At 70.2% G+C, this 55,532-nt stretch carries 55 protein-coding genes and 1 pseudogene (1 of these 56 cut by a window edge); 25 read left to right on the top strand and 31 right to left on the bottom strand.

The window, feature by feature from the left end:
• From glgB to L7N97_RS10615, 5 genes are all read right to left on the bottom strand, one after another.
• Positions 1–1,962, bottom strand: partial view of a 1,4-alpha-glucan branching protein GlgB gene (gene glgB / locus L7N97_RS10635; protein ID WP_237478263.1) — the 5' portion only. It extends 243 nt beyond the left edge of the window; 1,962 of the gene's 2,205 nt are visible here — the first part of the coding sequence; it begins with the start codon at positions 1,960–1,962; its stop codon lies beyond the left edge, outside the window.
• Positions 1,963–1,972: 10 nt separating this feature from the next.
• Complete coding sequence (locus tag L7N97_RS10630; protein WP_428980979.1) at positions 1,973–4,471, bottom strand: glycogen/starch/alpha-glucan phosphorylase; 2,499 nt, start codon at positions 4,469–4,471, stop codon at positions 1,973–1,975.
• A 155-nt stretch (positions 4,472–4,626) separates the two neighbouring features.
• On the bottom strand, positions 4,627–6,342 hold the full coding sequence (locus tag L7N97_RS10625) for an AMP-binding protein (protein ID WP_237478262.1): 1,716 nt from the start codon (positions 6,340–6,342) through the stop codon (positions 4,627–4,629).
• Between the two features lie 206 nt (positions 6,343–6,548).
• Positions 6,549–6,881, bottom strand: coding sequence for a BrnA antitoxin family protein (locus L7N97_RS10620; RefSeq protein ID WP_237478261.1), 333 nt, complete (start codon positions 6,879–6,881; stop codon positions 6,549–6,551).
• Complete coding sequence (locus L7N97_RS10615) at positions 6,871–7,143, bottom strand: BrnT family toxin (protein ID WP_237478260.1); 273 nt, start codon at positions 7,141–7,143, stop codon at positions 6,871–6,873. Before L7N97_RS10615 ends, L7N97_RS10620 begins: the two co-directional genes overlap by 11 nt.
• 599 nt (positions 7,144–7,742) lie before the next feature.
• On the opposite strand from L7N97_RS10615, the gene L7N97_RS10610 reads away from it, so the two are divergent.
• Both L7N97_RS10610 and L7N97_RS10605 read left to right on the top strand, forming a co-directional pair.
• On the top strand, positions 7,743–8,735 hold the full coding sequence (locus L7N97_RS10610) for an SDR family oxidoreductase (RefSeq protein WP_237482164.1): 993 nt from the start codon (positions 7,743–7,745) through the stop codon (positions 8,733–8,735).
• A gap of 4 nt (positions 8,736–8,739) precedes the next feature.
• Entirely contained in the window at positions 8,740–9,639 is a 900-nt protein-coding gene (locus tag L7N97_RS10605) for an alpha/beta fold hydrolase (protein ID WP_237478259.1), read from the top strand.
• A gap of 71 nt (positions 9,640–9,710) precedes the next feature.
• Here the strand turns inward: L7N97_RS10605 and L7N97_RS10600 are convergent, their stop codons facing one another.
• Both L7N97_RS10600 and L7N97_RS10595 read right to left on the bottom strand, forming a co-directional pair.
• Positions 9,711–10,754, bottom strand: a complete 1,044-nt coding sequence (locus tag L7N97_RS10600; protein ID WP_237478258.1) for a glutamine synthetase beta-grasp domain-containing protein — start codon at positions 10,752–10,754, stop codon at positions 9,711–9,713.
• 193 nt (positions 10,755–10,947) lie between these two features.
• Positions 10,948–11,877: a glutaminase gene (locus tag L7N97_RS10595; RefSeq protein ID WP_237478257.1), complete on the bottom strand. Its 930-nt coding sequence runs from the start codon at positions 11,875–11,877 to the stop codon at positions 10,948–10,950.
• A gap of 390 nt (positions 11,878–12,267) precedes the next feature.
• Here L7N97_RS10595 and L7N97_RS10590 point away from each other — a divergent pair, with 390 nt between their 5' ends.
• Both L7N97_RS10590 and L7N97_RS10585 read left to right on the top strand, forming a co-directional pair.
• Positions 12,268–13,092, top strand: coding sequence for an ABC transporter permease (locus L7N97_RS10590; RefSeq protein ID WP_237478256.1), 825 nt, complete (start codon positions 12,268–12,270; stop codon positions 13,090–13,092).
• A gap of 151 nt (positions 13,093–13,243) precedes the next feature.
• Positions 13,244–14,533 (top strand): polyhydroxyalkanoate depolymerase, encoded by a 1,290-nt coding sequence (locus tag L7N97_RS10585; protein ID WP_237478255.1) that lies wholly within the window; start codon positions 13,244–13,246, stop codon positions 14,531–14,533.
• Between the two features lie 55 nt (positions 14,534–14,588).
• On the opposite strand, the gene L7N97_RS10580 is transcribed toward L7N97_RS10585, so the two are convergent.
• From L7N97_RS10580 to L7N97_RS10555, 6 genes are all read right to left on the bottom strand, one after another.
• Entirely contained in the window at positions 14,589–15,383 is a 795-nt protein-coding gene (locus L7N97_RS10580; RefSeq protein ID WP_237478254.1) for an inositol monophosphatase family protein, read from the bottom strand.
• Positions 15,384–15,477: 94 nt separating this feature from the next.
• Positions 15,478–16,257: a GNAT family N-acetyltransferase gene (locus L7N97_RS30210; RefSeq protein WP_237478253.1), complete on the bottom strand. Its 780-nt coding sequence runs from the start codon at positions 16,255–16,257 to the stop codon at positions 15,478–15,480.
• Positions 16,254–16,661, bottom strand: coding sequence for a helix-turn-helix domain-containing protein (locus tag L7N97_RS10570; RefSeq protein WP_237478252.1), 408 nt, complete (start codon positions 16,659–16,661; stop codon positions 16,254–16,256). Before L7N97_RS10570 ends, L7N97_RS30210 begins: the two co-directional genes overlap by 4 nt.
• A gap of 4 nt (positions 16,662–16,665) precedes the next feature.
• Complete coding sequence (locus tag L7N97_RS10565) at positions 16,666–16,947, bottom strand: type II toxin-antitoxin system HigB family toxin (protein ID WP_237478251.1); 282 nt, start codon at positions 16,945–16,947, stop codon at positions 16,666–16,668.
• 68 nt (positions 16,948–17,015) lie between these two features.
• The gene (locus tag L7N97_RS10560; RefSeq protein ID WP_237478250.1) at positions 17,016–18,035 is read right to left on the bottom strand and encodes a tetratricopeptide repeat protein; all 1,020 of its coding nucleotides are present in this window, start codon (positions 18,033–18,035) and stop codon (positions 17,016–17,018) included.
• Entirely contained in the window at positions 18,032–18,688 is a 657-nt protein-coding gene (locus L7N97_RS10555; RefSeq protein WP_237478249.1) for a thiamine phosphate synthase, read from the bottom strand. The genes L7N97_RS10560 and L7N97_RS10555 overlap by 4 nt, the downstream gene beginning before the upstream one ends.
• 162 nt (positions 18,689–18,850) lie before the next feature.
• Here L7N97_RS10555 and otsB point away from each other — a divergent pair, with 162 nt between their 5' ends.
• Complete coding sequence (gene otsB / locus L7N97_RS10550) at positions 18,851–19,591, top strand: trehalose-phosphatase (protein ID WP_237478248.1); 741 nt, start codon at positions 18,851–18,853, stop codon at positions 19,589–19,591.
• A 109-nt stretch (positions 19,592–19,700) separates the two neighbouring features.
• Positions 19,701–21,116, top strand: coding sequence for an alpha,alpha-trehalose-phosphate synthase (UDP-forming) (locus L7N97_RS10545; RefSeq protein WP_237478247.1), 1,416 nt, complete (start codon positions 19,701–19,703; stop codon positions 21,114–21,116).
• Between the two features lie 27 nt (positions 21,117–21,143).
• On the opposite strand, the gene L7N97_RS10540 is transcribed toward L7N97_RS10545, so the two are convergent.
• Positions 21,144–21,386, bottom strand: a complete 243-nt coding sequence (locus L7N97_RS10540; protein ID WP_237478246.1) for a DUF6894 family protein — start codon at positions 21,384–21,386, stop codon at positions 21,144–21,146.
• A 181-nt stretch (positions 21,387–21,567) separates the two neighbouring features.
• Between L7N97_RS10540 and L7N97_RS10535 the strand changes: the two genes are divergently transcribed.
• From L7N97_RS10535 to L7N97_RS10515, 5 genes are all read left to right on the top strand, one after another.
• Positions 21,568–21,840: a helix-turn-helix domain-containing protein gene (locus L7N97_RS10535; RefSeq protein ID WP_237478245.1), complete on the top strand. Its 273-nt coding sequence runs from the start codon at positions 21,568–21,570 to the stop codon at positions 21,838–21,840.
• A gap of 124 nt (positions 21,841–21,964) precedes the next feature.
• Positions 21,965–22,450 (top strand): rod-binding protein, encoded by a 486-nt coding sequence (locus L7N97_RS30205; RefSeq protein WP_237478244.1) that lies wholly within the window; start codon positions 21,965–21,967, stop codon positions 22,448–22,450.
• Positions 22,451–22,542: 92 nt separating this feature from the next.
• Entirely contained in the window at positions 22,543–22,953 is a 411-nt protein-coding gene (locus L7N97_RS10525; RefSeq protein WP_237478243.1) for a flagellar protein FlgN, read from the top strand.
• Entirely contained in the window at positions 22,950–23,399 is a 450-nt protein-coding gene (locus tag L7N97_RS10520; RefSeq protein WP_237478242.1) for a hypothetical protein, read from the top strand. The genes L7N97_RS10525 and L7N97_RS10520 overlap by 4 nt, the downstream gene beginning before the upstream one ends.
• Before the next feature lie 34 nt (positions 23,400–23,433).
• Positions 23,434–23,940, top strand: coding sequence for a hypothetical protein (locus tag L7N97_RS10515; RefSeq protein WP_237478241.1), 507 nt, complete (start codon positions 23,434–23,436; stop codon positions 23,938–23,940).
• Positions 23,941–23,949: 9 nt separating this feature from the next.
• Here L7N97_RS10515 and L7N97_RS10510 read toward each other — a convergent pair whose 3' ends face one another.
• Positions 23,950–24,159 (bottom strand): hypothetical protein, encoded by a 210-nt coding sequence (locus L7N97_RS10510; RefSeq protein WP_237478240.1) that lies wholly within the window; start codon positions 24,157–24,159, stop codon positions 23,950–23,952.
• A gap of 173 nt (positions 24,160–24,332) precedes the next feature.
• Between L7N97_RS10510 and lnt the strand changes: the two genes are divergently transcribed.
• From lnt to trmB, 4 genes are all read left to right on the top strand, one after another.
• Positions 24,333–26,042, top strand: coding sequence for an apolipoprotein N-acyltransferase (lnt, locus tag L7N97_RS10505; RefSeq protein ID WP_237478239.1), 1,710 nt, complete (start codon positions 24,333–24,335; stop codon positions 26,040–26,042).
• Between the two features lie 98 nt (positions 26,043–26,140).
• Positions 26,141–26,629 carry a helix-turn-helix domain-containing protein gene (locus tag L7N97_RS10500; RefSeq protein ID WP_428980978.1) on the top strand — a complete coding sequence of 163 codons (489 nt, stop codon included), beginning with the start codon at positions 26,141–26,143 and terminating at the stop codon, positions 26,627–26,629.
• A gap of 222 nt (positions 26,630–26,851) precedes the next feature.
• Entirely contained in the window at positions 26,852–28,042 is a 1,191-nt protein-coding gene (gene metK / locus L7N97_RS10495) for a methionine adenosyltransferase (RefSeq protein ID WP_237478237.1), read from the top strand.
• Positions 28,026–28,745 carry a tRNA (guanine(46)-N(7))-methyltransferase TrmB gene (trmB, locus tag L7N97_RS10490; protein ID WP_237478236.1) on the top strand — a complete coding sequence of 240 codons (720 nt, stop codon included), beginning with the start codon at positions 28,026–28,028 and terminating at the stop codon, positions 28,743–28,745. Before metK ends, trmB begins: the two co-directional genes overlap by 17 nt.
• 159 nt (positions 28,746–28,904) lie before the next feature.
• Here the strand turns inward: trmB and L7N97_RS10485 are convergent, their stop codons facing one another.
• The 9 genes from L7N97_RS10485 to L7N97_RS10445 all read right to left on the bottom strand — a co-directional run bounded on the left by L7N97_RS10485 (position 28,905) and on the right by L7N97_RS10445 (position 37,280).
• Positions 28,905–29,252 (bottom strand): helix-turn-helix domain-containing protein, encoded by a 348-nt coding sequence (locus tag L7N97_RS10485; RefSeq protein ID WP_237478235.1) that lies wholly within the window; start codon positions 29,250–29,252, stop codon positions 28,905–28,907.
• Positions 29,253–29,310: 58 nt separating this feature from the next.
• Positions 29,311–29,658, bottom strand: a complete 348-nt coding sequence (locus tag L7N97_RS10480) for a hypothetical protein (protein ID WP_237478234.1) — start codon at positions 29,656–29,658, stop codon at positions 29,311–29,313.
• 130 nt (positions 29,659–29,788) lie between these two features.
• Entirely contained in the window at positions 29,789–31,738 is a 1,950-nt protein-coding gene (locus L7N97_RS10475; RefSeq protein ID WP_237478233.1) for an acyl-CoA synthetase, read from the bottom strand.
• Between the two features lie 5 nt (positions 31,739–31,743).
• Positions 31,744–32,538 (bottom strand): M48 family metallopeptidase, encoded by a 795-nt coding sequence (locus L7N97_RS10470; RefSeq protein ID WP_237478232.1) that lies wholly within the window; start codon positions 32,536–32,538, stop codon positions 31,744–31,746.
• Between the two features lie 116 nt (positions 32,539–32,654).
• Positions 32,655–33,053: a hypothetical protein gene (locus L7N97_RS10465; RefSeq protein WP_237478231.1), complete on the bottom strand. Its 399-nt coding sequence runs from the start codon at positions 33,051–33,053 to the stop codon at positions 32,655–32,657.
• A 15-nt stretch (positions 33,054–33,068) separates the two neighbouring features.
• The gene (locus L7N97_RS10460) at positions 33,069–33,260 is read right to left on the bottom strand and encodes a hypothetical protein (RefSeq protein ID WP_237478230.1); all 192 of its coding nucleotides are present in this window, start codon (positions 33,258–33,260) and stop codon (positions 33,069–33,071) included.
• Between the two features lie 61 nt (positions 33,261–33,321).
• On the bottom strand, positions 33,322–35,643 hold the full coding sequence (locus L7N97_RS10455) for a Tex family protein (RefSeq protein ID WP_237478229.1): 2,322 nt from the start codon (positions 35,641–35,643) through the stop codon (positions 33,322–33,324).
• A 51-nt stretch (positions 35,644–35,694) separates the two neighbouring features.
• Positions 35,695–36,552 carry a prephenate dehydratase gene (locus L7N97_RS10450; protein ID WP_237478228.1) on the bottom strand — a complete coding sequence of 286 codons (858 nt, stop codon included), beginning with the start codon at positions 36,550–36,552 and terminating at the stop codon, positions 35,695–35,697.
• The gene (locus tag L7N97_RS10445; RefSeq protein WP_309242787.1) at positions 36,549–37,280 is read right to left on the bottom strand and encodes a 3-deoxy-manno-octulosonate cytidylyltransferase; all 732 of its coding nucleotides are present in this window, start codon (positions 37,278–37,280) and stop codon (positions 36,549–36,551) included. The genes L7N97_RS10450 and L7N97_RS10445 overlap by 4 nt, the downstream gene beginning before the upstream one ends.
• Before the next feature lie 173 nt (positions 37,281–37,453).
• Between L7N97_RS10445 and L7N97_RS10440 the strand changes: the two genes are divergently transcribed.
• Positions 37,454–38,056, top strand: coding sequence for a c-type cytochrome (locus L7N97_RS10440; RefSeq protein WP_237478227.1), 603 nt, complete (start codon positions 37,454–37,456; stop codon positions 38,054–38,056).
• 161 nt (positions 38,057–38,217) lie between these two features.
• Here the strand turns inward: L7N97_RS10440 and L7N97_RS10435 are convergent, their stop codons facing one another.
• Positions 38,218–38,526: a ribbon-helix-helix domain-containing protein gene (locus tag L7N97_RS10435; protein ID WP_237478226.1), complete on the bottom strand. Its 309-nt coding sequence runs from the start codon at positions 38,524–38,526 to the stop codon at positions 38,218–38,220.
• 187 nt (positions 38,527–38,713) lie between these two features.
• Here L7N97_RS10435 and L7N97_RS10430 point away from each other — a divergent pair, with 187 nt between their 5' ends.
• From L7N97_RS10430 to L7N97_RS29700, 6 genes and pseudogenes are all read left to right on the top strand, one after another.
• Positions 38,714–40,573 (top strand): AI-2E family transporter, encoded by a 1,860-nt coding sequence (locus tag L7N97_RS10430; protein WP_237478225.1) that lies wholly within the window; start codon positions 38,714–38,716, stop codon positions 40,571–40,573.
• A 61-nt stretch (positions 40,574–40,634) separates the two neighbouring features.
• Positions 40,635–41,099: a hotdog family protein gene (locus tag L7N97_RS10425; RefSeq protein WP_237478224.1), complete on the top strand. Its 465-nt coding sequence runs from the start codon at positions 40,635–40,637 to the stop codon at positions 41,097–41,099.
• Positions 41,096–41,581, top strand: a complete 486-nt coding sequence (locus L7N97_RS10420; protein WP_237478223.1) for a MaoC family dehydratase — start codon at positions 41,096–41,098, stop codon at positions 41,579–41,581. Before L7N97_RS10425 ends, L7N97_RS10420 begins: the two co-directional genes overlap by 4 nt.
• Positions 41,582–42,726: 1,145 nt before the next feature.
• Positions 42,727–44,211, top strand: a pseudogene (gene istA, locus L7N97_RS10415) (IS21 family transposase); the annotation flags it as partial.
• Positions 44,212–44,222: 11 nt separating this feature from the next.
• Positions 44,223–44,957: an IS21-like element helper ATPase IstB gene (gene istB / locus L7N97_RS10410; RefSeq protein ID WP_237478175.1), complete on the top strand. Its 735-nt coding sequence runs from the start codon at positions 44,223–44,225 to the stop codon at positions 44,955–44,957.
• A gap of 137 nt (positions 44,958–45,094) precedes the next feature.
• Complete coding sequence (locus L7N97_RS29700) at positions 45,095–45,223, top strand: hypothetical protein (RefSeq protein WP_255721641.1); 129 nt, start codon at positions 45,095–45,097, stop codon at positions 45,221–45,223.
• Between the two features lie 652 nt (positions 45,224–45,875).
• On the opposite strand, the gene L7N97_RS10405 is transcribed toward L7N97_RS29700, so the two are convergent.
• Complete coding sequence (locus L7N97_RS10405) at positions 45,876–46,772, bottom strand: DUF4231 domain-containing protein (RefSeq protein WP_255721640.1); 897 nt, start codon at positions 46,770–46,772, stop codon at positions 45,876–45,878.
• Between the two features lie 59 nt (positions 46,773–46,831).
• Positions 46,832–48,262 (bottom strand): toll/interleukin-1 receptor domain-containing protein, encoded by a 1,431-nt coding sequence (locus L7N97_RS10400; RefSeq protein ID WP_237478222.1) that lies wholly within the window; start codon positions 48,260–48,262, stop codon positions 46,832–46,834.
• Positions 48,263–48,508: 246 nt separating this feature from the next.
• Here L7N97_RS10400 and L7N97_RS10395 point away from each other — a divergent pair, with 246 nt between their 5' ends.
• Positions 48,509–48,748 carry a transposase gene (locus tag L7N97_RS10395; protein ID WP_428980977.1) on the top strand — a complete coding sequence of 80 codons (240 nt, stop codon included), beginning with the start codon at positions 48,509–48,511 and terminating at the stop codon, positions 48,746–48,748.
• A gap of 432 nt (positions 48,749–49,180) precedes the next feature.
• On the opposite strand, the gene L7N97_RS10390 is transcribed toward L7N97_RS10395, so the two are convergent.
• The 3 genes from L7N97_RS10390 to L7N97_RS10380 form a co-directional block, all read right to left on the bottom strand.
• Positions 49,181–49,789, bottom strand: coding sequence for a M15 family metallopeptidase (locus L7N97_RS10390; RefSeq protein ID WP_237478221.1), 609 nt, complete (start codon positions 49,787–49,789; stop codon positions 49,181–49,183).
• 42 nt (positions 49,790–49,831) lie between these two features.
• Positions 49,832–50,386 (bottom strand): hypothetical protein, encoded by a 555-nt coding sequence (locus L7N97_RS10385; protein ID WP_237478220.1) that lies wholly within the window; start codon positions 50,384–50,386, stop codon positions 49,832–49,834.
• Between the two features lie 302 nt (positions 50,387–50,688).
• Positions 50,689–51,882 carry an IS256 family transposase gene (locus L7N97_RS10380; RefSeq protein WP_237478219.1) on the bottom strand — a complete coding sequence of 398 codons (1,194 nt, stop codon included), beginning with the start codon at positions 51,880–51,882 and terminating at the stop codon, positions 50,689–50,691.
• Between the two features lie 399 nt (positions 51,883–52,281).
• Between L7N97_RS10380 and L7N97_RS10375 the strand changes: the two genes are divergently transcribed.
• Positions 52,282–53,256 (top strand): quinone oxidoreductase family protein, encoded by a 975-nt coding sequence (locus L7N97_RS10375; protein ID WP_237478218.1) that lies wholly within the window; start codon positions 52,282–52,284, stop codon positions 53,254–53,256.
• Positions 53,253–54,200 carry a nucleoside recognition domain-containing protein gene (locus L7N97_RS10370; protein WP_237478217.1) on the top strand — a complete coding sequence of 316 codons (948 nt, stop codon included), beginning with the start codon at positions 53,253–53,255 and terminating at the stop codon, positions 54,198–54,200. The genes L7N97_RS10375 and L7N97_RS10370 overlap by 4 nt, the downstream gene beginning before the upstream one ends.
• A 2-nt stretch (positions 54,201–54,202) precedes the next feature.
• Here the strand turns inward: L7N97_RS10370 and L7N97_RS10365 are convergent, their stop codons facing one another.
• Complete coding sequence (locus L7N97_RS10365) at positions 54,203–55,135, bottom strand: LysR family transcriptional regulator (protein WP_237478216.1); 933 nt, start codon at positions 55,133–55,135, stop codon at positions 54,203–54,205.
• Positions 55,136–55,532 lie beyond the last annotated feature (397 nt).

Genomic DNA, 55,532 nt, shown 5'->3' with positions numbered 1-55,532 from the left:
CACCGGCGCGTCGCCGGGCTCGCCGAAGCGCAGCCAGGCCAGCACGGAATTGGCGTGGTCGTCCGCCACGACCCAGCGGAAGCCCTCGGGCTCGCAGTCCCGCACGTGGAGGGAGGCCGTCGCGCGGTAGACGCCGTTGAGGTCGCGGATCAGGTCCTGCACGCCGCGGTGGATGTCGTAGCGGAGCAGGTGCCAGTCGAGGCTCTGGTCGAAGTTCCACTCGGCGGTCTGCCCGAACTCCGAGCCCATGAAGAGCAGCTTCTTGCCCGGATGGCCCCACATAAAGCCGTAATAGGCGCGGACGTTGGCGAAGCGCTGCCACTCGTCGCCCGGCATCTTCGACAGGATCGACTTCTTGCCATGCACCACTTCGTCGTGGCTGAGCGGCAGGACGAAGTTCTCCGAGAAGGCGTAGAGCAGGCCGAAGGTCATCCGGTCGTAGTGCCAGCGGCGGTGCACCGGGTCCTGCGCCATGAACTCCAGGGTGTCGTGCATCCACCCCATGTTCCACTTGAAGCCGAAGCCGAGGCCGCCCGCGTAGACGGGCCGCGACACGCCGGGCCAGGAGGTGGATTCTTCCGCGATCGTCACCGCGCCCGGATGGGCCGCGTAGACGAGCCCGTTCACCCGCTTCAGGAAGTCCACGGCCTCGCGGTTGTCGTTGCCGCCGTCCCAGTTGGGGACCCACTCGCCCGCGTTGCGCGAATAGTCGAGGTAGAGCATGGACGCGACGGCGTCGACGCGCAGCCCGTCGACGTGGAACCGGTCGAGCCAGTAGACCGCGTTGGCGGCGAGGAAGCCCGCCACCTCGGCCCGCGCGAAGTCGTAGATGGCGGTGTTCCAGTCCGGGTGGAAGCCGCGGCGCGGGTCGGCGTAGTCGTAGAGCGAGGTGCCGTCGAACTTGGCGAGCCCGTGCACGTCCACGGGGAAATGCGCCGGAACCCAGTCGACGATGACGCCGAGGCCCGCCGCGTGGGCGCGGTCGACGAGCCTCGCGAAGCCGGCGGCGTCGCCGAAGCGGGCCGTGGGGGCGTAGAGGCCGACCGGCTGGTAGCCCCAGGACGCGTCGAGCGGGTGCTCGGACACGGGCATCAGCTCGATGTGGGTGAAGCCCATGCCGGCCGCGTAGGGGATGAGGTCGTCGGCGAGCTCGTCGTAGCTCAGGAAGCCGCCGCCCTCGGCGCGCTTCCAGGAGCCGAGGTGGACCTCGTAGGTCGACATCGGCCGTCGCCGCTTGTCGCCGCGCTCGCGCTCGGCGAGGTAGCCCGCGTCGGTCCAGGGAAAGGGCTCGGCGGGGGCCACGACCGAGGCGGTCGAGGGCCGCATCTCGCCCTGGAAGCCGACCGGGTCTGCCTTGAGCGGCAGCAGGACGCCGTCGCGGCTCACCACCTCGTATTTGTAGCGCGTGCCGGGCTCGACGCCGGGGGCGAAGATCTCCCACAGCCCGCTCGCGATGCGGCGGCGCATGGCGAGGCGGCGGCCGTCCCAGTCGTTGAAGTCGCCCACCACCGAGACGCGGCTCGCGTTGGGGGCCCAGACGGCGAAGTGGACGCCCTCCGCGCCCTCGTGGCGGCACGGGTGGGCGCCGAGCTGGCGGTACAGTTCCCGGTGCGTGCCCTCGACGAAGAGGTGGTCGTCGAGCGCGCCCAGCACGGGGCCGAAGCTGTAGGGGTCGTCGAACTCCCAGGCGCCGCCCGCATTGCCGGCGCGCAGGCGGTGGCGGCCGGGACCGTCCGGCACGATCCCCTCGAAGAAGCCTTCCGCGCCGGGCCGGGCGGCGAGCTCGTGCGCGCGGCCGTCGGGGGCGAGGGCGTGCAAGGTCGCCGCGTAGGGCACGAAGGCCCGCACCACGGTGCCGTCCGGCGTCGCGTGCCGGCCGAGGATCGCGAAGGGGTCGCCGTGGCGCGCGGCCAAGATGGCGGCGACATCACCGTCGCTCGCCTGCCAGCCGCTGCCCGCCATGGTGTCTCCTCTACTCCGCCGCGGTTCGGACCGGGACGTCCCAGATGTCCCGGGCATATTCGCCGATGGTCCGGTCGGAGGAGAACCACCCGACCCGGGCCGTGTTCATGATCGAGGCGCGCCACCACGCCGCTTCGTCACGCCACAACGCGTCGACTCGCCTCTGCGCCGCATAATAGGCGTCGAAATCCGCCGTGACGAGAAAATGATCGTGGTCGCGCAACGCGTTCGCGAAATCGCGGTAGCGCCCCGTGTCGTCGGGCGAGAACACGCCGGACGACACGGCCTCCATCACCTCGGCCAGCCGCGGCGAGGCCGCGATCGTGTCGCGGGCCGACAGGCCGGAGCGGTGGCGCGCCGCGACCTCCTCGGCGGTCAGGCCGAAGATGAAGATGTTGTCGTCGCCGACCCGCTCCTTGATCTCGACGTTGGCGCCGTCGAGCGTGCCGATGGTGAGCGCGCCGTTGAGCGCCAGCTTCATGTTGCCGGTGCCCGAAGCCTCCATGCCGGCCGTGGAGATCTGCTCGGAAAGGTCGGCCGCCGGGATGATGCGCTCGGCGAGGCTGACGTTGTAGTTCGGCAGGAACACGACCTTGAGCTTGCCCCGCACGGTGGGGTCGTCGTTGACCACCCGCGCCACGTCGTTGGCGAGCTTGATGATGAGCTTGGCCGTGTGATAGCTCGCCGCCGCCTTGCCGGCGAAGACCTTCACGCGCGGCGCCCAATCGCGCCAGGGCTCGGCCCGGATGGCGTTGTAGAGCGCGATGGTCTCCAGCAGGTTCAGGTGCTGGCGCTTGTATTCGTGGATGCGCTTGATCTGGATGTCGAACAGCGCGCCCGGCTCCACCTGCACGCCCGTGCGCGCCGCGATGATCTTCGCCAGCGTCGCCTTGTTGTCGCGCTTGGCGGCCTTGAGCCGCGCCTGCAGGGCCCGGTCGTCGGCGTGGTCGGCGAGCCGCTCCAGCCGCGACGGGTCGTCGAGCACGCCCTTGCCCAGCACGTCGACCAGGATCGCGGTCAGCGCCGGGTTGGCCTCCATCAGCCAGCGGCGGAAGGTGATGCCGTTGGTCTTGTTGTTGATGCGGTCCGGGTAGAGCGTGTTGAGGTCGCGGAACACGGTCTGGCGCATGAGGTCGGTGTGGAGCGCCGACACGCCGTTGATCCGGTGCGAGCCGATGAAAGCCAGCGTGCCCATCTTGACCCGCTGCTGGCCCCAGCCTTCCGCGATGATCGACACGGAGCGCAGCACGTCGACGTCCGTCTGCCCCTCGGCGCGCAGCTTGTCGAGGTGGATGGCGTTGACGAGGTAGATGATCTGCATGTGGCGCGGCAGCATCCGCTCCATCAGCGGCACCGGCCAGGTTTCCAGGGCTTCCGGCAGCAGCGTGTGGTTGGTGTAGCCGAAGGTCGCCTGCGTGACGCGCCACGCGTCGTCCCAGGCCATGCCGTGCAGGTCGACGAGCAGGCGCATCAGCTCGACCACCGCGATGGCCGGATGGGTGTCGTTGAGCTGGATGGCGGCCTGGTCGGCGAGGTTGGTCAGGTCCGGGTACTTCTTCAGGTGCCGGCGCACGAGGTCCTGCAGCGAGGCGGCGGCGAAGAAGTATTCCTGCCGCAGGCGCAGCTCCTGGCCGGCCGGCGTCGCGTCGGACGGGTAGAGCACCTTGGAGATGGCCTCGGCGCGCACGCGGTCCGCCATGGCGCCGACGTGGTCGCCCTCGTTGAAGGCGTCGAGCCGCAGGGGGTCGCCGGCGCGGGCCGACCACAGGCGCAGCGTGTTGACGTGGTGGCCGCGCCAGCCGACCACCGGCGTGTCGTAGGCCACGGCCTCGACCGTCTCGGCCGGGAACCACTCGGAACGCTGCGCCCCGTCGACCTGATGGGTCTCGACGTGGCCGCCGAAGCCGATGTCGTAGGCGATCTCGGGCCGGGCGAACTCCCAGGGGTTGCCGAAGCTCAGCCAGTTCTCCGGATATTCCTGCTGCCAGCCGTCCTTGACGACCTGCCGGAACAGGCCGTTCTCGTAGCGGATGCCATAGCCGTAGGCCGGCACCGCGAGGGTCGCCATGGACTCCATGAAGCAGGCGGCGAGGCGGCCGAGGCCGCCGTTGCCGAGCGCGGCGTCCGGCTCGACCTCGCGCAGGCGGTCGAGGTCGACGCCGAGGCCCGACAGGGCTTCCCGCATCGTCTCCGTCAGGCCGAGGTTGGTGAGCGCGTCGAACATCAGGCGCCCGATGAGGAACTCGAGCGACATGTAGTAGACGCGCTTGGTGCCGCCCGTGTTGGTGGTGTGGTAGGACTTCTGCCAGCCCTGCACCACGCGGTCGCGCACCGCGAGCGCCGTGGCCAGGAACCAGTCGCGGTCGCTGGCGTCGGCCTCGACCTTGCCGACCGCGTAGGCGAGCTTGGCTAGAACGGCGGAGCGCAGCGCGTCCACGCTGTTGCCGCTGCGCAGGTCGTCGTCGGGCATCGTCGAGGCGAGCGCTGCGCCGGGCTGCTGGATCGTCATGGCATGGCCCCCTGGTCCGAGATCGCGCGCGAGCGCCCCCTCGGGCGGGCCGGCGTGGTCGCGTCGCACCGACCTGTGGCAGGAATCGCGCCGAAAGGCGAGCCTCCGTCGGCCCGGACAGGCAAGCGCTTGCTACCATCGGGGCCGGTGGGCGTTCAGGGGCCGAGTTCTTCGGCGGTGAAGCCGGCGAGGTCGAAGCTGTTCTCGGGCGGCGGCTGTTCGGCGCCGGGGGCGAGGTGCTCGCGGCGGCGCAGCTCAACGCGGCGGATCTTGCCCGAGATGGTCTTCGGCAGCGCTTCCACGAAGCTGATCCGGCGCACCCGCTTGAAGGACGACAGCCGCTCGCCGAGCAGCCGGAAGATCGACAGGGCCGTCGCGCGGTCGGGAGCCGCGCCGGCCTTGAGGATGACGTAGGCGACCGGCACCGCGAGCCGCAGCGCGTCGGGCTTCGGCACCACGGCCGCCTCCACCACGGCCGGGTGCTCGATCAGCACGCTTTCGAGCTCGAAGGGGCTGATGCGGTAGTCCGACGACTTGAACACGTCGTCGGCCCGGCCCACGAAGGTGAGGGCGCCGTCCGGCCCGCGGAACGCCACGTCGCCGGTGCGGTAGTTCTCGCCCTCGGCGCCGGACACGCGCCCGTCCTCGCCCTCGTAGCCCTGCATCAGGCCGAGCGGCCGGCTGGCGCCGAGCCTCAGGCACACCTCGCCCTCCTGCGCCGGCCGCCCGTCGGGGTCGAGCAGTTCGACGCTGTAGCCGGGCAGGGGCCGGCCCATGGCGCCGGGCACCACCGGCTGGCCGGGCGTGTTGGCCACCTGGGCGGTGGTCTCGGTCTGGCCGTAGCCGTCGCGGATCGTGAGGTTCCAGGCGCGGCGCACGGCCTCGATCACCTCGGGGTTGAGCGGCTCGCCGGCGCCGCAGACCTCGCGCAGGCCCGTCCGCACCGCGCCGAGATCCTCCTGCACGATGAGCCGCCAAGCGGTCGGCGGCGCACACATGGTCGTCACGCCGCACCGCGCCACGGCGTCGAGGAGCGGGCGGGCCTCGAAGCGCGGCTGGTTGATCGCCATCACGGTCGCGCCCGCGCCCCAGGGGGCGAAGAGCGACGACCAGGCGTGCTTGGCCCAGCCGGGCGAGGACACGTTGAGGTGGAGGTCGCCCGGCTTGAGCCCGAGCCAGTAGAGCGTCGACAGGGCGCCCACGGGGTAGCTCGCGTGGCTGTGGCGCACGAGCTTCGGCTTCGCCGTGGTGCCGGAGGTGAAATACAGCAGCAGCGGGTCGTCGCCCGCGGCGCGATCCGCCGGCGCGAAGGCCTCGGGCTGCGCCGCGGCCGCGTCGAGGCTCGCCCAGCCGGCGGGCGGCGCGCCCTCGCTGACGATCCTGAGCGTGCCGGGGGGACACACGGCGTCGCATTTCGCCACCTGGTCGGGGGCGGCCAGCACGGCGCGGGCCCGGCCGCGCTCCAGCCGGTCGGCGAGTTCGGCCGGGGTGAGCAGGGTCGTGGCGGGGATCACCACGGCGCCGAGCTTCATGGCGGCCAGCACGGCGACCCACAGCGGCTCGACGCTGCCCACCAGCAGCACGAGGTGGTCGCCCTTGCCGATCCCGAGCGAGGCGAGGAGATTCGCCGCGCGGTTCGAGCGGCGCGCCATCGCGGCGAAGCTGGTCGAGGCGTCGGTGCCGGCCGCGAGGTCGACGATGCGCAGCGCCGCGCGGTCCCGGCTGTCGGGGGAGGCGGCGAGCTCGGCATCGAACCAGTCGAGCGCCCAGTTGAAGCCGGACGCGTCGGGCCAGCGGAAGCCCGCGACGGCCGCCTCGTAGTCGTCGCGGTGGTCGAGCAGGAAGCGGCGCGCCTCGGCGAAGGTGGTCATGCGTCGTGTCCCCCGGGTGCCCGGCGGGTCCTGGCGGGCCCGCGCGTCGCGATGCAGGATTGCAGCACGGCAGCGGCGCGCTGTCAGCGGGGATCACGCGGGGCGACACTCATGGAGGCCGGACCAGCGGAGCGTGACGGTCCGGGATGCGCGCGAGCGATGATGCCGCCTCGAAGATCGATGTCGGACCTGTCCGCCGTCGTGGCTCACTCTGCCGCGGTCGAGGGTGTGCCCGCATCGAGCCCGAGCCCCTTCCGCAGCATGTCGTTTGCCCGGCTCTGCCATCCCGAACCGCCGGCGCGCAGCGTCGCCAGCACGTCCTTGTCGAGCCGCAGCGACACGAGATCCTTGGTCGCCGCACGCGGGTTGCCGCGGCCCCTCTTCATCGCGGCCACCAGCTCCGGCATCGCTTCCGCGAGCGGGCGCGACGCCACGGCCTGCTCGGGCGTGATCTCGGGATTGTCGCACACCTCGTCCCAGTCCTCTTGGGTGTAGCCCCGACCCGGCACGAAGCCGGGTGCATGTCCGTCAGAAGCCATAGAGATCCCTTTCCTGCTGACTGGCCGCGCGCAGGCTGACGAGGGACAGGGCCTCGCTGCCGAGTGGCGACACGATCGCGGCGACCACCACGGCGCCGTTGAACCATCCGATGAGGCCGAAGCGCGCCCGACCGGTGCGGCTCGGGTTGGCGGGGAACCGTGCCGCACCGTCGAAGTCGAAGGCTTCGGCGAAATCGGCCATGTCCGACCCGTGCTTGTCGAGGTTGGAAGGGCGCTTCGACTCGTCGTAGATGATCCGCATGGGTTTGGCGTAGCTACGCCAAACGGCATCGTCAATGGACGCGGCTACGGGTGAGCTCACAAGGTTCTTAGGCTCGGGCGCTCGGCTTGATGCCGCGCGGCGTGCCGTTCAGGAGGGATCGAGGCGAACCGCAGGGCCGTGCCGGCTTCCATGTCCTGTGGCACGACGCTCCCGACGCCACGGACTTCGATCCGCCGAAGCGCGAGAGCGAGAATCTGCACTGCATCCACGCGTTCTCAGCAACTCGGTGAAGGTAAATCGCAAAGAATCACGACACTCGAGGTGGTGAGTGGGCTGCAAGCTCGACGTGAACCTGTGACACCCTGCAGAAGCCCGAGCTTTCCGCATCGAACGGCGGGAGATGGCGGATTGCACGGCCGTTCAGCTTCCCGGTGCGGACTGTGCCATGCTGACAACAGATCCGATCTTCGACCTCGAACCCGGCGCAAGAACTGTTCGCCGATCGGTGGGGAGGCCTCGGCGCTTCGCTCTGACCCGCTCGCGCCCATCCGCCGCAGCCTCCTTCCACCGTGCCGCCCCGTTGTTCTCCGAGACGGTGCCCACCCCCCGCGGCGCCCCGCGAGGTGCCCCCCGTGACGCTGTCCCTGAAACCGCTCGCCGAGCAGACGGTCGTCGTCACCGGCGCATCCTCGGGCATTGGCCTCGCCACCGCCCGCATGGCGGTCGAGCGCGGGGCCCGCGTGGTGCTGGTGGCGCGCGACGCGGCCGTGCTCGAGGCCGAGGCGGCCCGCATGGCGGAGCGGGGCGGCAAGGCCGCGGTCGCGGTGGCGGACGTCGGCGAGCGCGCGGCCGTCGAGGCCGCGGTGGCGAAGGCGGTGGAGGCCTTCGGCGGCTTCGACACCTGGGTCAACGTCGCCGGCATCACGATCTATGGCGAGCTGTGGCGCGTGGAGGAGCGCGACCACGAGCGGCTGATGCGCACCAACTTCTGGGGCACGGTCAACGGCTCGCTCGCCGCCGTGGAGCACCTGCGCGACAAGGGGGGCGCGGTCGTCAACGTCGGCAGCGTCGCCTCCGACCTCGCCTTCCCGCTGCAGGGCATGTACTGCGCCTCGAAACACGCCGTGAAGGGCTTCACGGACGCGCTGCGGATGGAGCTGCTGCAGGAGGGCGCGCCGGTCGGCGTCACGCTGGTCAAGCCGGCCTCGATCGACACGCCGCTGCCGCACCGCGCCCGCAACTACATGGATCGCGAGCCCACCCTGCCGCCGCCGCTCTACCGCCCGGAGGAGGTCGCCGAGGCGATCCTCCACGCCGCCGTGCACCCGCGCCGCGAGATCTATGTCGGCGGCGCCGCCGCGGCGCTGTCCGGCCTCAAGGCGGCGGCGCCCAACGCCTACGACCTGCTCGCCCCCGCCATCTCGACCTTCGAGCGCAGGGGCGAGCGGCCGCGCGACCCCGAGGGCGCGCTGCACGGGCCGAAGAACGGCGGGCAGGTGCGCGGCGACTATCCCGGCCCCGTGCTGCGCAGCGCCTACACCCGCGCCGGGCTGAACCCCGTCGCCACGACGCTGCTCGCGACGGGCGCCTCCGTGGCGGCCGCGCTGGTGCTCGGGCGACGCCGGCGGTGAACCCGTGATCCACGCCGCCCGTCCGCCGTCCCTTCCCGCCGCCCTCCCGATCCCGCCGGACCGCAGCTTCGCCCCCGCGATCGATGGGCGGCGCATCGCCTACGTCCGGGACGGCTCCGGCCCCGACGTCGTGCTGATCCACGGCACGCTGACCACGGCGGACGACATGCGGCTCGGGCCCATGCCGGCGCTGGCGCGCGCGTTCCGCTGTACCGCCTTCGACCGCCCCGGCCACGGCTGGAGCGACCACCGGCGCGGCGCCGACGCCTCGCTGTGGAGCCAGATGGAGGTGATCCGCGGCGCCGTGCGGGCGCTCGGGCTCGCGCGTCCGGTGATCTGCGGCCATTCCTTCGGGGGCGCGGTCGCGCTGGCCTACGCCATGGCGCATCCCGACGAGATCGCCGGCGCGGTGGCGCTGGCGCCGGTCTGCTTCCCCGAACCCCGGCTGGAGCAGGCGCTGCTCGGCCCGCGCGCCGTGCCGGTCGCGGGAGACCGGCTGTCGCGCCTCCTCGGCGCCACGCTCGACCCGCTGGCGCTGCCCGTCCTGTGGCGGGCGATGTTCCTGCCCCAGCCGATGCCGGAGGCCTTCAGGCGGGGCTTCCCGTTCGGGCGCGCCGGGCGCCCGGACCAGCTCGTGTCCGAGGCCGAGAACGCCGTGGCCCTGTGGTCCGGCCTCGCCCGCAGCGCGTTCGGCTACGCGAACTGCCGCGCCCCGGTGCGGATCCTGTCCGGCACCGCCGACGTCGTGGTGAACGGGCTGCTGCACGCGGGGCCGGCTGCGGCGCTGATCCCGGGCGCCCGGCTCGACTGGCTGCCGGGCCTCGGCCACATGCTGCACCACGCCCGGCCCGAGGCCGTCGTCGATGCCGTCGCGGCGCTGCTCGAGGGTCGGCGCGGCGCTTGACCGTCCGAACGAAAAACGCCGGCGATCCCTCGCCGGCGTCGGTCGTGGCCCTCGAAGGGATCAGCCGAGGATCACTCGGCCGCCTGCTTCATCGGCTCGTTCTGGGTGGACACCTCGGAAATCGTCTTCAGGATCTGCGAGGCGATCTGGTAGGGGTCCCCCTGGGAGTTCGGGCGGCGATCCTCGAGGTAGCCCTTGTAGTCGTTCTTGACGAACGAGTGGGGCACGCGGATCGAGGCGCCGCGGTCAGCCACGCCGTAGGAGAACTTGTTCCAGGGCGCCGTCTCGTGCTTGCCGGTCAGGCGCTTGTCGTTGTCGGGGCCGTAGACCGCGATGTGGTCGTGCAGGTTCTTGTCGAAGGCCGTCATCAGGCGCTCGAAATAGTCCTTGCCGCCGACCGTGCGCATGTACTCGGTCGAGAAGTTGGCGTGCATGCCCGACCCGTTCCAGTCGGTGTCGCCGAGCGGCTTGCAGTGGTACTCGACGTCGATCTCGTACTTCTCGCAGAGGCGCTGCAGGAGGTAGCGGGCGACCCACATCTCGTCGGCGGCGCGCTTGGAGCCCTTGCCGAAGATCTGGAACTCCCACTGGCCCTTCGCCACCTCGGCGTTGATGCCCTCGTGGTTGATGCCGGCGTCGAGGCACAGGTCGAGGTGCTCCTCGACGATCTGCCGCGCCACCGAGCCGACGTTGGAATAGCCGACGCCCGTGTAGTAGGGGCCCTGCGGGGCCGGATAGCCGCTGTCGGGGAAGCCGAGCGGGCGGCCGTTCTTGAAGAAGAAGTATTCCTGCTCGAAGCCGAACCAGGCGCCCTCGTCGTCGAGGATGGTGGCGCGCTTGTTGGACGCGTGCGGGCTGCCGTCCGGCATCATGACCTCGCACATGACGAGGATGCCGTTCTTGCGGGTGCTGTCGGGGAAGTGGCGGACCGGCTTCAGCACGCAGTCGGAGCTGCCGCCCGGAGCCTGCTTGGTGGACGAGCCGTCGAAGCCCCACAGGGGGAGCTGCTCCAGCGCCGGATAGCTGTCGAAGTCCTTGAGCTGCGTCTTGCCGCGGAGGTTGGGGACCGGGGTGTATCCGTCGAGCCAGAGGTATTCCAGCTTGTATTTCGTCATTCGCGTTCCTCTCGTCGGTGCGACGCGGCGGGGCTGGAAGCCGCGCGCCGGGGCGCTCAGCCTCTCACGGGCGCGTGCTCCTAAGCATCTCCTGTGCCAGCGCTCATTCTGGCGGGGAACCGCGGCTCGGTGGCGGGATCGGCGCCCGTGCGGGGTGGAAAGGGTTTGCACACTTATTAGGCGAAATGCCCAATCAGTCGCCGAAGATGGACCAGCCCATGCGCTTCGCGAGGCGTTCCAGCGCGATGCGGCCGAGGTGCGAGTTGCCCGCCGCGTCGAGCCCCGGCGCCCAGACCGCGATGGAGGCCCGCCCGGGCGCCACCGCCAGGATGCCGCCGCCGACGCCGCTCTTCCCCGGCAGGCCGACCCGGTAGGCGAACTCGCCCGACCCGTCGTAGTGTCCGCAGGTGAGCATCAGGGCGTTGATGCGCTTGGCGCGCTCGGACGGCACCACGGAATAGCCCGTCGCGGGGTCGCGCCCCCCGAAGGCGAGGTAGCGCCCGGCCGTGGCGAGCTGCCGGCAGGTCATCGCGATGGCGCAATGGTGGAAGTAGACCCCGAGCGTATAGTCGACCGGCCCCTCGATTACGCCGAAGGACTTCATGTAGTTGGCCAGCGCCGTGTTGCGGTGGCCGGTGCGCTTCTCCGAGGCCGCCACGGCGCCGTCGATCGCGACAGTGGCGTCGCCCGCCAGCGACTGCATGAAGCGCAGGATCTCGCCCAGCGACTCGCGCGGCTGGTGCCCGGCCGCGATGACGTCCGTCACCGCGATGGCGCCGGCGTTGATGAAGGGGTTGCGGGGGACGCCGCGCTCGCGCTCCAGCTGGACGATGGAGTTGAACGGGTTGCCGGAGGGCTCGCGCCCGACGCGGCTCCACAGCCGGTCACCCACCATGCCGAGCGCCAGCGTCAGGGTGAAGACCTTGGAGATGCTCTGGATCGAGAAGGGCACGTCGGCGTCGCCCCCCACCGCGGCCTGCCCGTCGGCGCCGATCACGGCGAGGCCGAACTGGTGCGGGTCGACCCGCGCGAGCTCGGGGATGTAATGGGCCACCTCGCCCCGGTCGGGCCGCTGCGCCATCTCGGCGGCGATCTCCTGGACGACGGCATGGATGTCGGGCAAGGCGGCTCAACCCCGGTCGCGCCCGGAGCGTGGGCGCCCGTCCATGCTCGGCCGCGGCGGGCCGGGGCGTCAATCCTGGACCGGCCCTGTCGAGCCGGAACGGCATGGCAGAGAGGGTGTCATGAACCATGGACGATGGCTCTGCTGGAGCCATTTTCGGATGATCGGCAGGAGACTTGCGATGAGCGTGGCTCAGCCACGGTCGAGCGAGTCGACGCACCGAGGGCCGAAAAGGGCCCAGCCCGTTCGGGGTTGCGGTGCGGCGGCCGCCTAGTGCGTCGAAGCTTTCGCCGGTACAGCCGTACCGGCTTCAAGCTTCTCCTGCCACTCGGCTCGCCGCGCCGCAACAGAGCCATCGCCCATGGTTCATGACAGCCTCCGAGGTGCGCCATGACCGCCATCAGCTTCTCGCCGTCCCGCGTCGCCGCCATGGTGACGCGCTATTCGTACCTGCTGCGCGGGTCCTGGCCGCGGCTGCTCGACCTCATGTACTGGCCCACCGTGCAGCTCGTCACCTGGGGCTTCATCCAGCGCTTCGTCGGCTCCGCCGCGGTGGCCGGGGGCGCGCAGGGCCGGCTCGCGGTCGGCGCCGGCACGCTGATCGGCGCCGTGATGCTGTGGGACGTGCTGTTCCGCGGCCAGCTCGGCTTCACGCTGTCCTTCCTCGAGGAGATGCACTCCCGCAACATCGGCAACCTGTTCATGAGCCCGCTGCGCCCGCTGGAGTTCGTCGCCGCCATGATGGTGATGAGCCTCGTGCGCCTCCTGCTGGGCGTCGTGCCCGTCACCGGGCTCGCGGTGCTGTTCTTCGGCTTCAACCTGTGGGGGCTCGGCCTGGCGCTCGGCCTGTTTTTCGCCAACCTGATCCTGACGAGCTGGAGCGTCGGCCTCGTCGTGTCGGGCTTCCTGCTGCGCAACGGCCTCGGCGCGGAGGAGCTCGCGTGGAGCTTCATGTTCCTGCTGCTGCCGCTCTGCTGCGTGTACTACCCCGTGGCGGTGCTGCCGGGCTGGCTGCAGGCCGTGTCCTGGTGCCTGCCGCCCACCTACGTCTTCGAGGGGCTGCGGGCGGCGCTGAACGACGGCGCCGTGCGCGGCGATCTCATGGCGGAAGCCTTCGCGATCAACCTCGCCCTCATGGCCTGCGGCACCGCCGCCTTCCTGTGGTTCGTGCGCCGCTCGCGCGAGGCCGGCACGCTGCTGCAGATGGGTGAATGATTGGGCATTCCGCCCCGTTCCGGCGCGAATCGCGGCACGGCGGATTGTGAGCCGTCTGAGCAGTCGCTATCTTTTGACCGGGATGGGCGGTTCTGCCGGCAAAGCGACAGCCCGAGCGTCGAACTCCAGCGTCGGGTGTGCCGTGGGTCAGATGAAGGTCACTTATCCGATGTACGAGATGATGCATCTCGCACTGGCGCCGTCCCGCGCCTTGTCGGACTACACGCGGCTCCTCTTCAAGAACCCGCTGAACCCCTGGACCTACACGCCAGTCGGCCGCAACATCGCGGCCTCGGCCGAACTGTTCGAGCGCATGACGCGCCGCTACGGCAAGCCGGTCTTCGGGCTCGACCACACGACGGTCGACGGGCGCACCCTCGCGGTCACCGAGACGCCCGTGTGGGAGCGACCCTTCTGCAAGCTGCTGCATTTCAAGAAGCATGACGACGGCGGCGCGGCCCCGCGCTCGCGCATGCTGGTGGTGGCGCCCCTGTCCGGCCACTACGCGACGCTGCTGCGCGGCACAGTGGACGCGCTGCTGCCCCACTTCGACGTCTACGTCACCGACTGGGCGGACGCCCGCATGGTGCCGCTGGCGATGGGCAAGTTCGACCTCGACGACTACATCGGCTACCTGATCGACATCCTCCGCGTGCTCGGCGGGGAGGGCGTGCCGGTCCACACGCTGGGCGTCTGCCAGCCGGCTGTGCCGCTGATCATCGCGGCGGCCCACATGGAGAAGACGGGCGACCCGCTCCACCCGACCTCGATGACGCTGATGGGCGGCCCCATCGACACGCGCTGCAGCCCCACCGCCGTGAACCAGCTCGCCGTCGAGCGCGGCACCGAGTGGTTCCGCGAGAACTGCCTGGAGACCGTGCCCTTCCCGTATCCGGGCATGGGCCGCGAAGTCTACCCCGGCTACCTGCAGCTGTCCGGCTTCATGGCGATGAACATGGACCGCCACGTCGGCGCCCACCAGGACATGTTCTACCACCTCGTCAACGGCGACGGCGACTCGGCCGAGAAGCACCGCGACTTCTACGACGAGTATATGGCCGTGCTGGACCTCACGGCCGAATACTACATGCAGACCATCGAGCAGGTGTTCGTGCGGCAGTCGCTGCCCAAGGGCGAGTTCGTCTACGCGGGAGACCGGATCGACCTCGGCGACATCCGCCGCACCGCGCTGATGACGGTGGAGGGCGAGAAGGACGACATCTCCGGCGTCGGCCAGACCAACGCGGCGCAGCGCCTGTGCCGCAACCTGCCCGACGCGCTGAAGCTGCACTACCTGCAGCCCGGCGTGGGCCATTACGGCGTGTTCAACGGCTCGCGCTACCGCAAGGAGATCGTGCCGCGCATGGTCGAGTTCGCGCGCCGCGTCGAGCGGGCTGGCGAAACGTCCACGGTGATCCCGTTGCGGTCTCGCGCGGTCTGATGGGGCCCGCTCCCGGTCGAGGCCGGAGCGGGATAACCCTCGAAAACCTCCCGCCTCACCGCACCCGGCGCAGGATGTCGAGCATGGTGCGGTGCATGTGCTCGTTGCCGGCCAGGATCGAGCCCGCGCCGAGCAGGTCGTCGGCGCCGTCCGCCGTCGACACGAAGCCGCCGGCCTCGCGCACCAGCAGCGCCCCGGCGGCCACGTCCCAGGACTTCACGCCCCGCTCCCAATAGGCGTCCGAGAAGCCGGCCGCCACGGCGGCGAGGTCGAGCGCCGCGGCGCCGAAGCGGCGCAGCACGCCGGCCCGCGCCATCACCTCGGCCATCTCGGCCTTGAAGCGCGGGTGGAGCGACGCCCGGCCGAGCGCCGGGATGCCGCAGCTCACCAGCGCTTCCGCGATGTCGCGCCGCGCCGCGACGCGCAGGCGCCGGTTGTTCAGGTAGGCGCCCTGGCCGCGCTCGGCGAAATACATGTCGTCGGTGGCGGGGTTGTAGACCACGCCGGCCACGAGCTGGCCTTCGCGCTCCAGCCCCACCGACACGGCGAAGATCGGCACGCCGTGGAGGAAGTTGGTGGTGCCGTCGAGCGGGTCGACGTGCCAGGTGTGGCTCCGGTCGGTGCCCTCGATCCGGCCGCCTTCCTCCATCACGAAGCCGTAGCCGGGGCGGGCCTTCGACAGCTCCTCGAACACCGTCTTCTCGGCGCGCTTGTCGGCGGCGGTGACGAAGTCGCCCGGCCCCTTCACCGACACCTGCAGGTTCTCGATCTCGCCGAGGTCGCGCTTGAGCCCCCGCCCGGCCTTCAGCACGGCGGCGGTCATGACGTTCATCAGGGCGGAGCGGATCATCGAGGGGCCTGCGGGGAAAGGGGAAACGGCGCATCGCGCCCTGATCCCGCAAGTGGACCGAAAGCGCCGGAGGGGCAACCCTCGGCGGCGCAGATCAGGCGTTCGCCGCAGGCGCCGGGGCGCGCCGGTAGTGGTAGCGCGACAGCTCCGCCGTGAAGCCGAGGCGGCGATACAGCGCCAGCGCCGGCGGGTTGTCGTCGAGCATCTGCAGGCAGGCGCCCGTGGCGCCCTCCCGCTCGGCGGCCCAGCGCAGCACCGCCGCGACGGCGTGGCCCGCGAGCCCGCGCCCGCGGTGCTCCGGCGCGGTGGCGACTGCGTTGAGGCAGACGAGCCCGCCCGCGACCGCGCCGCAGGCCTGGGCCGCGACGGCGCCGTCGACCTCGACCGAGGCGAAGGCGGCCGGCGCCGCGATGCGATCGAGCATCCTGGCCCGCAGCGCGGCGGCCGTCGCGTCGAGCCCCGCCAGCGCCGCCGAAGCGTCGAGCCAGCGCGCGTCGGGCCGGCCCTCGCGCAGGGAAGCGCCGCCCACGGGCCTGGGCGGGGAGGCGGCGAAGTCGGCGTGGAGCACCAGGGAGCTGTCGAACGGCGCGCCGTAGCCGGCGGCGTCGAGCGCCTCCTCCAGGCCGGGTTCGGGCAGGGCCGTCGACAGGCGGAACACGGTCGGCAGCCCCTCGGCCCGGTACAGCGCCTCGCAGGCCGCGATCCTGCCGGCGAGGTCGCCCATCGCGGGCGCGGCGACGTTGACCGAGTTGGCGCGGTTCGTGTGGCCGCCGCTGAAGCGCAGCAGCCAGCCGTCCACGGTCTCCTCACGCAGCGCCGGCCAGACGGCGTAGCAGGCGCGCTCGGCGCGGAGGGCGAGGCCGGAGCCCGTCACGGAACCAGGAACACGTCGGCGGCCAGGGCGAAGCGGTTCCCGAGCCCGCGGGCTTGGCGCGCGTCGATCGATGCCGCGCCGTCCAGAACGTCGGACACGGCGGCCGCCGACCCGATCTCGGGAAGGCCGTCGGGGGTGATCCCATGCTCCTCCATGAGGTACCGCAGGGCATCGACGCCCGCGACGGGCGGCATGGGCCGATGCTCTTCGTCGTAGGATGCAAGGAGATCCCCCATCGCCGACGCCAGCCCGGCGAGTTCATGTTCGGGATCGTCCGCGATCATCGACAGGACGTCGTCGAGGAGGACCGTGAGCCTGTCGTAGTCGGCTTCCGTCGCGGGCCTCGTCAGGAGCGGCGACACGAAATGCCAGTGGCGGGCAGCTTCCTCGACGAGGGCGTTCATGACGTCACACCTTCCAGTGTCCGGCCGTATATTCGGCGTGATCGAGGATTTCTCGGATGAAGAGTTTCCCGAACCGATAGTCCACCGTCGCGATCAGCCTGAGCTTGTTCCCGCCGATGTCGAAGACATGCAACGCTCCCACTTTGTCGGTCGCCGGGAAGATCCTCTTGAGTGACGAGAAGTCCGTGGGCTGCGCGGCTTTGGCGAGCCTGTACCACGTGTCGAGGGCCTGTGCGGCGCGGGGCCAACGAGCCTTGGCGTCCCAGATCCTCTTCTGCGTGATCACGTGCACGATACCCGCCGCGTAGGGGACAGCCGGATGATCGCCCCTCCCCGAAGCTCGGGCAAGCCCCCTCAGTTGGCCATCGTCCTGCGCATCCCGTCCTCGACCTTGGCCTTGTCGGCGGGGGTGAGGCCGGCCAGCACGCCGTCGAGCCAGGGGTCGGGCACGCCGGCCGCGCGGGCCATCAGGTGCCAGCGCGCCGCCGCGACGCTGTCCTTGCGCACGCCCCGGCCGGCCGCGTAGAGCCGCGCCAGCCGGTTGGCCGCCACCGGGTTGCCGGAGGCCGCGGCGCGGCGGAACCAGCGCGCGGCGGCCGCCTCGTCGCGCGGCACGCCTTCGCCGTTGAACAGCGCGATGGCGTAGTCGAGCTCGGCCGCGACGTTCCGCTCCTCGGCGGCCGTCTTGAACAGCGCCGCCGCCCGGGCCGGCTCGCGCGGGACGCCCTCGCCCGCCTTGTACAGGTTGCCGAGCGCGTAGGCGGCGTCGACGTCGCCGAGGTCGGCGGCGCGCTGGAAATAGTCCGCGGCCTTGACGTAGTCGCGGGTGTCCACGTCGGCCTGGAGCGTCAGGACGCCGAGGTTGTAGAGCGCGCCGGCGTGGCCCGCCGCCGCCGCCTTCTCCAGGTAGGGCCGGGCCGCGGCCGGGCTCTTCGGCACGCCGGCGCCCCGCAGCAGGGCGAGGCCGTAGGAGAAGCTGCCCTGGCGGTCGCCGTTGTCGCTGGCGAGCTTGTACCAGCGGGCGGCCTCGGCGGGGTCCTCCCGCACGGCGAGGCCCTGGGCATAGATCTCGCCGATCAACTCCATGGCGGCCCCGTCCTTGGGGTTCTGGCCGAGGCGCTCGGTGGCCTGGGCGAGCGCGGTGGCGAAGAAGCCGCGCTGAAAGGCGCCGTAGGGCTTGTCGGCGTCGGTCACGCCCGGCCCGGCGGGGGCCGAGGCCGCGCCGGCGTCGGTCGTGGACGGCAGGAAGCCGGCCCGCGGCGCGGCGAAGGGCTGGGCGGCGGAGGGCTGGGTGGCGACGCCCGCGAGCGGCGGCGCGGCCGAGGCGGGTGCCGCGGCGAGGATCAGGGCGATGACGGCGGCGCTGCGGATCAAGCCCCGGCCTCTTCGGCGGCGAGCGCCTCTTCGGCGCGGTCGAGCGCGGCGCGGGCCTCGGCCACGGCGGCGCCGGGCCCGCGCGGGTCGTCCCACACGGCGGGGCCGAGGCCCACGAATTCGGCGCCCGCCAGCCCCAGCGCCTCCACCTCGCCGAGCGAGCGGGCGAAGCCCACGCAGGGCACGTTGAAGATCTCGGCCCACCAGGCCACCTCGTCGCGCACCGCGTCGGGCGCGGGGCCCTCGGCCGCGAATCCTGCGTCGCCGAACATCACGTAGTCGGCGCCCGCCTCGCCGGCCCGCATGGCGTCGTCGCGCGAGGCGAGGTGGCCCGCGCCGGCGATGCGGTCCGGCTTCATGCCGTCGAGCGCCGCCGCGAGGGCGTCGTCGGCCCCCGCCGCGTGGACGCCGTCGGCGCCCGTGTGGGCGACGAGCCGCGGATCTTCGAGCAGCAGCGCCGCGCCGCGGTCCTGCACGGCCGGGGCCAGCCCCCGCACGACCTCCTTGCGGTCCCGCTCGGAGGAGGGCGCCAGCCGCAGCAGCACGCAGGCGACGTCGCCGGCGCCGAGCGCGGCCTCGACCGCGGGCCGGGCCGCCTCCGCGGAGGCGATCGGCGGCGTGACCAGGAACAGCCGGGTGCGGGGTTCGGACATGGGGAAGGGGCTTCGCGGGATCGGGGCCGCTTATCTGCACGGATTCCGGCAAAACCGCGACTCCGCCGGCCCGGCCCGGTGTCGCGGAACTCCGCCGGAGCGCCGACGTTGCGCCAGGGAGCGGCTGCCGCGTCACCCGTCCCGAACGCGAGCCATCGCCGGATGCCCCCCGAACTCCCGCCCCCCGACGCCTGCCTGTTCCTCGACGTCGACGGCACTCTGGTCGACATCGCGCCGACGCCGGACGCCGTGCGGCTCGCGCCCGGCCTGCTCGACGACCTCGCCGCGGCCGAGCGGATCTGCGGCGGCGCGCTGGCGCTGGTGAGCGGGCGCTCGATCGCCCAGCTCGACGCCATCTTCGCCCCCCGCCGCTTCACCGCGAGCGGGGTCCACGGGGCGGAGTTCCGCCATCCCGACGGCATGACGGCGCGCGCGGCCGAGCCGATCCCGCGGTCCGCCTGGGACGACCTCGCCGTCCTGCTCGGCGACTTCCCGGCGTCCTTCGCGGAGGACAAGGGCTTCTCCTTCGCGGTGCATCACCGCGCCGCGCCCGACACGGGGCCGCGCCTGCGCGCCGCCCTGGAGGTCTTCCTCGCCGCGCGGCCCGGTCTCGGCCTCGCGATCCTGCCGGGGCACTTCGTGTTCGAGCTGAAGCGGCCCGGCGTCGACAAGGGCGGCGCCATAGCCCGGCTGATGGAGCGGGCGCCCTTCGCGGGGCGGTGCCCGGTCTTCGTCGGCGACGACGTCACCGACCTGCCGGGCTTCGCCGCCGTCGAGGCGCGGGGCGGGGCCGCCTACGCGGTCGGCCGCGACCTGCCGGGCGCGCGGGGCACCTTCGCCGACCCCGCGGCCGTGCGGGCCTGGCTCGGCGCATTCGTGCGGCGCGGGGCCGCCGCGGCGTGACGGGACGGTTCAACCCCTCGTGCATTGACGGGCCGCACTCGACGGATAGGGTGTCGACGGCCGGCCTGTTCGCCGACGTCGGGCCGTCATGCAGCGGGGAGGGCGGTCGATGAGCCGGCTGGTCATCGTTTCCAACCGCGTCACCGTCCCGGAGCCCGGCCATCCCCCGCCGCCCGGCGGCTTGGCGGTGGCGGTCCACGCGGCGCTGAAGTCCAGGCCCGGCCTGTGGTTCGGCTGGAGCGGCAAGATCGACGACAACCCCGCCGTGGAGCCGGAGACCGTCGAGCGCGACAACGTCACCTACACGGTGACGGACCTGTCCACGGCCGACTACAACGAATACTACACGGGCTTCGCCAACCGCGTGCTGTGGCCGATCCTGCATTACCGGGTCGACCTCGCGGAGTTCAACCGCTCGGACCTGTCCGGCTACCTGCGCGTCAACGCGCTCTTCGCCGACCGGCTGGCGAAGCTGCTCAAGCCCGACGACGTGATCTGGGTCCACGACTACCACCTGATGCCGTTGGCGCGGGAGCTGCGCTCGCGCGGCTTCGACAACCCGATCGGCTTCTTCCTCCACATCCCGTGCCCGCCGGCCGACCTGCTCTTCACCATCCCCAAGCAGGAGCAGACGATCGGGGCGCTGAGCCACTACGACCTCGTCGGGTTCCAGACGGAGAACGACCGGGACAACTACGGCCGCTACCTGTCGATGACGGGCGCCCACAAGGGCCGCGACGCGACCTCCTACGCGCTCGACGGGCGCGTGGTCAGGATCGGCGCCTTCCCGGTCGGCATCGAGACCGCCGACCTCGCCGCGATCGCGGCCGAAACGGTGGACTCCCAGTTCACGCGCGAGCTGCGCGACAGCCTGCAGGGCCGCAAGCTGGTGGTGGGCGTCGACCGGCTCGACTATTCCAAGGGCATCGTCCACCGCGTCGAGGGCTACCGGCACTTCCTCGAACGCGAGCCGGGCTGGCGCAACCGCGTGTCCTACCTCCAGGTCACGCCCAAGAGCCGCTCCGAGATCCCGGAATACGGCGACATGTCGGACGACGTGAACCGGCTCGTCAGCGAGGTGAACGGCCAGTTCGGCGAGGCCGCCTGGACGCCCATCCGCTACATCAACCGCGCCTACCCGCGCGAAGCGCTGGCGGGCGTGTTCCGCATCGCCGCCGCGGCGCTGGTGACCCCGCTGCGCGACGGCATGAACCTCGTCGCCAAGGAATATGTGGCGTCGCAGGACCCGGCGGATCCCGGCGTGCTGCTGTTGTCGCAGTTCGCCGGCGCCGCGGCCGAGCTCGACGCCGCGCTGATCGTCAACCCGCACGAGACCGAGGGCATGGCCCAGGCGCTGCGCACCGCGCTGGAGATGCCGCTGGACGAGCGGCGGGCGCGCTTCACAGCCATGTTCGAGCGCATCTCGCGCCAGGACATCGACCGCTGGGCCGAGACGTTCCTGGCCAAGCTGTCCGAAACGCGGCGGTCGTTCCTGATCGGGCAGCTGCGATCGCTGTTCAACTGAGGGTGAGGGCGCCGCCGATCCGCCCGTCTACGCCGATGGGTCCCGCGTCCCCTCGAAGGTGATCCTGCCCCGGTAGACGAGCCGGCCTGCCTCGTCCCGCACGTCGCACGTGACCGTATGCAGCTCCCCGTCGGGCAAGTCCTCGCGGGCGATGTCCGGCAACAGGCATTGGCAGGTCGTCCGAGCGTCTTCGAAGTCGTCGCATTCGCTGCCGAACGCGTCGCGGTGGAAGCCCTTGCTGTCGCAGATGTCGAAGAAGTACCGAGGCATGCGGGGCCTGTGTGCGATGGGGCGGATCGACACATCTTCGATACCACCCTTCCTTGTGCGTCCAAACGGGGGTTGATCTAAAAAGGTTCAAGAAAATGATCTATGATGATGCCGGACAGGGTTTCGCTGCATACAAGCCCCAGCCCGAGGCACCGACGGTGCCCGAAGGACGGGAACTTGAATGGCGCTCCGCCTCCAACCGGCGTCGATCCGAGCGGCGCGCGGCATGCTGAACTGGTCGATCGTGGAACTGGCCGAGAAGGCCGGCGTGTCCGTCTCCACCGTCAAACGGATGGAGATGGCCGGCCCGCAGCCGCTGTCCTTCGACGTCTACGCGAAGGTCCGCATCGCCTTCGAGGCGCAGGGCGTGTCGTTCCTGGACGACAACGGCCAGGGCGCGGGGCTTCGTTTCAAGGCGATCATGGCGGCCCGGCCGGGCCGGGAATGGCCGTGAAAGAATGGCCGTGAAGCGGACCGCGTGCGGGGCGACGGGCTCGCGCGCTGCAAGCCCCCGGCAAGGTGCCCCGCCCAGGGTCGGAGCGCCGGGCGAGGTCCCGTCCCCCCGAGGTCCCACCCCCGTGTCGATCGCCCCCCCGTCAGACATCATCCTGGACGTCGCCCAGGCCGCGGACCCGCGTCGCCTCCAGGCCGCGACGACCAAGCTCAACGCCATGGCGGCGGCGTCGGGCGGCGAGCCGGCCGATTTCGGCGCGCTGCTGGCCAGCGCGGCCGGCGCGAAGCCCCGGCCCGCCGCGCCGTCCCCTCCCGGCGCGTCGACGCTGGTCCCGGGCCCCGCCGCCACGCTGCCCGGCCTGTCGCCCTACCAGAAGTTCGAGGCCGTGCTGCTGCAGACCTTCGTGCAGGAGATGCTCCCCAAGGACGACAAGCTGTTCGGCGACGCCGCTTCGGCGGACGCCTATCGCGGCATGATGGCCGAGCAACTCGCGAACCAGTTGGCGCGGTCGGGCCGGATCGGCATCGCGAAGATGATCGAGCACGCGCACGGCCCGTCGTCCCCGGCCCACCCGGCTCCCGCAACGCCCGCGCCGGACGAGGTGGCCTGAGCCCGCCAGCCCCGGGCCAGCCCGTCCCGCCAATGTCGCGGCCGGATGCGGGCCGCGCGGCTCGCCGGAACCGGGATCGGGGAACACGAGCCATGAGCAAGGGCCAGGCGCTGGGCAGCATCTTCGGCACCGGGTCGCGGCGCGCCGCCGCCCCGGCAGCTCCCGCTCCGGGCGTCGCGGGCCTGCTCGCGGTGGTCGACCGGCTCGAAGCCGTGCTCGACGCCGAGACCGACGCCCTGAAGCGCAGCCTGCCCGCCGACATGGCCGAGATCGGCAACCGCAAGCGCCAGGGCCTGCTGGAGATGGACCGCGCGCTGCGCGCCGTCCCCCCGGCCCCGGAGGTCCGCGAGCGCCTGCACCGCTTCGCCGCCGCGGTCGAGCGGAACCGCGCGGCGCTCGGCACCCAGCTCCGCGCCGTGCGCGAGATCGCCGACATCGTCGCCCAAACCCTGCGCGAGGCCGAGTCCGACGGCACCTACTCGCCCGCGGCGGGGCGGGCGTGAAGCTCCTCGTCGCCGGGCTGTGGGTCACGGCGGTGGCGCTCGGCACCGCCTACGGGGTCGCGCTCTACCTGCCGGGGGGAGGCGACGCCAAGGCGGCCGGGGCGGTGCCGCCGGTGCTGCAGACGCAGAAGACCCGCGTGATCAACGTGCCGGTGCTGGTCGAGGGGGCGCTGCGGGGGTTCGTGGCGGCGCAGTTCGTCCTCACCGAGGACGCCAACGTGCTGAAGACCCTGCAGGTGCCGCCCGACGCCTACCTGCTCGACGAGGCGTTCCGGGCGATCTACTCCGACGCCGGGCTCGATCCCCACCACGTCGAGCGGTACGACCTGCAGAAGCTCACGAGCCGCCTCGTGAAGAGCACCAACGACCGGCTCGGCGCGCCGGTGCTCAAGGACGTGCTGATCGAGAACTTCTCCTACATCGACAAGGACGCCGCCAGGGGCTGAGAAGCCACCTCCGTCCCGTTCCGAAGGCTCCCCCATGTCGGTCCCCATCCCGGGCGGCGCCCCGGCCCGCAACCGTCTCGTCGGCCTCGGCCTCGTCCTGGTCGTGTCGGGCTGGCTCGCCCTGGTGGCCGACCTCGTGCTGGCCGACGCCCAGCTCCAGGCGGGCGGCCTCGTGGCGACGCTGGCGCTGAAGAACGACATCGCCACCCTGTCCGAGATGCTGGTGGTGACCGGGCTCGGGCTCGCGATCCTGGGCGGGCTGCGCGACGGTTTCGGGGCGCTGAACCGCTTCTTCGACGCCGTGCTGCAGCGCTCGACGGCGGCGCGCCCGGTCCCGATGCCGGACGCGCCGCCCGTCGCGCTCGACGAGGAGGTTGCCCCGCCGCGCCGCGCCGCGCCCGAGCGCGCGGCACCGCTCGCCGCGGCGCCCCCGCCCGGGCGCAACTACCAGATCCTGCCGGACGGCTCGGTGGAGGTGGAAACCCTGCTCGGCACCCGCGTCTTCGCCAGCATGGAGGAGGCGCGGGACTTCATCCGCTGACGGGTCGCCTCACGCTCCCGTCCACAGCGCGAGCGCGATCGCGCCGGCGACGCCGGCCGCGGCCGCCCAGACCAGGAGGGCGTAGACCATCCAGCGGATCTCGCGCTGCATCTGCCGCCGGGCGGCGGCCTGCGCCTCGCGGCGGGCCTCCTGCTCGGCCCGCCACGCCTCGTACCATGCGACGTAGAGGTTCGGCTCGGGAGCGTGCGGCCCGTCCATGGCGTGGCTCGATCGCGTGCTGCCGGGGATGCGCTCCCGTGCCGGAAATGCCCGCGCGCTTCAAGCCGGAGCCCTGCGGCTTGCCGCCCCGCCCCGCCATCGCGTAAGGCGAAACCCGTCCCGCCCGCGCGGCCGGCGGTCCGCCGGGGCGGATTTCGAACCGCAAGGACCCGATGACGAGCCGCGCCGACGCCGTTCCCCGCCCCGTGCGGCGACCCGTCCCCCTGAGCCACCGCGTCGTTCTGGCGACCGGCTGGGGGCGCCGCGCCATCGCGGCGCTGGCCGGCGCCTGCGGCGCGCTCGCCATGGCGCCGGTGGGCTTCGTGCCCGCCATGGCGGTCTCGCTCACCGCCGCGGTGTGGCTGATCGACGGCTCCGAGCGCACGGCCGCGTCGCGCTCCGGCGCGCGCCGCCACGCCTGGCCGACGCTGCGCTCGGCCTTCGGGGCCGGGTGGTGGTGGGGCTTCGGCTATTTCACCGCGGGCCTCTACTGGCTCGGCGCCGCCTTCCTGGTCGATGCCGACAAGACCGCTTGGCTGATGCCGCTCGGCGTGGTCGCCCTGCCGGCCGTGCTGGCGATCTATTCGGGGGGCGCCTTCGCGCTGGCCCGCGCGCTGTGGTGGCCCGGCCCCGCCCGCGTGCCGGCCCTGGCCTTCGCCCTGCTCGTGGCGGAGCTGCTGCGCGGCTGGCTGTTCACCGGCTTCCCCTGGAACGAGATCGGGATGGCGCTGGGCACGAACCTTGTGCTCGCGCAGGGCGCGAGCGTGATCGGGCTGCACGGGCTGACGGCGCTGTCCGTCCTGGTCTTCGCCGCCCCGGCGACCCTGGCCGACCGCGACGTCCGGGGGCGGCGCAGCCTCGCCCCGGCGGCGCTCGCGGCCCTGGCCCTGGTCGGGCTCGCGGGCTTCGGCGCGTGGCGGCTGTCGGGCGGTCCGGTGCCCGACGTGGCGGGGGTGAGGCTGCGCATCATGCAGCCCGACGTGTTCGGCGACGGCGAGTTCACCTACGAGAACAAGGACGCGCTGCTGGCGAAATATCTCGCGCTGTCCGACCGTGCCACGGCGGCCGACCGCACGGGGCTCGCCGACGTCACGCACCTGATCTGGCCGGAATCGCCCTTCCCCTTCATCCTGTCGCGCGACCCCGACGCGCTCGACGCCATCGGCCGCATCCTGCCCAAGGACACGGTGCTGGTGACCGGGGCGGCGCGCGTCGAAGGCTCGCAGACCTCCGCCAAGGACCCGCCGCGCTACTTCAACGCCATCCAGGTGCTGGGCCACGATCCCGGCACGGGCACCGCGGCGGTCGGCGACACCTACGACAAGGTGCACCTCGTGCCCTTCGGCGAATACATGCCCTTCATCGGCCTGATGGAGCGCCTCGGCATCTCGCAGTTCGTGCCGATCCCCGGGGGCTTCACGCCGGGGACGCGCCACCGCCTGCTGCGCGTGCCCGGCCTGCCGCCCGTCGTGCCGGCGGTCTGCTACGAGGCGATCTTCTCCGGCGGGCTGCTGCCGCCCGGCGACGAGGGGCTCGACCGGGGCGTCATCCTGAACGTGTCCGACGACGGCTGGTTCGGCCGCACGGCCGGCCCCTGGCAGCATCTCGCGCAGGCCCGCCTGCGCGCCGTCGAGCAAGGCCTGCCGCTGATCCGCGCCGCCAACACCGGCGTCTCGGCCATCGTCGATCCTTACGGCCGAATCCTCCAAGAACTGCCGCTGGGCGAAGCCGGCGTTCTGGACGGTTTCTTGCCGCAGAGCCTCGGCCCGACGGCCTTTTCTGAGATGAATCAGGTCATTCCGCTCGCCGCATCCTGTCTTTTGTTGACCTTGCTTTTTGCCGTGCGATACGGGGACGCGAGGCGGCGCACGCGAAGCTTGTGAGCGGGAAGGGCGCCGCGCCCGCGAGCGAACGCCGCCGCGCGCGGGCTCCGAAGACACCCTGACGGCGCATGGTGGTGGACTTGTCTGGAGAGCAGCCCGTGAAGAAGGTGCCCAACCCCATCGACAAGCATGTCGGGAGCAGGGTCCGCATGCAGCGGGTCCTGATCGGGATGAGCCAGGAGCGGCTCGGCGGCGCCTTGGGGCTCACCTTCCAGCAGGTCCAGAAATACGAGAAGGGCACCAACCGCATCGGCGCGAGCCGCCTGCAGCAGATCGCCGGGATCCTCAACGTCCCGCCGGCCTTCTTCTTCGACAAGATGCCGGACGAGCACGCCGGTTCCGGCCACCAGGGGGCCGGCCTCGCGGAGGACGGCAACGGCTTCGTGGCCGACTTCCTGTCGACCCCCGAAGGTTTGATGCTCAACAAGGCCTTCCTCCGCATCAAGGAGGGACGAGTCCGCAAGAAGATCATCGACCTCGTCACCGCGCTGGCCGACGATTCGTCCACCGCGCCGGCCCGGGCGGCCTCGACCGCCGCGCCCGAGGAGGCCGAGGCGGACGACGCCGACGGCGAGGACGCGCTCTGACCCGAAGTCCGCGTCCGGAGCGGTCCGGCCGTCGTCCTGCGAGGCCCCCCTTCGCGTGGCCGTCACGCCACTGACGTTCTGTTTATCGAACGAAATGGCCGTTCTGGCTTGACCAAACGAACGCGCCGCGTCAAACAGCGCGACCGAAGCTCTTCGAGCGCGCGACGGCACAGGACTTCGAGCCCGCCCGTCCTCCGTTCGACATCGACAAGGAGGCGCGGCGTGGCCCGTCAGAACTACCTGTTCACCAGCGAATCCGTGTCCGAAGGGCACCCCGACAAGGTGTGCGACCGCATCTCGGACGAGGTGGTGGACCTGTTCTTCTCCGAGGGCGCCAAGGCGGGCCTCGACCCTTACCAGATCCGCGTCGCCTGCGAGACGCTGGCCACCACCAACCGCGTCGTCATCGCCGGCGAGGTGCGCGGCCCCGCGATCGACCCGTCCGCCATCGAGGCCGCGGCCCGCTCGGCCATCAAGGACATCGGCTACGAGCAGGACGGCTTCCACCACGAGAACGCCAAGGTCGAGATCCTGCTGCACGCGCAGTCGGCCGACATCGCGGTCGGCGTCGACGAGGCCGGCAACAAGGAAGAGGGCGCCGGCGACCAGGGCATCATGTTCGGCTACGCCTGCCGCGAGACCCCGGAGCTGATGCCGGCGCCGATCTATTACGCGCACCGCATCCTGCACAACCTGTCGGACGCGCGCCGCTCGGGCGCCGAGAAGGGCCTCGGGCCCGACGCCAAGAGCCAGGTCACGGTCCGCTACGAGAACGGCGTGCCGGTCGGGGTCACGCAGATCGTGCTGTCGCACCAGCACGTGGACGAGCACCTGACCTCCAACGACATCCGCGCCATCGCGGAGCCGCACATCCGACGCGCGCTGCCCGAGGGCTTCGTCACCAAGGACACGGTGTGGCACGTCAACCCGACCGGCAAGTTCTTCATCGGCGGGCCGGACGGCGATTGCGGCCTCACGGGCCGCAAGATCATCGTGGACACCTACGGCGGCGCGGCCCCGCACGGCGGCGGCGCCTTCTCGGGCAAGGACCCCACCAAGGTCGACCGCTCGGCCGCCTACGCGGCGCGCTACCTCGCCAAGAACGTGGTGGCGGCCGGCCTCGCCGAGCGCTGCACCCTGCAGCTGTCCTACGCCATCGGCGTGGCCGAGCCGCTGTCGATCTACGCCGACCTCCACGGCACCGGCGAGATCGACGAGGCCAAGCTCGAGGACGTGCTGATGGGCGCCATGCGCCTGTCGCCGCGCGGCATCCGCGAGCACCTCAAGCTCAACCGGCCGATCTACGCCCGCACCTCGTCCTACGGCCACTTCGGCCGCGCGCCCGAGGCCGACGGCGGCTTTTCCTGGGAAGCCACGGACCTCGCCGAGACGCTGCGTGGCCACTTCGCCTGAGGCTGAACGGCCGGCCCCGTCCCAGGGCCGGCACCGGTCGGGCGTGCTGCACGGGCGGCGGGCCGGGCGCCCGCTGCGCAAGGACCAGCGCGCCCGCATGGCGCGCGACCTGCCGGCGCTGGAGGTGGGCCTCGCCGAACTCGTCGATCCCGCGGCGCTGTTCGAGCCGGGCATCGCCGGCCTTCGGCTGGAGGTGGGCTTCGGCGGCGGCGAGCACCTGGCCCACGAGGCCGGGCGCTTCCCCGACCTCGGCTTCATCGGCTGCGAGCCCTTCCTCAACGGGGTCGCGAAGCTCGTCGAGCGGATCGAGGCGCTGGACCTCGACAACGTCCGGCTCCACGCGGGCGACGCGGGAGAGTTGCTCGACGCGCTCCCCCCGGCCTGCCTTGACGGCGCCGACGTCTTCTACCCCGACCCCTGGCCGAAGCGGCGCCAGCGCAAGCGGCGCTTCCTGTCCGAGCCGAACCTCGGCCGCCTCGCGCGGGCGCTGAAGCCGGGCGCCCCCCTGCGCTTCGCCACCGACATCGACGACTACGCCGGCTGGGTGCTGGCCCGCGTGCTGCGCTCCGCCGACTTCGCCTGGGAGGCCCGCGAGGCCGACGACTGGCGCAAGCCGTGGGACGGCTGGCCCTCGACGCGCTACGAGCAGAAAGCGATCCGGGAAGGGCGGCCTCCGGCGTATCTGACGTTCGTGCGGCGATGACGGACGGGCGGGCACGTTCGAGCTTCGCCGGCGGGGCGATGGCGGCAGGCCGCGTCCAGGTCACCCGGCATCGGCTAACCTCGTGGAGCCGATACGATGAACTTCCTCCATGCGGCCCGGATTGGGGGGAAATCGACGCCACTGCGCATTCCTGGCCGTTCACGGCTGCGCGATGGCGGCCTCCAGGGCCGATCCGGCCTGCTCCGGCATCCTGTCGATGACCCTCATGTAGCTCCGAACGGCGATCGGCATCGCCCGTCGGCCCGACTCCCAGTTGTGGAGCGTGTCGACGTCGAGGCCGAACCGGAGCGCGAACTCCTCCTGCGTGAGGCCGCTGCGCTCGCGGATGCACCTCACGTCGACGTCCCCGACCTCGACGACCGTCGCGGTGACCCCGCTGTCCGCCAAGTCTCGGGCCAAGGCGGAAAGGTCTTCGACCTTCGGCAGCGCCAGGACGGCCAAGCCCTTGTCGACCATCGCCTCGATACCCCTCTTGGCGCGGATCATCGGCAGCCCGCGGCGATGGAGCGCGCGAATGGCCGGGATCGTCTGAACGCGTCCGAGATCAGGGCCGGGGCGCAGGGCGAGGACCGCGGGAAAACCGGAGGGGTTTTGGTCGGCGGCCTTTTTGCGCCCCAGTCGTCCGAGTCGCTCCCTCAACGATGAGTCCATCGTAGTCCATCCTCTCCAGCAACGCCCGGGCGATGGTGCGGAGCTTGGCTGAGCCGAGGTCGTTCGGCCGGAAGCCAACTCCATGGATGTGTGTGGCCTCCACCACCAGCGTTCGCCCGTCCTGGCGAGGTTCACCCATCACGACGAGCTTGCCATCCGGCGTCGTGATCTCGACCGTGACGACCGGGTCCTGCGTGCCCGCGTCCTCGATCTCGAAGCTGAGATCGTCGCTCGACCACATGAGGCGGGTACGCCAGTGACGGAGTGGAATTTAGCGCACGGCGGGATGCGTCGCCAGTCGGGGATCTCCAACGACGGGTTCGAGCGATCGGATCTCCGAGATGGCGTCTCATTATGCCCGGCGGAACGGATCAGGGCGGCGCGACGTCCACCGCGACCGCGATCCCCCCCAGCGCCGCCCTCGCCGCCTCGCCGCGCCCGCCCGCGCCCTCCACCGTCACCACCATGCCGCGCTTCGGGTCCACCGCGGCCCGCACGGTCGCCGCGATGCCGGCCTCGGCCAGCGCCTCCTCGGCGTAGCGCCGCGTCTCCATCTCGCGCAGGGCCGGCTTGAAGATCTTGCTCACCGCGGTCTGCGGCAGCCTGTCGAGCACCCGCACCGCCTTCGGCCGGGCGGCGCGCTCGCCGACCTCGGCCTCCGCGAAGGCGAGCAACTCGTCCTCCGCGGCCGCCGCGCCGTCGTGGAGCTGGACGTAGACGACCGGCAGCTCCCCGGCGTAGCGGTCCGGCCGGCCGACCGCGGCGGCGAGCTCCACGGCCGGGTGGCGGTGGAGCGCCTCCTCGATCGTCGCAGGGTCGATGTTGTGGCCGCCGCGGATGATGATGTCTTTGGCGCGGCCCGTCAGCCACAGGTAGCCCTCGGCGTCGAGGCGGCCGAGGTCGCCGGTGTTGAACCAGCGCCGGCCGTCGCCGCGGTCGAGCCACAGCCCCCGCTCTGCGGCCGGGTCGAGGTAGCCGCGGAACACGTGCGGCCCCGCGATCGCCACCGCGCCCGGCTCGCCCACAGCGGCGTCGCGCAGCCATGCGCCCGATCCGTCCAGCACCACGGGGCGCAGCTCGCCGAAGGGGAAGCGCAGGCCGACCGAGCCCGGCCGCCGCTCGCCCCCGTAGGGGTTCACGGCGGAGGCGCAGGTGCCCTCGGTCAGGCCGTAGCCTTCGAGCAGCCGGGCGCCGCTGAGCTTCTCGAAGGCGCGGATGCTGTCGGCCGGCATCGGCGCCGCCCCGCAGTAGCAATAGCGCAGCGACGACAGGTCCCGCCCGCCGGTGGGGCGCGCCAGCAGCGCGGCGAAGAGGGTCGGCACGCCGCTGAAATAGCCGACGCGGTGGTGCTCGACGATCTCCCAGAAGCGGTCGACCAGCCCCGGCGCCCGGAACCCCTGCGGCGTCGCGAGCAGCACGCGGGCGCCGCGCAGGAAGGCCGCGATGCCCGTCACCACCGTGGCGTTGACGTGGAACAGCGGCAGCCCGCAGAAGGCCGTGTCGCCAGGCGTCGCGGCGTCGCCGATCACGCGGGTGCCCATCCAGGCGTCGGCCACCTCGTTGCTGTGAGTCCGCACCGCGATCTTCGGCGCGCCTGTGGTGCCGCCGGTGGGGAACAGCGACGCCACGTCGTCCGCTCGGGGCGGGGCGCCGCGCAGCAGCCTGTCCGCGGGCGCCGCGGCGGCGAGGCGGCGCCAGCGGTGCACCCGCAGGCTCCCCGGCGCGGGGGCGCGCCGCGCCGCGCGGAGCGCCATCAGCTTGGCCGGGACGCGCTTCCAGCCGCGGACGCGGTCGGCGAGGTCGACCAGCACGACGTCGGCGACGCCCGCCGCCGCGGCCGCCGCCATGGCCTTGGCCGGGATGTCGGTGGTGGGGAAGGGCGCCAGCGTCACCAGCACTTTGGCGCCGGCGGCGCGCAGCAGTTCCGCGATCGTGCCCTCGTCGAGCAGGGGGTTGATCGCGAGAGCCCGGCCGGCCGCCTCGGCGCCCCACAGCGCGAAATGCGTCTCCGGCAGGTTCGGCAGCACGTAGGCGACGACGTCCTCCGGCCCGACCCCGAGGCGGGTGAACAGGTTCGCGGCCCGCGTCACCTCGGCGAGGAGCGCGCGGTAGCTCCAGTCCTGCGTGCGGCGATGGTCCTCGACGGACAGGAAGAATGACAGCGCCGTGGCGTCGCCGAAGCGCTCGGCGGAGCGCAGGAACACGTCGTAGGTCGTGGCCGGCAGGCCGTCGGGCCAGCCCGCGGCCTCGATGGCGGCGACGTCGGCGGCGCTCGCCACCGGCGGCTCGGCCCGCTCCGCTCCCGTCCCTGGTCCCGTCACGTGGTTCATCGGCCCGGCCCGTAGCGGTGGAGGCCGGGGCCGTGGCGCTTCAGCCAGGCTTCGGCCTCGTCGGTGTGGGGCGCGAGACGCCGCGTCACGCGCCAGAAATCCTCGGAATGGTCCATGTGGACGAGGTGCGCCACCTCGTGGGCGGCGAGGTAGTCGAGCACGGGCGGCGGCGCCAGGATCAGCCGCCAGGAGAAGTTCAGCGCGCCCCGCGACGAGCACGAGCCCCAGCGCGAGCGCGTGTCGCGCAGCGTGATGCGTGCGACCGGACGGCCGACCGCCGCGGCGTGGCGGGCGACCGCGGCGGCGAGGTCGGCCCGCGCCTCGGCGGCGAGGAAGTGCAGCACGGCGGCGGCGGGGTCCGGCGCGCGGGGCGACACGCGCAGCACGGCCCCGCCGTCGGGGCCTCGGCCGGGCTGGACGCGGCGCAGCGCCGTGGGGTCGAGGACGATGCCGTGGTCGACGCCCCGCAGCGGCACGACGGCGCCGGGCAGCATCGCGATGCGCTCCGGCAGGGCGGCGAGGCGCGCCCCGATCCACCCCGCGTTGCGCTCCGCGAAGTCCCGTGCGGAGCGCAGCGAGGCGCGCGGCGGCATGGTGAGGACGGCCGTGCCGTCGGCGGACCGCACCCGCAGGGTGAAGCGGCGCGCGGCGGCGACGCGCTTCAGGCGGACGGGATGGGCCACGCCCTCGTGCACCACTTCCAGCACCCGCGGGGCGGGCGCGGCGGCGCGCGGCGGCGGAACGGCTCGCGCAGGGGTGGCTCGGGCGAGGAGGCGGGACAGGACCGACACGGGTCGAGCTTAGGCGCGGCTTTGCCGGAAATCCAGGGGCGGCGGGGGATCGAGGCCGCGCGACGCGCGGGGGAGGGAGGCCCCGACGCGACCGGAGCGCTCGGGCGGGCGCCGCGTCACTCGGGCGGCTTCGACAGCCCGACCACGTGGAGGACGACGGCTTCGACCACCATGGCCACGAGCCACTGCGCGCAGTCCGCCAGGCCGGCCCCGAAGCCCAGCCCGCGCGACAGGGCGGTGACGAGCAGGGACGGCAGCACGAAACCGATCCAGATCACCACGGCGCTGCCGAGCGCCATGGTCCAGGGGCCGGCACGGGGCGGCGCCAGGATCAGCGCGCCGGCGAGGATCGACGCCAGCCAGAACTCGGCCACCACGGCCGTGACGATCGACGGGAGCGGGAAGCCGGGCGCGCCCGTGGCGCCCCCGCCGATCAGCTTGTAGAGAGCCCCGACGACCAATCCACCCGCCGTCGCCAGGGCGATCGCCCGGAGATTGACGAGGATGTAGATCACGCCGCTCCCGGGCGATCACATGCCCTTCATGCGGCGCTTCATCTGCTTCTGGCGCTTGACCATGCCCGACGGTCCGGCGGAGTTGGTGGTGTTGCCGCCGGCACCGAGCTGGGAATTGTGTGCGGAGGCCGCCATGGCGGGGGCCGAGACGACGGCGACCGGCAGGCTGAGCACGGCGGCTGCGGCGATGACGTGGATGATCTTCATGGACCCGTGTCTCCCTCGATGACGCGGGAGTTATGGAGCGCCGAGGCGGAGCGTCCAGCCCTCAGGGACGACGCCCGCCGCCGGGCGAGCCCGCCCGCCGCAGCGCCTCGGCCAGCGCCCCCTCGGCGGGCTTCGCCGGCGCCGCGCGCGGCTGCGGGGCCCTGCCGGCCTCCGGCGCGGGCGCCCGCGGGGGCTTCGTGGCGCCGGGCTCGTCGTCGAGCCGCAGCGTGAGCGCGATGCGGCGCCTCGCCTTGTCGACCTCCAGCACCTTCACGCGCACCACGTCGCCGGGCTTCACCACCTCGCGCGGGTCCTTCACGAAGCTGCGGCTCATGGCGGACACGTGCACGAGCCCGTCCTGGTGCACGCCGACGTCCACGAAGGCGCCGAAGGCCGCAACATTGGTGACGGCGCCCTCCAGCACCATGCCGGGCTCGAGGTCGCCGATCGTCTCGACGCCCTCCTTGAACGTCGCCGCCTGGAAGGCGGGGCGGGGGTCGCGGCCCGGCTTCTCCAGCTCGCGCAGGATGTCCATGACCGTGGGCAGGCCGAAGGTCGCGTCGGCGAAGCGCGCCGGCTGCAGGCCGCGCAGGGCGGCGGCGTTGCCGATGAGGCCGCGCGCGTCGGTCTTCGCCGCGTCGAGGATGCGGCGCACCACGGGGTAGGCCTCGGGGTGGACGCCGGACGCGTCGAGCGGGTCCTCGCCGCCCGCGATGCGCAGGAAGCCCGCGCATTGCTCGAAGGCCTTCGGCCCCATGCGGGGCACCTTGCGCAGCGCCTTGCGCGACGGGAAGGGCCCGTTGGCGTCGCGGTGCGCCACGATGTTGGCGGCGAGCGCCGGGCCGACGCCGGCGACGCGCGCGAGCAGCGGCACTGAAGCCATGTTGACCTCCACCCCGACCGCGTTGACGCAGTCCTCCACCACGCCGTCGAGCGAGCGCGACAGGCGCGCCTCGTCGATGTCGTGCTGGTACTGGCCGACGCCGATCGCCTTGGGGTCGATCTTGACGAGTTCCGCCAGCGGGTCCTGGAGGCGGCGGGCGATCGACACGGCGCCGCGCAGCGTCACGTCGAGCCCGGGCAGCTCGGCGGTGGCCGTGGCCGAGGCGGAGTAGACCGAGGCGCCCGCCTCCGACACGACCACCTTGGCCATGCCGAGGGCCGGGTTCTGCCTGAGGAGCTCCGCGGCCAGCCGGTCGGTCTCGCGCGAGGCGGTGCCGTTGCCGACCGCGACGAGCTCGACGCCGTGCTGCGCCGCGAGGCGCCCCAGCACCGCGAGGGCCTCGTCCCAGCGGCGCTGCGGCTCGTGGGGGTAGACCGTGGCGGTCGCCACCACCTTGCCGGTGCGGTCCACCACGGCGGCCTTGGTGCCCGAGCGGAAGCCGGGGTCGAGCCCCAGCGTCGCCCGCGGGCCGGCCGGCGCCGCCAGCAGCAGGTCGCGCAGGTTGGCCGCGAAGACGCGCGCCGCCTCGGCCTCGGCGGCCTCGCGGAGACGGTTGCGGAGGTCGGTGTCGAGCCGCGGCAGGATCTTGGTGCGCCACGCCGCCCGCACGGTCTCGCCCATCCAGCCGTCGCCGGGGCGGCCGCGGTTCGACAGGCCGAAGCGGCTCATGATGCCGAGCTCCGGCGCGCCCGGGCCCTTGGACCCCTCGGGCTCCGGCTCGGGCCGGATGTCGAGGTCGAGCACCTCCTCGCGTTCGCCGCGGAACAGCGCGAGCACGCGGTGCGAGGGCAGCTTCGCGGGCGCCTCGGCGAAGTCGAAATAGTCGGCGAACTTGGCGCCGGCCTCGGCCTTGCCCTTCCTGACCTTGGCGGCGAGCCGGCCGCGCTTCCACACCGTTTCGCGCAGGGACCCCACGAGGTCGGCGTCCTCGCCGAAGCGCTCGACCAGGATCGCGCGGGCGCCGTCGAGCGCGGCTCCCGCGTCGGCGACGCCCTTCGCGGGGTCGGCGAAGCGCGCCGCCAGCGCGTCGGGCGCGGCGTCGGGGCGGAGGAGCAGGGCATCGGCGAGGGGCGCGAGCCCGGCCTCGCGGGCGATCTCGGCCTTGGTGCGGCGCTTCGGGCGGTACGGGAGGTAGACGTCCTCCAGCCGGGCGCGGCTGTCGGCGGCCAGCACGGCGGCTTCGAGCTTCGGGGCGAGCTTGCCCGACTCGCGCAGCGACTTCAGCACCGCGGCGCGCCGGTCCTCCAGGTCGCGCAGGGCGCCCAGCCGCTCCTCCAGCTTGCGGAGCTGCGCGTCGTCGAGCGAGCCGGTGGCCTCCTTGCGGTAGCGCGCCACGAAGGGGACGGTGGCGCCCCCGTCGAGCAGCGCCACCGCGGCGGCCACCTGCGCGTCGCGCACGCCGAGTTCGGCGGCGATGCGGGACAGGATGGGGTAGGCCATGGAAATCCTCTCAGGATAGATCCCTTCTCCCGCGAGGGGAGAAGGGGAGGATCAGTCCCGCTCGGCGTGGGCGCTGTCCACCCGGAACGGGTGGGCCGGGTAGGTGCCGAGCACGCGGAACTCGCGCGAGAAGAACCGGAGCTCGTCGAAGGCGCGGCGCACGGCGTCGTCCCCGGGATGGCCCTCGACGTCGGCCAGGAACTGCGTCGCGGTGAACTCGCCCTCCACCATGTAGGATTCGAGCTTGGTCATGTTGACGCCGTTGGTGGCGAAGCCGCCGAGCCCCTTGTAGAGCGCGGCCGGCAGGTTCTTCACCCGGAACATGAAGGTGGTCACCACCGGCCCGTCCCCCGCGGCCGGGGGGGCGGGCTCGCGCGACAGCACGACGAAGCGCGTCGTGTTGTGGTCCTCGTCCTCGACGTCCTCGGCGAGGATGTCGAGCCCGTAGATGCCGGCCGCGAGGCGGGGCGACAGCGAGCCGCGCGTCGGGTCGCCGGCCGCCGCGACCTCGCGGGCCGAGCCGGCCGTGTCGCCCGCCACGATCGCCTTCAGGCCCAGGCGCCGGATCAGCTTGCGGCACTGGCCGAGCGCGTGGATGTGGCTCTGCACCGTGCGCAGGTCCTCGACCCGCGCGCCCGGCACGCCCATCAACTGGAAATGCACGGGCAGGAAGAACTCGCCCACGATGTGGAGGTCGGACTTCGGCAGCAGGGCGTGGATGTCGGCGACGCGGCCCGCGATGGAATTGTCGATGGGGATCATCGCCAGGGCGGCGCGCCCCTCGGCCACGGCCGCGAAGGCGTCCTCGAAGGTCGGGCAGGCGAGGGCCTCCCAGTCCGGATACACGGCCTGGCAGGACTGGTGCGAGAAGGCGCCGGGCTCGCCCTGGTAGCTGATGACGCGGTTCACGGGGCCTCCAGGATCGAGCGGGCGCGTTCGAGTTCGGCGGGGTTGTCCACGCCGAGCGGCACCGTGTCCACTATCGCCGCATCGATCCGCATCCCGGCTTCGAGCGCGCGGAGCTGTTCCAGCTTCTCGCGGCGCTCCAGGGGCGAGGGCGGCAGCGCCACGAAGCGCCGCAGCGCGTCGCGCCGGAAGGCGTAGAGCCCGATGTGGTGGTGGAGCGGCCCGTCGCCCCAGGGCGCGGTGGCGCGGGTGAAGTAGAGCGCGCGCAGGCGCCGGGGGGCCACCTCGCTGCCCACGAGCTTGACGACGTTCGGGTCCGCCCGCTCCTCGTCGCGCGCGATGACGGCCGCCAGCGTGGCCAGCGCCACCGCGGGGTCGCCGAGGGGGGCGAGCGCCGCGCCGACGATGCGCGGGTCGACGGTCGGCAGGTCGCCCTGCAGGTTGACCACGGCGTCGTGGCGCCCGTCGGGGTCGATGGCCTCCAGCGCCTCGTGCACCCGGTCGGTGCCGGACGGGTGGTCGGCACGCGTCAGGACCGCGCGGCCGCCCTCGGCCTCGACGGCCGCGGCGATGCGGGGCTCGTCGGTGGCCACCACCACGGGGCCGACGTCGGCCTCGACGGCGCGCCGCCACACCTGCACGATCATCGGCGCGCCCGCGATGGGCAGCAGCGGCTTGCCGGGCAGGCGGGTCGCCGCCATGCGGGCGGGGATCAGCACGATGGGGTTCACGGGGCGGGGTTCACGGCTCGGCGGGGCTCCGGACGCGGACCATTCGGGGTCGAAAGGACGCGCGGGGCCTTGCTCATACGAGTTGCCAAGCTCCCGTCAAAGTGTTGAATGGCTCCAAAGGCGGGGCCGTCCGCGACGCGCCATCGCCACGTGATCCGGGGGACGACGCGGCCATGGATTCGTTCGAGGTCAACAAGGTGGCCGGCGGCGTGCTCGGCACCCTCCTGGCGACCATGGGGCTGGGCCTCTTCGCCGGCTGGATCTATTCCCCCGGCGAGCCCGCCAAACCCGGCTACGACCTCCCGCTCGCCGCCGCCGAGACGGCCGGCACGGGCGACAGCAAGACCGCCGCGCCCGCCAAGCCGCTCCCCGTGCTGCTCGCCTCCGCCAGCGTCGAGAAGGGCGCTTCGCTCGCCAAGGCCTGCGGGGCCTGCCACAATTTCGAGAAGGGCGGCGCCGCGAAGGTCGGGCCGCCGCTGTGGGGCGTGCTCGGACGCCCGGTCGCCAGCGTGGGCGGCTTCGGCTATTCCGAGGCGCTGAAAGGCAAGGGCGGCGACTGGACGCTGGAGAAGATCAACGCCTTCATCACCTCGCCCAAGGGCTACGCCCCCGGCACCAAGATGACCTACGCGGGCGAGGAAGATCCGCAGAAGCGCGCCGACATCCTCGACTATCTCCACACGCTGTCCGACAACCCGCAGCCGCTGCCGGCGGTGACCGACGCCGCGCCGGAGAAGGCCCTGCCGGTGTCCACGGAGCCCGCCAAGAAGGGGTGAGAGGTCGGGCTTCCTGAACGGGGGGCTTTCCCGACGTCGTCATCGGAGGGCCGGGAACCGGTCGGGCCGACCGGCTTCCCACCTGCCGGAGCTTCACCCCGACGGACCGGCGGACGCCGGACCGGGTCCTGGGTGACGCGGCTCGAGGACGGCGGAGCGTCCTACTCCGCCGCCACCAGGAAGGGCGGCCGCGCGATGGCGTCCCGCCCCGCGGCGCGCGACAGGTACACCAGGCACGAACAGCGCAGCAGGGACGAGAAGTTCCGCACCTCGCCGTGGTGGGCCAGCACCTCACCGTAGAGCGTGGTGAGGAACTTGCCGAGCGTCGTCCCTTCGCTCGCGGCCATCTCCTCCAGAACGGCCCAGAACGCGGCCTCGAGCCGGATCGACGTGCAGTGGCCGCCGATGCGAAGCGAGCGCGTCTGCCCCTCGTAATCGCTCTCCGGTTGGTGGGCGAACAGGCTGCACATGGCGTCCCTTCCCGAGCCTTTTTTCAATTAAAGGAATTCTAACCCAAGCGCCTGGTGGGGCAAGGGGACCGGTGCGCCCCGCGCGCCTCCGCCGCGCCCCGCCGAACCGGATTGTCGCACCGGACGTTCCGCAAAGAGGGGTGCCGTTACGTCAGCTGCGCCGACCGCGTCCGGAGACCGCCGCAGCATGCCCCGCATCGTCCCGTCGCTCGACACCGCTCCCCGGGACAGCCTGCGCTATCTCCTGTCCGCCGCCCTCGTGATCGCAGGGCTGTATGTCGGCTCCGAGATCTTCGTGCCGATCGCCCTCGCGATCCTGCTGAGCTTCGTGCTGGCGCCGGGGGTGCGCGTGCTGCGCCGCTGCGGCATCGGCCGCGTGCTGCCCGTGCTGCTGATGACGCTGCTGGCCTTCCTGCTCATCGCCGCGCTGGGGGCCCTGCTGGCCCTGCAGCTCCGCGGCCTCGCCGACGCCATGCCGCAGTACCAGACCACCGTGCTCGACAAGGTGGAGGCGCTGCGCAGCGTGGTGTCGGGGCAGGGCACGTCCCGCTTCTCGGAGTTCCTGTCGAGCCTCGGCCAGCACCTGCAGTCCGGCGCCGGACAGCCCGCGGCGTCCGGGCTGGCGCCCGGCTCGCCCGCCCCCGTGCCGGTCACGCTGGCGCCCGCGCCGGAGATGCCGCTGGAGAAGCTCGGCACCTACCTCAAGCCGGCGCTGCATCCGCTCGCCGTCGCGGGGCTCGTGGCCGTCTACGCGATCTTCATCCTCCTGGCCCGCGAGGACCTGCGCAACCGGGCCATCCGCCTGTTCGGCGCCGGCGACCTCCACCGCTCCACGGCCGCCATCGACGACGCGGCGCGGCGCGTCAGCCGCTATCTCCTGACCCAGCTCACCGTGAACACGGTGGCGGGCCTGCTGGTGGGCTTCGGCCTGTGGCTGATCGGCGTGCCGAGCGCGCCGCTGTGGGGCGCGGTCTTCGGCTGCCTGCGCTTCGTGCCCTACCTCGGGCCGCCGCTCGCCGCGGCGGCGCCGATCGCGCTGGCCGCCGCCGTGGCGCCGGGCTGGTCCACCGCCATCTGGACGGCCGCGCTGTTCGTCGGCGTCGAGGCCGTCGTGAGCCAGGCGGTCGAGCCGATGCTCTACGGGCACAACACCGGCCTGTCGCCGCTGGCCGTGGTGATCGCCGCCACGTTCTGGACGGTGCTGTGGGGGCCGGTCGGGCTCGTGCTGTCCACCCCCGTCACCGTGTGCCTCGTGGTGCTGGGCCGCCACGTCGAGCCGCTCGCCTTCCTGGACGTCATGCTGGGCGACCGCCCCGCCCTGGAGCCGCAGGAGGTCTTCTACCAGCGCCTGCTCGCCGACGACCCCGTGGAAGCGTCCGACCGCGCGGAAAGCCAACTCAAGGAGGGCACGCTCGGCGCCTATTACGACGACGTGCTGCTGCCGGGCCTGCTGCTCGCGCAGGACGACGTCGCGGCGGGGCGCCTCGACCACGGCCGGCAGGAGCGCATCGCGGCCTCGGCCGCCGAGGTCGTCGAGAACCTGGCCGACCACGAGGCCGCGCCGCCGTCCGACGGTTCCGGCGGCGAGGACCTCCCCGAGGGTTGGCGCCAGCCCGGCGCGGTGGTCTGCGTCGGCGGGCGGGGGCCCCTCGACGACGCCGTGGCGGCGGCGCTGGTGCAACTCCTGGAGAAGCGGGGCTTCGGCGCCGCGGCCGCGCCCCACGACATGCTCGGCAAGGGCCGGATCGCGGCGCTGCCGCTCGACGGCGCCCGGCTCGTCGTCCTGTCCTGCCTCGACGGCGGCAGCCCCGCCTATCTCCGCTTCGCGCTGCGCCGCCTGCATCGCCGCCGCCCCGAGGTGCCGCTGCTCGTCGGGGCGTGGTGGCGCCGGTCCGGGGCCGCGGAGGGCGACGCCGCCGACGGGCGCGACGCCGTCGCGAGCCTCGCGGCGGCGGTGGAGCGGGCGGGCGCGATCGCGTCGGAGCGGGGCGAGCCGCGGGACGAGGTCCCGGCCGTCCGCCGCGCCCCCAGCGTGACGCGCTCCTGACGGCGGGAACCGCCCCACGGCCCGGGCGCTTGTCCGGCCGACACCGCGGCGGCCGGACCCCATGCCGAACCTGCATTTCGAGGACTTCATCGTCGGCGCGGCCCTGCCCGAGGCGAGCCTGACGGTCTCGGCCGAGGATGCCGCCTTCTTCGCCGACGCCTTCGGCCCCGGCGCGCCCTGGCCCGGCATGGCCGACGGGCAGGTTCCCCTGTCCGGCTGGCACGTCGCCGCGCTCGGCATACGCCTGCTGTTCGACGCCGTCCTGGGGGGCACGGCGGGGCTCGGCCGCCCCGGCGTCGAGCGCGTGACGTGGCCCCACCCCGTGCGGGCCGGCGACCGGCTGCGCTTCACCGCCGCGGTGACGGGCGCGCGCGGCTCGGCGTCGCGCCCCGACATGGGGATCGTGACGCTGGCCATCGCGATCTTCAATCAAGATTCCGCCTGCGTGATGACGCAGGAGAACTCCGTGATGGTGGCGCGGCGGTATCACGGCAGCCGACGGGGCGATGCGGAGGCGCGGGCGTGAGCGACTTCTTCGAGGACCTGGTGGTGGGCACGCGGCTCGACCTCGGCCACCACACCTTCACGGCGGAGGAGATCGTCGACTTCGCGCGGCGCTACGACCCTCAACCCTTCCACCTCGACGAGGCCGCCGCGGCTTCGACGCCCTTCGGCCGGCTCGCCGCCTCCGGCTGGCACACGGTCGCGGTGTGGATGAGGCTCTACGTCGAGCACCGCCGGGCCATGGCGGCGGCGCTGGAGGCCCGCGGCGAGGCCGCGTCCCGCCCCGGCCCGTCGCCGGGCTTCCGCAGCCTGAAGTGGCGCCGGCCCGTCCACCCCGGCGACACGATCAGCTACAGCTCGACGCTCACCGCCAAGCACGCGTCGCAGATGGCGGGCTGGGGGCTGATCTTCCATCGCAACGCGGGGGTCAACCAGGACGGGGTGACGGTCTGCGAGTTCGACGGATCGGTGTTCTGGGAGTGCCGGGGGGCGGTGGCGGGATGAGAGCTGTCAAAAGCGATCACTTTTGGCCGCTGGATGCGATGAACGTGGCCGCGCTGCATCTTTAAGTAGTGGTGAGGATAGAGATCTACTTCAAGTGGATTGAGCTTCCGCCTCAATTGAGGAGGTGGATCGTGGTCCGCCCGGACTCCAACTCGACCACTGGTGGGGGATCCGCGACAGAGATCCGACACCGGACGTTAGAATCGAATTGCCCACCGCGGGAGAACCTGGATAGGCGAGGCCCCTCCCTGGCGATCGTCAGGTCGGCCTGCGACAGCCCAACCGCGAACGGTCGACCCTCATCGGAACAGGTCGGCGATCACTCCCCCTATGCGGTCATCGACGACGTGTAGGGGAGGGGGCATCAGCATGCCAGGCCCGACACCGAGTGGTCGAGCCTTCCCCGGGCCGGGAAGGGACCTCGCGCCTGGACGGAGTTTCAAATGTGCCGACGTCGGTCGGGAATTCGGTGACCCGGCCTAACGCGACTGGTCCCAGGACGCCCGGCGTTCCCAGAATCGAACCTGGCATGCTGGACATGCCGGGCAGTTCCACTGTCGCGCGACAGGGAAATGGATCTCGGCCAAACAAGCGAGCCGGGGCGCCCTGCCCAGCCATGGCGAGAGCGCGGTGAGATCAGGTCGCCCTCGCCCGAGGCCCGTCCCACGGGAAGAAGCGAATCGTCTGCACGTCGTCCCTCCCGCCGACCGGACGAACTCGTGCGGCCCGTCGGCCTCGCCGTTCCGATGCGGGCGTCGCCGAGGCCGACGTTTCCGGCTCCGGAAGGCGCGTGCTGGTCCTAGACTGGTCGGGGAAACGTGATTCGTTTTCCGCGCCGACCAAGCCGCGGGTGATGGGAGTGATCGGGATGCCCTACGTGGATGACGCACGCATGATGATGTCCTGCCACTACGAGGCAGGTCGCCTCTTCGCCATGTGGTGGACAAGCCTGCCGTACGTGTCCATCGACGCGTGGGAGGCATGCTTCGTCCTTTCCCCGATTCTGCTTCCGTCGCACGGTGAGAGGTGTGATTAGGCGTGGAATTTTGACCCCCATGTGAGGGGGATCGGCGTCCAACTTTGACCCCCTCGAGTGCAATTCGAGCAAGCTGCACGTCCTTGTTGCGGGACGGGCGGTGGGGGGGATGAAAGGCGTGGACACGATTGCGCGCATCAGGCGCGAGTTCTTCATTCGAGGCCGGTCCATCAAGGAGATCGTCCGGGATCTGCACGTGTCCCGGAACACCGTGCGCAAGGTGGTGCGCACCGGCCGCACCGCGTTCGAGTACGAGCGTGAGGTCCAGCCGATGCCCAAGCTCGGGCAGTGGCGGGCTGATCTGGACGAGATGCTGGCCGCCAACGACAGCAAGGCGGCCCGCGAGCGGCTCACCATGATCCGCGTGTTCGAGGATCTGCGCGGCCGCGGCTATGCGGGCGGCTACGACGCTGTCCGGCGCTACGCCCGGGGCTGGCGGCGCGAGCGGGTCGCGGTGACGGCCGCCGCCCACGTGCCGCTGAGCTTTGATCCGGGCGAGGCCTACCAGTTCGACTGGAGCCACGAGATCGTGCTGATCAACGGCACCACCGTCACCATCAAGGTGGCCCACGTCCGGCTCTGCCACAGCCGCATGCTGTTTGCGCGGGCCTATCCGCGCGAAAGCCAGGAGATGGTGTTCGACGCCCACGACAAGGCCTTCGCCTTCTTCGAGGCGCCTGCCGCCGCGGCATCTACGACAACATGAAGACGGCAGTCGAAACGATCCTCGTCGGCAAGGAACGACAATATAACCGCCGTTTTCAGCAGATGTGCGCTCACTATCTCGTCGATCCCGTCGCCTGCACGCCGGCGTCGGGATGGGAGAAGGGCCAAGTCGAGAACCGAGTCGGCTGGTGCGCGAGCGCTTCTTCACGCCCCGCCTGCGCGTGAAGAGCATCGAGGAGCTGAACAGGTGGCTCCTCGATCAGTGCGTCGCTTACGCCAAGGGCCATCCCCATCCCGAGAACAAGGAGATCACGGTCTGGCAGGCGTTCGAGGCGGAGCGGCCGAGCCTCGTGCCCTATGTCAGCGCCTTCGACGGTTTCCACGCCGTGCCGGTCTCGGTGTCCAAGACGTGCCTGATCCGCTTCGACAACAACCGTTACTCGGTGATGGCGAGCGCCGTCGGCCGCCCCGTCGAAGTGCGGGCCTATGCGGAGCGGATCGAGTTGCGCCAGGGCGGCCATGTCGTGGGCGAGCATGTTCGCAGGTTCGGCCGCAACGAGACCGTATTCGAGCCCTGGCATTATGTGCCGGTGCTGGCCCGCAAGCCCGGCGCCCTGCGTAACGGGGCGCCGTTCAGGATTGGGTGCTGCCGCCCGCCTTCGAGCGCGTCCGGCGCAAGCTCGCCGGCGCCGACGATGGCGATCGCCAGATGGTGGGCCTGCTGACGGCCGCCATGGACGACGGGCTGGAGGCCGTCGAGGCTGCCTGCCTGGAGGCGCTCGAAGCCGGCGTCCACTCGGCCGACATCATCCTCAACATCCTGGCCCGACGCCGCGAACCCGCGCGCGTCATCACCATCGATACCCCTGACGCGCTGCGCCTGCAGCACGAGCCCGTCGCCGACTGCGCGCGCTATGACACTCTGAGGAGCATCATGTGATGGAACGTTCCGAAATCCTGGCCACGATGGTGGACCTGAAGCTTTACGGCATGAAGGCCGGCTACGACGAGATCATCACCACGGCGTTGAAGCGCCAGCACGAGCCGCAACGCATCGTCGGTGATCTGCTGCAGGCCGAGATCGCCGAGAAACAGGCGCGCTCGATCAAGTATCAGATCACCATCTCCAAGCTGCCTTTAGCCAAGGACATCGAGGATTTCCGGTTCGAAGGCACGCTCATCAACGAGATGCTGGTGCGCGATCTCGCCGGCGGCGAGTTCCTTGCTCACCAGCGCAACGCTGTCCTGGTGGGCGGCACCGGGACCGGCAAGACTCACCTCGCCATCGGGATCGCCCGAGCCTGCATCCGCAACGGCGCCCGTGGCCGCTATTTCAACGTCGTCGACCTCGTGAACCGGCTCGAAGCCGAAGGCCGCGCCGGCCGCCACGGCCGCATGGCCGACTACCTGTCGCGCATGGACTTCATCGTGCTCGACGAACTCGGCTATCTGCCCTTTGCCCAGTCTGGCGGGCAACTCCTCTTCCATCTCATCAGCCGCCTCTACGAGCAGACCTCCGTCATCGTGACGACCAACCTGGCCTTCGGTGAATGGCCGAACGTGTTCGGCGATGCCAAGATGACGACCGCACTGCTGGACCGGCTCACCCACCATTGCGAGATCGTCGAGACCGGCAACGAGAGTTGGCGCTTCAAAAACCGCGCCTCGGCCTGAGCATCACGCCACCGCAGCCGCCCGGCTGCGCAACCCTGACCCGCTTCGCCGGGCGGCCGCTACCGCCTCAGATTGCAGCAAGGGGGTCAACATTGGACGCCGATAGGGGGTCAAATTTCAACGCCGATTGACACCTCGTGCTCTTCAATGAGTTCTTCTGCGGCGACACCGGCCGCGGCATCGGCGCCAGCCACCAGACCGGCTGGACGGCCCTGGCTGCCACGCTCATCGACGACCGCCACCGGCGGGGTTCCGGCATGTTCTGAGCTGCGATCGGCCAGTGATCGGGGTCGTGTCCCGGCGGGTGGTGTAGCTCCTCGGGAGCGGAGGAGGGAGCCGCGCGCAGGTCGGTGAAGGTCGCGGACTTGGTATGACCGAGCCGATTCCGTCGAAACCATATGTCACCAGCGTTCGATGGTCTCGATAGCTGGCGAGCGCCGATGCGAGCCGCCGTCCATGCGGCGTCACCTGTCGGAACTGCGCCGGCACCTTCGAAGCTTGGCACGAGATGTCGGCGCGTGGGCCGACGTCGGTTCATGCGAACCGGATTTCCCGAGGCGCCCACGTTGCAGGCTGGCCTATGGTGTTGAACGCGACGGGATTCAGAGCCGCCTCGCGTCCCCGCGTCACCCCAGCCGCGGAGCCGCACCCTCGCTCAGGCCGCCGCCTGCACTTCCTCGTCGCTCGCCTTCAGCTACGCAGTGCGGACGTTCTCCGACAGGCTCCGGTGCAGCACGCTGACCTCCCGGGCATGACCGCCGGGGCGGACCGGAGCGGTTCCTGCGCCGCCCCAGCCACCAGCTGACCGTCGGTCGGCACCTCGTCCCCGTCCGGATGGTGGGGCGCTGTAGGAGGTGCAGCGGATCACGTTCCCATTCAGACGCACGGCTCCTGGGCCGGCTGTTTTCAGCGTGGCGATTATTCCCCTTTCGGGTTCGCGGCAATCACCGGAGATTTGGCAACCATCTGCATCGTGTGGTCCAGCCACGCCCTGTGCTCGCCCTGGAGCATGTCTTCGGTCCGGGTCACAAGGTCGGGCAGGGAAGCGGCGCCCGATCTCGCAAGCTCCTCCAATCGTCGAAGGCACGACGCGGTGGCCGCATAGCTGGCAATGAGATATTTGCGGCGGTCGAGAAGCCCGTAAGCGATGATAGCAGTTGATACGGTCGTCACCGTAGTGATCCAGGGTGCAAGCGCGTAACCGGAGGTCTTGATCAGTACGCCGAACAGGACAGCGATCAAACCGGACATGATTGTGACTGCTTGCAGGACATGCATGCCGGACTCGTTTCTCGCGCGGTGCTCATCGTAGTAGATCCGTTGCTCGCCGATGCGATTGGTCAAGTACCAATCCATCGTCATACCATCGGGTGGAGCACGCGGATCGTCACCCCGCACGTCATCGGGCAGGGATGACAATCCCTTCTCCGAAGCTTTTTCCTGCAATGCCGTGCGCGCGGCTTGGAAGGCCAGCAACGCTTCGGCTCCGCCGTAAGCCCCGACCTGCGCAGCATACTTGTAGCATTCGGACCGCAGTCCCTCAGCAGTCGCTCTGGCCTGGAGCCAGTTGGGTTCATCGCCCTGAGCTAAGATGTTGCGCCCGACGAAGGCGCCAACGGCGGCCAGCAAGGCCGCCGAAGCGGACAAGATACTGCCCAAACCGTTGCTCTCCCCAAGCGTCGCCGAACAAGCGGCACAGAGGGCGGAGGCGCAAATGCAAATCAAGGCAGATCTGTTCCAAAACATAGAAGATGCTTGAAGAGTGCGGGCTCGCTTCGCCCAGCCCCTATACTCATCCCAAGCCAGATTTTTCATCATAGCCTTCCCAAAAGAATTCCACTTAGGTTTTCCAAGGATAATATATTTTCAATCAATCACAGTTTTTCTGCATAGCGCAATTCCAGTGTTAACCGATCAATAAATAAGCCATTAACTTTTCGGAGATTTTCGAATACCTTCAAGGCTGTATTCGCTGCTTGCGCCCAAGAAGTTTCTTTCGATGGACTTTGTGCTTCAGCTATGATATTGAAGACGACGTTCCTTGATTTTGACCACTCAGTCATCTCGTTGCGTATGAATTCCTTGTCCTCATCCGCATGAAAGGCATTGAGCAACACTGGATCGTCATGTTCGTCCTTCGGCGCTTCAAGGCCGAACTCTGCTGACTCAGACTCCACGAGGGTTATTTCAGAGATGAGCCGTTGCAGTATTTCTGCCTTCTTCTTGTCTGGATTTGTCTCCTTGCCGAGGTCGTTGACCAGAGGAAGGACGCGCTGACGAAATCGAATCGAGAGAATCAACGCGCTCAAAAGCAGTGACGAACGCTGCGATACATTGAACCTCCGTTCCCGCGATGGTATGAAGATCACATAACATCTCTTCATGCCGCTTTTGAAAAGCTCGTAGCGACCAACAATCGGTCGGTAGAAGCGGCGGTCGTTGCCGATACAGAGAAAATCCGTCTGCTGCGGTATCCCCCCGGCGGCCACCTCGCTGATAGCTCTCTCTAGATCGGTGACCCACATCGGAACCGCATTTCCTCCGTTGGAGGTCACGGCTTTAGCTTTTATCTCTCCCCAGGTGGTGCTTGATCCAGCTATGCTGAAGATGTTAGGGAGGGCATTGAATTCTCCCAAGACAGACATTGCCGACTTTACACCTTGGGTTTCCAGAGGTGAAACAAGGAAGTTGATTCTTGGCTGGAAGACTTCCTCGTTGACGACCTTGTCGATTGTATTTTCAGCGAACGCAAGCGTCAGCTTCCTCACACCTCCACGCATCAGTTTGCGGACGGCGGCGTCATTGAGATCTCTCAGAGGCTCCGCCGCTGACCTTCTCAGAATCGTCTCGATAAGGCTGAAGAGGCTGGTTCGTTCGTAGGAAAGAGAGTCATCATTTTCCACTCGGAACGAGAGAGGTGTCCTGTCTTGGTCGACGTATGTGACTTTGTAACCTTGATAACGACGAAGTTGGCTTGGCTTCTCCTCATCGTAGATGAAACATATGCGATCGCGAATTGCGTGAACTTGATCCGCCGCTTGAAGCTTGGCCCGGAACTGCCCTGCTTCGTAGAAGCACCAAGCCATGTCCTTCTCGAAACGATCCGTTCCGCTGCAAACGATGATGAACCATTGTGACTCGCGGATAGATCGAGATATTTTGTCTTCATAATCATCTCCTCCTTCGAGGCCGGAGTGATCAATGAAGACTTTCAGTTCGGCGGATAGAGAGGTCAAGGCCTCGAATAGAGTATCCGCTATCTTCTTATCGTCATGATTATAGGAGATGAATACGCCGTAGCTCATACAAGTCGCTCCATTTTGCTGCGCAGCGAATCTATCGCGTCGATTGCGGAAGCGCATCTCCTGGGGAGACACACTGTCGGTTCTCGATTGTAGCACCAACGTGCGGTCAATGAAAATCACCGATTGCATGGATTGAAGGGGATAACGGAGATGTGCAGGGGTGAGCATACTCGCCGATACTGCATCGCGCGGGGATCTCAGCTCGACTTCGGCCGATCGGGCTGTAGGGTAAGAGCAGGTCGCCTGTTGCGCCGCGAGGGCGGCGAGGGCCTCAACCGGTTTCTCGCCGACGCGGTCGGCACGCCGCTCGCCGACTTCGCGGCCGGGCTCGGGCGGGACCGCGCCGCCGTGCAGGCCGCCATCGATACGCCCTGGACCTCCAGCCCCGCCGAGGGGCAGACCAACCGCGTGAAGGCCATCAAGCGATCCATGTACGGCCGAGCCGGCTTCCCGCTCCTGCGCGCCCGCGTTCTGCACACCGCATGACGCCAAAACAGCACGGGAAGTGCGGGAGAACCAAAATTCAAAGCCCATTGCCAGTCAACGTTTGGCGGAGACGGCACGGCTTCGGCCCGCCAAGGCTAGAGCGCGACCCCGGTGCCGGGCATCCGGCTCCGGGGCGACGCCTGCATGTCTCTTAGGAGAAGAACTCACGGCGATAGGAGTTCGGGAAGTTGTGGGATAGTGATGCGCCGCTACCGAACGGTCAGGTCGTCATGTGTCCGCGATAGAAATAGCTGGCTCGGCTGGGAAGAGACAGACTGCAGGCGCCGGGGTCTGGCCACGGTGGGACCTGCCCTGTCGGCCGTGGCGTCCGGGAAGGGCGGTCCTCCTTCCCGAATACCTCGCGCGCTTCGCCCAGGTGATGCTGATGAACAGGAGGCTGGTCGCGCTCGTGGCGGAGTTGCTCCAGGACACTTACGCAGGCTCCTCTACATCGTCGTAACCCATTTGTCGGGCATAATCGGCGGCAGCTACTAGCTCTGCTCCAGGGGAAGGCGCTATCGCAACGCTGTCTATGGCTTCCCGGCTAAGCTCGAAGTGCATAGCGTCTTTCTTACCTGAAAAACCAGCTCCCCAGTACCATCCCGCCTGCCGAAAAAATTCGTATATGTAGAGAAATCCCAGCTGCGTTTTTGGAGCGCCGAACGGTACGACATCGCTTCCAAAATACAAATCGATGGCGCATCCCCAACTGTGATTTGAATATGCTGAGGTGGATGCCTTATTGGCCCGGACACACAGCATCCCTGCTGTATGTATCGCGGCATACACCTCTGGATGGAAAGAATTGACTTGATCGAAAACATCCGAAAGGGAATCGATAGCGAAACCCATTCCTGTCACCCTGAAAGGGCCTACAGAGTCGGTTCTAATTAGATTTTTACTTGGGCCTGTAAATGGTGAGCATTTCGGTGTCAGGCTGCCAGGCGATCCGAACTTCTGCAGCAGATGCGAGGCGGGACAGGCCGTAAGGCCGACATTCAAATTTGAGGGGATGTCCACGACATCCGACAAGGAAGCCATTTCGATATCCTTCGTTCGAAGAAATACTCTATCGTAAGACAATCACGCCAGAAGGGCGCTCTGAAACTCGGCTACTGCGTCTCGGCGCAACCACGGGTCTATCTCGTGTCTTTCGACAGGACCGTTATGATCGACTGTATGACGTAACAATCGAGCGATATATTCCATGGCAAGTTGATGATCTTGCTTCATAGCCTTTTGAAAAATATTCCCGTTCAATGTTCCAGCCCGTTCATTGACAAGGTCCTTTAGGTCTTGTCCGAACTTCAGGGAGTCGGCACTGACTTGCCAGGCACCTGCTTCCATCGTGACTTCCGCTATCGATGCCGGATTTGATTTATCTGGCCCAGCATTCCAATCCCAGGAAGACTCGAAACCGGCTAACACTCTCATCACTTCAAGCATGACCGCTTTGCGGTGTAATATACCTTGCCAGGGACCAAGGACCGCCGCGATGGCGGAATAGATATCAACATTCTTATTAGGCGCGAATATATCGTCCGATGCCTGCGTCCCCCAATCGATCAATTCATCAAGGAAGCTATCCGGTGCGATTCCCCGGTTCAGGACTCGGTGTTTCGTTGCGTGGAAAGCCATTCGGAGTCTCCCAAGCGCTAAAATTCAGCCTCCAATCGAGCGAAGGCTCACATAAAATGATCCTCTTGACAAGCTGACGACCTCGGTTCCGTTCAGACAGGCGAAGAGGCTGTGCAGTGTACAGGCATGATCCCCATCCGACCATAGGCCGGAGAGCATCGCTGCGGCAACTCGATGCCGCTGTTTGCGGGTTTTGAAATCCTTCGTCCTGGTTGACCCAATATCCGCGGCAGAAGGTGCCTCGGATCACGTCCGTCAAGGTGGTGGAAATTGGTTGGGTGTGCCGCCGTGCCCGGCCGGGCTCAGGCTGCCTTGAGAAGAGCGGTCGTTGGCTCGTCGCCGCGGCCCGCCATGGTTTCCAGGGTCATATAACGGTGCTGGAGCTGCCACTCGTCGTTCTGCTCCAGCAAGATCGCACCGACGAGGCGCCGGATCGAGGCCTCGTTGGGGAAGATGCCGACGACGTCGGCGCGGCGCTTCACCTCCTTGTTCAGCCGCTCGATCGGATTTGTGCTGTGCAGCTTCGGCCAGTGTGACTTGGGATAGGCCATGAAGGCGATCACGTCCGCCTCGGCTTCGTCCATCAATGCAGCCAGCTTCGGTAGTCTCGCCCGCAGTTGATCGGCGACTTGCCTCCAAACGGTGGAGGCCATGCCATGGTCGGCCTGCATGAACACTGTCCGGATCGCCGCCGCCACCATCTGGTGCTGTGCCTTCGGTACATAAGCCAAGGCGTTCCTCATGAAGTGCACGCGGCACCTCTGCCACGTCGCCTTGAACACCTGGGCGATGGCCGCCTTCAGCCCCTCGTGCGCGTCCGAGATCACCAGCTTGACGCCCTTGAGGCCGCGCCGCTCCAGGCTCCTGAGAAAGTCGAGCCAGAACACCGCGGCCTCGGACGGACCCAGGCCGAGGCCCAAAATCTCGCGCCGGCCGTCGGTGTTCACCGCCGTGGCGATTATGGCCGCGATCGACACCACGCGCCCGTCCTCGCGCACCTTCAGGTAGGTCGCGTCGAGCCAGAGATACGTCCATTCGCCCTCGATCGGCCGCTCCAGGAAGGAGTTCACCCGCCCGTCGATGCCGGCGCACAGCTCCGACACTTGGCTCTTCGAGATGCCCTCGATGCCCATCGCCTGCACGAGATCGTCCACCTTGCGGGTCGACACGCCCTTGATCCACGCCTCCTGGATCACGGCCACGAGCGCCTGCTCGGTCGTGCGGCGCGGCTCAAGGAATGCTGGGAAGTACGACCCCTTGCGCAGCTTCGGGATCTTCAGCTCCAGCGTGCCCAGACGCGTGTCGAAGGCGCGCGGCCGGTAGCCGTTGCGCTGCGTGGTGCGCGCCTCGCTGCGCTCGAAGCGCGCCGCCCCGATCTGACCCTCCACATCGAAGGCCATCAGCCGTGCCAGCACCTCCTCGGCCAGGCTCTTCATGAAGTCGCCCCCGCCGCGCTTCAGCAGCGCGTCCAACAGTGGCATGGTGTCGTCGGTCATCGTGTTCTCCGGTCGGTTTCGAACGTCGCAACCCGATCCTAGCCAGAGGCACGGTGGCCACCCGGGGGCGGCGGGCTCCGCTATGTGCGGAGCTCCGCCCGCCGCCCCAACTCCACAATCCCCACCACTTCCGTGGACGCTACCCCGCCTCGGCGAGATCCGTCGCCGGGCGATTCGGTCCCGCCTGCAAGTGAGCAGTCGGCCGCTCGTCGTTTGCCGGGGATCAGGCGCACTGCGCGATCGCTGTTCTTGGGCGGATGCGGGTGAGCGCTCCTTCCGCGCAAGCCAGTCGAGGACATACGATTGCTGCCTGTCGTGCAGTTGTCCCCTGCACCATCTCCAAATTGTCGCGACGTGGGATGGCATCAGATCCTTGGCACATCGATTGGAGGTCGGGACATGGCGACTGCTATCCGAATGACAGAGACGGGCGGGCCCGACGTGCTCAGGGCTGAGACCGTCGAAGAACGCCAGCCGGGATCCGGCGAAGTTTGGATCGAGCAGGAAGCGATCGGGGTCAATTACCTCGACGTCACGCAACGGAACGGCGCTGTCCCGTTGGCGCTCCCCAACGGTCTTGGTCTGGAGGCGGCGGGTCGCGTGGCGGCGGTCGGGCACGATGTGCGGAACGTCGCGGTCGGTGACCGCGTCGCCTACATTCTCGGGCCGGTCGGAAGCTACGCCACCGGTCGACTCTATCCGGCGGAGCGCCTCATCCGGGTCCCGGATGCGTTGACCGCCGACGAAGCGGCGGCGGTGCTCTTCAAAGGGGTGACCGCTCATTATCTCCTGCACGATACCTACCCGGTCGTCCAGGGTACCGTCGTGCTGCTCTACGGCGTCGGGGGCGCGCTCGGCCGGATCATGGCTACCTGGGCGAAAGCCCTGGGTGCGACCGTGATCGGGGTGGTGTCCAGGGAAGCCAGTCTGGATCGCGCGCGGGCGGCGGGCTGCGATGCCGTGCTCGTTTGGGGGACTTGCGACCTTCCCGCGGAGGTGGCCCGCCTCACGGCTGGCCGGAAGGCGGACGTGGTCTACGACGGGATCGGCAAGCTCACCTTCTCCGCCTCGATCGACAGCGTTCGCCCTCGCGGGCTGATGGTCTCGCTCGGCGCTTCGAGCGGAACGCCCGACCCCGTCGCGGTCGGCACCCTGAACGCCAAGGGATCACTGTTCCTGACGCGACCTGGCCTCGCGGCGCACGCCACCGAACTCGGCGAGTATCGTCGGCGTGCCGGGGACGTCTTCGCCGCCGCGTCGGACGGCACCATCCGACCGGCGATCTGGAGAGCCTACCCCCTTGCCGAGGCGGCGGCGGCGCACGCGGCGCTCGAAGGTGGAAGGTCGGCCGGCGCAATCGTGCTCAAACCATGATGGGCACGTTCGTCGACGTCGTCCTCCAAGCTGGTCGCAGTGCGATCGAACTGGCCCTCTACACCCTGATGCCGATCATGGTGGTGACGATGGTCGTCCTTCGCCTGCTGGAAGTGCACGGCATCCTGGATCGGTTGGTCGCGTGGTGCGCCCCGGTCGCGCGTCCGTTCGGACTGACGGGACTCGCGGTCCTGGCCATGCTGCAGATCAGCTTCGTCAGCTTCGTCGCGCCCTTGCCGACGCTCACCTTGATGGAGGACCAGGGCACCTCGGACCGTCACCTCGCGGCGGCCTTGGCCGCCGTACTCGCCATGGCGCCCGCCAACGCCACCTTCCCGCTGGCCGCGCGCGGCCTGCTGCCGGGCGTCACGCTCGCCTTCTCCGCGCTCGGTGGCCTGGTCGCGGCCGCGGCGACGTACTGGCTGTCCGGTCGGCATCTCTCGGGTGCGCTGGTGGCCGCCAGCTTCTACGAGAGGGTGGCCGCGACCAAGCCGTCGTTTCTCCGGACCATCAACCTGGGCGGTGCGGAAGCCATTCAGATCGTTGTCAACATCGTCCCGACGTTGCTCCTTTCGTTGGCTGTCGTCTTCGGATTGGAGCGCGCCGGCGTCGTCGGGGAACTCACGCGTCTCCTCGCCCCGGTGCTCGCCGCGCTCGGTGTGGACCCGGGGTTCGTGCTGCCCACCTTGACGAAGTACCTCGCCGGAAGCACGGCCCTGCTCGGTGTGGTCGACGGATTGGCCAGAGAAGGGCGGTTCGGGGCGGCGATGGTGAACGAGGGGGCTGGGTTCCTCCTCCATCCACTGGATCTGCCCGGAGTGGCCATCCTCATCTCCGCGGGACCGCGCCTGGGTCGGACCTTGCTCCCCGCCGTCGGAGGGGCCGTCCTTGGCATCGCGTTGCGGACCGTGGGCGGAGTGGCGTTCGCGGCGTGGATGCGGTGACCTCAGTGTGCACCGACGTCGTCCCAGGGCATGCCATGGCGGAACTGCTCGCCCAACCAAGCAGCGAAGGCCTCGGTCCGCGCGGGCGCAAGGCGGAGCGAGGGCCGGACCAGGTAGACACCACCGTCCACGTCGAACGTCCAGCCGGGCAGGATCGGTACGAGCGTGCCGGCCGTGAAATCCCGGACCATGAGCCACTCGCCCGCCCCGAGAATGCCGGTGCCGGCCCTCGCCGCATCCAGCAGAGCGCCGCTGTCGTTGGAACGCAGCGAGCCTCGGGCGACCACGACTTCGGTCCTGACGCCGTCAGACAGGCGCCATTCCGGGTAGGATGCGAGACGCGTGAACTCGAGGCAGTTATGGTCGGCGAGTTCAAGCGGGGTCGCCGGCTCACCATGGCGTCGAACGTACTCGGGCGAGGCACCGAGGATACGCCGCAGCCGCCCCAGGCGCCGAGCGATGAGGCGACTGTCCTTGAGCACCCCGATCCGGACCGCGGCGTCGAATCCCTCCGCCACGAGGTCCACGTAGCGTTCGCTGTAGAAAGCCTCGACCTCCAACGCCGGATGGCGCCGCAGGAAGGTCGGGAGCCGTGGCGCGAGCCACATGCGACCCATCGATTCCGGGAAGGCTATCCGCAGCCTTCCCTGTACCGCGGTCGCTCCGGCCGAGACCTCCTGCTCGGCCTCGCGGACCAGAGCCCCCGCCGCCGTCAAGCGCTCGGCGAGGCGCGCACCTGCTTCGGTGAGGCGCACGGTCCGCGTCGTCCTTTCGATGAGGCGCACACCCAACCTGCGTTCGAACGCGGCCACGCGCTTCGAGATGACCGTTGGATGGCGCCCGAGCCGTCCACCGGCGCCGACGAACGACAACGAGCCTGCGACGGCGAGGAAGGCCGCCATCTCGTCGGCATGACGACCATCGAGGTCCTGCATGACTCCTCCCACCGAAAGCGGACGGCTTTCCGCGCTGCGGGACGACGCTGCCCTACCTGCGTCGATGCCCAAAAGGGCAACCTCGGCTCATGCGCTTGAACCGGCTACGTCCGAAGGAAACGTGGAGCCATGCCCTTCCGACCACGGACGCCGGTCTCCAACGACCGTTCCTTCGCGGCGGAGGAGGTTGCCTGGCGAAGCAGGTCGCCTCGGATGATCCATCGACGTCGTGCGATGACTTGGCGGAGGCACCGGTATGCCGACCCCCGCCGGCCTAACCACTGGAACGAGTTGCCGCCTCGCTTCGTGGCGCGACCGGAACCCGCCGGCCATCAGGACCTTCGGCGCCCTCGAGCGAGTTATGGAGCCGATGCCGGCGTTGCACCCCGCCGGCGTC

It is taken from the genome of Lichenibacterium dinghuense, from assembly GCF_021730615.1.
Classification (GTDB): domain Bacteria; phylum Pseudomonadota; class Alphaproteobacteria; order Rhizobiales; family Beijerinckiaceae; genus Lichenihabitans; species Lichenihabitans dinghuensis.
The sequence above is the reverse complement of the archived record's forward strand: the minus strand, read 5'-3'. Positions and strand labels throughout refer to the sequence as shown.

What these genes read in the sequence shown, in the direction of transcription:
- L7N97_RS10460 (WP_237478230.1), bottom strand. Translation starts at nt 33,260, where the DNA reads ATGAAGATCATCCACGTCATCGCCGCAGCCGCCGTGCTCAGCCTGCCG.
- L7N97_RS10535 (WP_237478245.1), top strand. Translation starts at nt 21,568, where the DNA reads ATGGCGCTCCGCCTCCAACCGGCGTCGATCCGAGCGGCGCGCGGCATG.
- L7N97_RS10540 (WP_237478246.1), bottom strand. Translation starts at nt 21,386, where the DNA reads ATGCCTCGGTACTTCTTCGACATCTGCGACAGCAAGGGCTTCCACCGC.
- L7N97_RS10570 (WP_237478252.1), bottom strand. Translation starts at nt 16,661, where the DNA reads ATGAACGCCCTCGTCGAGGAAGCTGCCCGCCACTGGCATTTCGTGTCG.
- L7N97_RS10580 (WP_237478254.1), bottom strand. Translation starts at nt 15,383, where the DNA reads ATGATCCGCTCCGCCCTGATGAACGTCATGACCGCCGCCGTGCTGAAG.
- L7N97_RS10515 (WP_237478241.1), top strand. Translation starts at nt 23,434, where the DNA reads ATGTCGGTCCCCATCCCGGGCGGCGCCCCGGCCCGCAACCGTCTCGTC.
- L7N97_RS10480 (WP_237478234.1), bottom strand. Translation starts at nt 29,658, where the DNA reads ATGTGGTCGAGCGACGATCTCAGCTTCGAGATCGAGGACGCGGGCACG.
- L7N97_RS10590 (WP_237478256.1), top strand. Translation starts at nt 12,268, where the DNA reads ATGACCGCCATCAGCTTCTCGCCGTCCCGCGTCGCCGCCATGGTGACG.
- L7N97_RS10440 (WP_237478227.1), top strand. Translation starts at nt 37,454, where the DNA reads ATGGATTCGTTCGAGGTCAACAAGGTGGCCGGCGGCGTGCTCGGCACC.
- L7N97_RS10405 (WP_255721640.1), bottom strand. Translation starts at nt 46,772, where the DNA reads ATGAAAAATCTGGCTTGGGATGAGTATAGGGGCTGGGCGAAGCGAGCC.
- lnt (WP_237478239.1), top strand. Translation starts at nt 24,333, where the DNA reads ATGACGAGCCGCGCCGACGCCGTTCCCCGCCCCGTGCGGCGACCCGTC.
- L7N97_RS10525 (WP_237478243.1), top strand. Translation starts at nt 22,543, where the DNA reads ATGAGCAAGGGCCAGGCGCTGGGCAGCATCTTCGGCACCGGGTCGCGG.
- L7N97_RS10615 (WP_237478260.1), bottom strand. Translation starts at nt 7,143, where the DNA reads ATGCGGATCATCTACGACGAGTCGAAGCGCCCTTCCAACCTCGACAAG.
- L7N97_RS10390 (WP_237478221.1), bottom strand. Translation starts at nt 49,789, where the DNA reads ATGGCTTCCTTGTCGGATGTCGTGGACATCCCCTCAAATTTGAATGTC.
- L7N97_RS10435 (WP_237478226.1), bottom strand. Translation starts at nt 38,526, where the DNA reads ATGTGCAGCCTGTTCGCCCACCAACCGGAGAGCGATTACGAGGGGCAG.
- L7N97_RS10385 (WP_237478220.1), bottom strand. Translation starts at nt 50,386, where the DNA reads ATGGCTTTCCACGCAACGAAACACCGAGTCCTGAACCGGGGAATCGCA.
- L7N97_RS10625 (WP_237478262.1), bottom strand. Translation starts at nt 6,342, where the DNA reads ATGACCACCTTCGCCGAGGCGCGCCGCTTCCTGCTCGACCACCGCGAC.
- L7N97_RS10585 (WP_237478255.1), top strand. Translation starts at nt 13,244, where the DNA reads ATGAAGGTCACTTATCCGATGTACGAGATGATGCATCTCGCACTGGCG.
- L7N97_RS10630 (WP_428980979.1), bottom strand. Translation starts at nt 4,471, where the DNA reads ATGACGATCCAGCAGCCCGGCGCAGCGCTCGCCTCGACGATGCCCGAC.
- L7N97_RS10455 (WP_237478229.1), bottom strand. Translation starts at nt 35,643, where the DNA reads ATGGCCTACCCCATCCTGTCCCGCATCGCCGCCGAACTCGGCGTGCGC.
- L7N97_RS10620 (WP_237478261.1), bottom strand. Translation starts at nt 6,881, where the DNA reads ATGGCTTCTGACGGACATGCACCCGGCTTCGTGCCGGGTCGGGGCTAC.
- L7N97_RS10380 (WP_237478219.1), bottom strand. Translation starts at nt 51,882, where the DNA reads ATGACCGACGACACCATGCCACTGTTGGACGCGCTGCTGAAGCGCGGC.
- istB (WP_237478175.1), top strand. Translation starts at nt 44,223, where the DNA reads ATGGAACGTTCCGAAATCCTGGCCACGATGGTGGACCTGAAGCTTTAC.
- L7N97_RS10600 (WP_237478258.1), bottom strand. Translation starts at nt 10,754, where the DNA reads ATGACGAAATACAAGCTGGAATACCTCTGGCTCGACGGATACACCCCG.
- L7N97_RS10485 (WP_237478235.1), bottom strand. Translation starts at nt 29,252, where the DNA reads ATGATCCGCGCCAAGAGGGGTATCGAGGCGATGGTCGACAAGGGCTTG.
- L7N97_RS10555 (WP_237478249.1), bottom strand. Translation starts at nt 18,688, where the DNA reads ATGTCCGAACCCCGCACCCGGCTGTTCCTGGTCACGCCGCCGATCGCC.
- L7N97_RS10370 (WP_237478217.1), top strand. Translation starts at nt 53,253, where the DNA reads ATGATGGGCACGTTCGTCGACGTCGTCCTCCAAGCTGGTCGCAGTGCG.
- L7N97_RS10510 (WP_237478240.1), bottom strand. Translation starts at nt 24,159, where the DNA reads ATGGACGGGCCGCACGCTCCCGAGCCGAACCTCTACGTCGCATGGTAC.
- otsB (WP_237478248.1), top strand. Translation starts at nt 18,851, where the DNA reads ATGCCCCCCGAACTCCCGCCCCCCGACGCCTGCCTGTTCCTCGACGTC.
- L7N97_RS10400 (WP_237478222.1), bottom strand. Translation starts at nt 48,262, where the DNA reads ATGAGCTACGGCGTATTCATCTCCTATAATCATGACGATAAGAAGATA.
- L7N97_RS10430 (WP_237478225.1), top strand. Translation starts at nt 38,714, where the DNA reads ATGCCCCGCATCGTCCCGTCGCTCGACACCGCTCCCCGGGACAGCCTG.
- L7N97_RS10375 (WP_237478218.1), top strand. Translation starts at nt 52,282, where the DNA reads ATGGCGACTGCTATCCGAATGACAGAGACGGGCGGGCCCGACGTGCTC.
- L7N97_RS10545 (WP_237478247.1), top strand. Translation starts at nt 19,701, where the DNA reads ATGAGCCGGCTGGTCATCGTTTCCAACCGCGTCACCGTCCCGGAGCCC.
- L7N97_RS10425 (WP_237478224.1), top strand. Translation starts at nt 40,635, where the DNA reads ATGCCGAACCTGCATTTCGAGGACTTCATCGTCGGCGCGGCCCTGCCC.
- L7N97_RS10365 (WP_237478216.1), bottom strand. Translation starts at nt 55,135, where the DNA reads ATGCAGGACCTCGATGGTCGTCATGCCGACGAGATGGCGGCCTTCCTC.